This is a genomic window from Arthrobacter sp. Soil762, assembly GCF_001428335.1.
Taxonomy (GTDB): domain Bacteria; phylum Actinomycetota; class Actinomycetes; order Actinomycetales; family Micrococcaceae; genus Arthrobacter.
In genome coordinates this window covers 114,458-171,229 of record NZ_LMSG01000019.1, presented here as the reverse complement: position 1 = coordinate 171,229, position 56,772 = coordinate 114,458, and the positions used below count along the sequence as shown (strand labels likewise).

Here is a 56,772-nt window from a genome sequence, read left to right as displayed (position 1 = left end):
AACACTTCGACCGCACCGAGTCCGAGATCGACCACTGGTCCGAGCACCGCAACGTGTTTGTGGTGGATACCGCGGAAATACTGAACGACTGGGAGCTCGCAAAGCCCACGGCCCGGATGCGCACCCGCACGCTGAGGCTGACCGGAGTCATGAGCGAAGGGTCGGAGTTCAGACCCGGGAGCACGTGGTGCCGGCTCTACGATTCCCCGGTGCCTGATGGCCTGGATGATCCGCTGGGAACCCCCACGGGCCGCGGCTTCACCTTTGGCACGCTGGTGACCGCTGTGGAGGACCACCCGCGGGTGGCCGGCCAGACCATGATCACCATCGAAGAGCGGGAAACAGGAAAGGTCCCCGCCTACCCGCATATTCCGGTGGCGCTCACCGAGGACCAGCCCATCCGCACCGCCAGCATCGAAGCCGCGCTGGCCGAGCTGGCCCAGAGGGTCGGCGCCTCGGTCCCCGTCCTTCCGGAACACCCCGGGGTCGACATCCTGCGCAAGGTGCCGCCGCGCTTAAGTTCCTTGCCCGCGCCTGCCGCAGTCGGAAAGGACGGCTCCGGTGCGGCGGACTATGTCACGGCGATCACCGCCTCGCTGCTGGACCTCGATCATTCCTACCTTGCGGTGCAGGGCCCTCCCGGGACGGGCAAAACCTACGTCGGCTCGCATGTCATTGCCCGGCTGGTGGAGCAGGGCTGGAAGATCGGGGTGGTGGGGCAGTCCCACGCAGTGGTGGAGAACATGCTGTGCACCGCGATCGAAACCGCCGGTGTGGATCCGGCGCGGGTGGCGAAGAAGCTGGCCGCCCCGCACTCCGTGCTGTGGCACCGCACGTCCGACGACGACGTCGCTGCCCTGTTGGGCTCGCCCGGCGGCTGCCTGGTGGGCGGCACCGCCTGGACCATGACGGGCAGGTCCGTCCCCGCCGGATCCTTGGATCTGTTGGTCATCGACGAGGCCGGCCAGTTCTCGCTGGCCAACACCCTGGCCGTGGCCCGCGCCGCCACGCGGCTCCTGCTCCTCGGTGACCCGCAGCAGCTGCCGCAGGTCACGCAGGGCTCGCACCCGGAGCCCGTGGACGAATCCGCCCTGGGCTGGCTCGCTGCCGGGCACGCCACCCTCCCCGGCGAGCTGGGCTATTTCCTGGCGGACAGCTGGCGCATGCACCCGGACCTGTGCCGGGCCGTGTCCGTCCTCAGCTACGACGGAAGACTCGAAGCTGCGCCTGCGGCATCCCTCCGCAGCCTCGCGGAACTGCCGGCCGGGGTGGAAACAGTCTTTGTGGACCACAGCGGGAACACGAAGTCCTCCGCAGAGGAAGCTACCGAGGTGGTCCGTCAGGCCCAGCGGCACATCGGGCTGAAATGGCTTCCCGGCGACGACAAGCCGGCCAGGCCCCTGAACCCGGAAGACATCCTGGTGGTGGCCGCCTACAACGCCCAGGTCCAGCTGATCCGGCAGGCCCTGCACGACGCCGGGCTGCCGGGTGTCCGGGTGGGCACGGTGGACAAGTTCCAGGGCCAGGAAGCGCCGGTTGTCATAGTCTCCATGGCCTGCTCTGCTGTTGCCGAAGCTCCCCGCGGGGCCGAATTCCTCCTGAACCGGAACCGGATCAACGTGGCCGTGTCGCGGGGCCAGTGGCGAGCCGTCATCATCCGCGCCCCCGAGCTTACAAATTACATGCCGGCCAAACCGGCGGTGCTCGAGGAACTTGGCGCCTTCATCGGCCTCAGCGCGGGTCTTCACAGCACTGGTAGTCACAGCCGCGCAACACCCTGAGAAACCGTGTTCTCACCGCTGAATCAAGGTAGGTTCGTGGGGTGACCTCCCAGAGCAACAGGTTGCCTGTCGGCGCCCTGATAGTCCTTGCCGCCATCGGCTTCACCGCCATCACCACCGAACTCCTGCCCTCCGGCCTGCTGCCCCAGATCAGCGCCGACTTCCGGGTCTCCGAGGCCACGGCCGGCTACCTGACGGCCGGTTACGCGGCCATCATCGTGGTCACCGTTATCCCTTTGTCGCTGCTTCTGTCGCGGGTCCCGCGGCACTACCTGCTCATCGCGCTGATCCTGTTCTTCGCGGCCAGCAACGCCTTGGTGGCCATCGTCTCCGATTTCGGCGCGGCCATGGGTTCACGCGTGGTGGGCGGCATCGCGCACGGCCTGCTGTGGTCTGCCATGGCCCCGTTTGTGGCGCGGATCGTTCCCGCCCACAAAGTGGGCAAGGCACTGGCCATCGTATTCAGCGGCAACAGCCTGGGACTGGCCATCGGCGCCCCGGTGGGCACCGCCCTGGGCAACATCGTCGGCTGGCGCGCGGCGTTCCTGGTCCTGGCCGCCTCCGGGGTGGTGCTGGCGCTGCTGGCCGTGTGGCTGCTGCCCCCGGTGCGGCGCATCCCCGACGCTCCCCACCCGTCCCTTCGCAAAGCGATCGGCCAGCCGGGAGTGAAGACTGTCGCCGTTGCCTGGCCGCTGATGCTTATGGCCCATTTCGCCTTGTTCACCTACATTGCGCCGTTCCTGCGCGAGGTCCGGCTGCCCGACTTCAGCATCCCGCTGTCCATCAGTGTTCTCGGTGTTGCCGGGCTGGTGGGCATCTGGATCGCCGGCATCACCGTGGATTCCCGGCCGCGGCGCTGGCTCCTGATCACCGTCGCCGGTGTTGTAGTGTCCGTGGCCTTGCTCCCACTGGTGGGAAGCGTCCTGCCGGCCTTGGCGCTGCCGGTCACGCTGGTCCTGATGCTGGTCTGGGGCACAGGCATCGGCGCGATGGGGATCTACAACCAGTCCGCCATCCTCCGGGCAGGCGGCGCGTACAGGGACGCCGCCAACGGCCTGACTGTACTGACCATCCAGATCGGGATCATGATCGGCGCGATGTTCGGCGCCGCCGCCCTCACCCTCGCGGGGCCGCTCCTGATCCCGATCGCCGCCGCAATCCCCGCCGTCGTCGCGTTTGTGCTGATCCTTGCCGGACGGCGGCACGCCTATCCGCCGGGGCCGAAGGAACGCCAAGCCACTTTGGCCGAAGCAACGTCTCCATCGCCTCCAGACGGCGCCCAAAAAACTTCCACATAGCCCCCTCCCACACGGGGCTGGCGGGGAGCCTGTCAGCGGCCCTCTCAGCGGGCCCGGAAGTCCCGGAACGATCCGTCGGCCGCGGAGATGGACTCCTCCACGCGTTCCACCCTGCCGGGAGCGTTCTCCGACCTCAGCCAGTCCAGGAGCTTTTGGATCTGCTGCTCCGGCCCTTCGGCCTCGATGGACACCGAGCCGTCGTCGAGGTTCCTCACCACACCTTTGAGGGCCAGTTCGTCGGCCTTGCCCATCGTCCAGAAACGGAATCCGACCCCCTGCACCACGCCAAAGACGCGGGCAGAGAGCCGGATATCGCCGTTATCCCGGTCAGGGATGTCCCGGCCGGAGTCATCCCGGCGCCAGGAAAATCGCATGGCAGTCAGGACTGCTTAACCAGCGCAGCTTCGACGTTGATCTTGACCTTGTCGCTGACCAGCAGGCCGCCGGCTTCCAGGGCGGCATTCCAGGTCAGGCCGAACTCCTTGCGGCTGATCTCGCACTCCGCGGAGAATCCTGCGCGGGTGGCACCAAAGGGGTCCACTGCTACCCCGGTGAACTCGACCTCCAGCTCCACCGGCTTGGTGATTCCGCGGATGGTGAGATGGCCCGTGAGTGTGTAGTCCTCGCCGTCGCCCTCCACCGAGGTGGCCCGGAATGTCATCTCGGGGTACTCCTCCACATCGAAGAAGTCCGCCCCCTTCACGTGTCCGTCGCGGTTGGCGTCGCCGGAATCGAAGCTGGCCGTTTTGACCGTGGCGTGAAGCGAAGCGTCGGCGAGGGATGCGCCAACGCGGGCTTCGGCCGAGGCGTCCGTGAAACGTCCGCGGACCTTGCTGATGCCCGCGTGCCGGACAGTGAAGCCGATCTCGCTGTGCGACATGTCCAGCGTCCAGACGCCCGAGGTAAGGCCTGAAGGTAGGGTCACTTTTACATCTCCTTTGTGGGAAACAGTGCTGTGGAAACCGGCCAGGACGACCGGTTTCCACACTGCTTCACTCCGGAGTTTTTGTCCAGATACTGACCCTAAATGCCCGCAGATGCCGTTATCTGGACGAAAACTCAGCAGGCGGGGGGCGGGCCTGGTCAGTTGATGGTGATGTCCCGCGTGCGGTGGTCATAGCGGATGGTGACCGTGCCGCCGTCGTGGTGCAGTTCGTGGTTGGGGCCATCAAATGTGCCGAACGCGCCGTAGTTCTCATCCCACGAGCGGTTCAGGGCGATCTTGAAGGTGTACGAGCCGGCGGGCAGGTCGGTGCTGATCTTCCACAGCTGGTCCAGGGCATCGAGCGTCAGCTGGGCCTCGTCGTACTGCGGGGCCCAGTTTTCCGGCGCGCCCAGGATGGTGTTGAAGTCGCCGGCAACCGCAACTGCCTCGGGCTGCGGGAAACTCTCTACAGCAGGAGCTTCTGCCGTTGCCTTGGTCGCAGCCTTAGCCGCAGTTTTGGGCGCTGTCTTGCGCGAGCGGACGGCCTTGACCACGGGCTCTACGGCGTCCTCGATGGCGTCTTCGATGGCCTTGGCGGCCTTCCCGACGGCGTCGGCGGCCTTCTTAGCGGGAGTCCGCTTTGCCGGGGCCTTCTTGGCGGGAGCCGCCTTGACTGCCGCTGCCGGTGCCGGTGCGGGCGGAATGGCGACGTCGGCAGGAACCGGAGTGCCGGCGTCGAGGGCTGCGGCGAAGGAATCCGCATCGGGGAACGCGACCGTGGCGCGCATGCCATCCTCGGTGATGGTCCAGCCGGAACGGCCCTTGACCAGCCAGCCGGCCTTGACCAGTTTGGCCGTGGCGGACGTGAGCGTCTTGTGTCCACGCGGAATGCCACCGCTGAGCAGCGTGGCCTCGTGATCACTGAACGGCACGCGCGCGGTGGCTTCCGCCAGGACCTCGCCGGCATTGAGTGAACCGCCGGACCAGACGCCTTCGGTCAGGACGTGCAGCACGGTCTTGAGCCGGACGTCGGTGTTATCTGCGATGGACTTGGCCATGATTCCCCTTGCGTAATGCGATCTGTCACTAGGCATCCTGCCAACAGCGTGTTAATCGCGCGACTTGAAATGGTTAACTCTGCGTGTCATGACCGACTATGACGCGGATTACAGCAGAAGTGAGGCAGGAGTCTCGGCTACGGGGCTGTTTACTCAACCCTGGAGCGCTGATTCCGGGTATCGCCGGACTCTTCCCGGGCGCGCCCGGGCACCAGTGTAGCGAGCAGCAACGTGCAGAGCTACCCGCGGTTCAGTTCGTCCAGAAGCTCTGCTTTTCGCTCCTCGGAGGCGAACGACGAATGGATGGAATTGGCCGCGAGCCGTGACCTATCGAAGTCTGAAAGGTCAAAAACGGCCTTCAGCCGGGAAAAGTTGTCGTCCACGTACCCACCGAAGTAGGCCGGATCATCCGAGTTCACGGAGACGTTGAGCCCGGCGGCGAGCATGGCCGGCAAGGGATGGTCCGCCAGGGTGTCCACGGCACGCAGCCGGACGTTCGAGAGCGGGCAGACCGTCAGCGGAATCCGGTCCGCCACCAGCCGCTCCACCAGGTCCGGGTCCTCCATGCAGCGGATGCCGTGGTCAATCCGTTCCACTCCGAGGATGTCCAGCGCTTCGATAATGTACGACGCCGGTCCCTCCTCGCCTGCGTGCGCGGTCAGCCGCAGGCCCGCTTCGCGGGCTTTGGCGAACAGCCGCTCGAACTTGGCCGGCGGGTTGCCCACCTCGGCCGAATCCAGGCCGATCGCCGCAATGGGTGCGTTCATGGCCAGCAGCCCGTCCAGGACCTCCAGCGCGGATTCCTCGGACTGGTCCCGCAGGAATGCGGCAATCAGCAGGGTGGACATGCCGAAGTCCTCCTGGGATGTGGCCAGCGCCGACGCCACCCCTTTGACGCAGGTTTCCAGGCTGACACCGCGGGACAGGTGGGCCTGCGGGTCCATCATGATTTCGGCGTGCCGGACCCCCGCGGCGGCGGCTCGGGCGAGGTAGGCGCGGGTCATATCGGCGAAGTCCCGCTCGGTCTGCAGCACCGCCATGTTGGCGTAGTACAGGTCCAGGAAGGACTGCAGGTCCGTGAACTCGTACAGTCCCCGGAGCTCCTCCATCCCGGAATACGGAAGCGTGATGCCGTTGCGTTCGGCCAGTTCGAGGATCAGTTCCGGCTGCAGCGTGCCCTCAATGTGCAGGTGCAGTTCCGCAACGGGCAGGAGCGGCGCAGCTTCTTCCTGCAGGTCTGTTGCGGTTGCTGTTTCTGCCGCGGCAGCTTCAGTTTCAGTTTCAGTGGCGGCAGTTTCAGTTTCGGGCACTGCGGTTCCGTCCGCAAAGATATTCATCCGGTCAGGATATGCCTGCAAGCCGGTCCTCGCCCTCTCAGCAGACCACTTCCATCAGGACATCACCAGCTGACCACCAGAAATCATCTCGGTTTGATAACGGCCTCCTGATGTCCTAGCGTGAAATGCAAGCCCGTTCTTCGGGCGACATGAATGCCCGGTGCTGCCTCCACCAGAACTGCCCGGCCGGCAGACACCGAAAATTGACCTCTATATCGTCAGGGGCGGGCAGGGCGCAATAACCTCCGGGGACGGACCGAGCGCTGGTGGCCTTCAGGAGCATCACACCATGAACAACACCACCATTCGTACTGCCGCACGCCGTGGAGTAGCCGTCGCCGCCATTTCGGCAGCCGGCCTTGCACTCTCCGTCACCGCGGCAAACGCGGCCACCGACGGCGCAACTTGGGATTCACTGGCGCAGTGTGAAAGCGGCGGAAACTGGGCCACAAATACCGGCAACGGCTACTCGGGCGGCCTGCAGTTCAGCGCCAGCACGTGGGCCGCCTACGGCGGCACCGGTTCCGCAGCCGACGCCAGCCGCGAGCAGCAGATCGCCGTGGCCGAACAGGTCCAGGCATCGCAGGGCTGGGGAGCGTGGCCGTCCTGCGCCGCGGAGCTTGGCTTGAGCGGCGGGGGGGGTACGACGGCGGTGACTCCCCAGAGCGCGCCAGTCCAGAGTGCGCCGGTCCAGGTGCCTGTGGAGAGCGTGCCAGTCCAGGCGCCGGTGGAGCAGGCCCCCGCCATGCCGGCCGCGACGGATGCCGTGACGGCTCCGCAGCACGCCGCGCCCGTGGAACTGAGTGGCGAGACCTACACGCTTGAGCCCGGCGACACCCTGAGCACCGTCGCCGACAAGCTCGGCGTTGAGGGCGGCTGGCAGAGCCTGGCCGACGCCAACCTGGACACCATTGCCAACCCGGACCTCGTTTTCTCCGGGCAGGTCCTCCAGCTTCCCGCCTAAGCTTCAACACTTTCCGCGGGAGCCGCCCCTTTCCCCAAGATTGACGGCCTGCGGAAACAATAAAACCCGGCAGCAACAACCCCGGGAAACAACGACGCCGGAGCGCCCCTCACTGGGGAGCTCCGGCGTCGTCCGTTGTGTTCTGAATGGCCGGGCAGGGACCTGATCTTCCTGCCGTCCGCAATCCTTCGTGCTTAGGCTGCTGCCTTGGCCACGGTCGGGATCTCGCGGATGATGCGAACCTTCCACGCGGCGTCGTCGGTGGTGTCCAGCAGGGCCACCGTGCCGTGGGCGAGGTTCAGTGCCACGCGCTTGGCCGCCAGCAGTTCGAGGTAGAGGTGCTCATTCATGCGGCTGGGGGTGTCGATCATGTACTTCACGGCGTCGCGGACCTTGCGGTAGTTGGCGCTCTTCTCGCGGTGCAGGTGCAGTTCCAGCATCTGGCGCTGGCGCACTTTGGGCTCGTGCTTGTTGAGCCAGGAGACGGCGAGGTGCACACCGATCACCAACGCGAGGGAGACAGCGTAGATCCACCAGCCGCTGGACATCAGGAACAGGGGCAGATTGCCGATCGCCACGAGCGCGATCACGATCCGCAGCGCGACGATCCGGCGAAGGGTCAGGGCCACTGAGGCCATGGCCGCACGAAAGCCGTGCTGCTCGTGGCGTGCCGCGGCCGGGTCAAGGGTAAATTCATCAAGGACCAGGATGCCCTTGGCCTCCGGATCAAGCATCTGCCCAAACTTGGGCACAAACAGCTGCGTTGAACCGGCGGTCACAACAGGAGAAATTGTCATTGGGGGCTTCCGGGACGGTGGGGCGTTTCGGTGATCTTAGTGGTTAGCGGCATCCGCTGTATGTATCGGTCCACTATGTGAACTATTCCGCTGCTCCTTCGCGCTCAGGGGGCGCTGCCGCCGGATCCCGCGCGTGTGGCGCCGGGCACTGCAATTGGCACATCCGCCGCATGCCGTCAGACTGAAGGGATGCAAACCTTCCTTCCGTATCCCGATTTCCGGCAGAGCGCCGCAGCACTGGACACCGCCAGGCTTGGCAAGCAGCGTGTCGAGGCGCTGCAAACCCTCCGGGCTCTGGTGATTCCCGAGTACGGCTGGCTGGACCATCCCGCCGTCCGCATGTGGATGGGCCACGTTCCGGCGCTGACCATGTACGGACTGGCGATGGTGGACGAATGGACCAACCGCGGCCATGCAGACAACACGCGCGCCAACATCACCGAGTTCGCGCCCCAGGCCGCACACCCGGACTACGCGGCCAAGATCCCGCTGCCGGAATGGCTCGGAAACCCTGATTTCCACCTGAGCCACCGCGCCAAGCTGGTCCGCAAGGAACCGAAGTTCTACAAGACGGTGTTCCCGGACGCCGACCTGGACCTGGACTTCATTTGGCCTGAGCCCAAGCACGAGTTCTACCCGGCAGAACCCGAGGGCGATATCCTCTGGATCCTCCGCGACCCGCACGCCGAAATCGATCCGCAGACGCTGGATACCGTGGCGCTGCCTCCGATCCGCCGCGGCGGCGCTGTTGCACCCGGCGCTCCCGAGGACGGCTACTCCCCCGTTTACGTCGACGACGGCTCCCGCCGCCCGTCCAAGCAGCCGCGCAAGTTACCGCGCAAGCAGCTCGTGAAGAAGCCCACCCGAAAGCGCCTGGCGCAGGAGGAGGCATTCGCCACCCTCCCCGGCAAGACCACCGTCGCGGTTTCGTTTGAGGACGGCAACAAGTTCGCCGTCGGGCAAGTGCTGGGCCGTCCCATCACGCTCGACGACGGCCGGTTCGGCCGCACCTTCACCGTCACCGAGGTGATCGACCGGTCCGCGTTCGATTACCCTGCGCTCCTGCAGGACCCCCGGGTGTTCTTCCCGGTTCCCGCTCCCTGAGTCCATGACAATTCTCCTGGCCGGCTGCGGCGATCTGGGTACTGAAGCGGGCCTGCGCTTTGCCGCGGCAGGGCTTCGGGTGGTGGGCTGGCGGCGTTCGCCCGAGAAACTGCCCTCTGAGATTGAAGGTGTGGCGGCGGACCTGGGCTCTCCGGGCCTGCCCGGTGTCCCGGCGGACACCACCGCCGTCATCGTGGCGGTTGCGGCCGACTCACCCACGGAAGCGGCCTACCGTGCCGCCTACGTGGACGGTCTGGCGCATGTCCTGGACGCCCTGGAGCGCGACGGCGTGACACCGCGGCGGGTGCTTTTTGTGTCCTCCACCGCTGTCTACGGGGACGCCGGCGGTGGCTGGGTCGATGAGAGTACGACGGCGGTTCCTGACGGTTTCTCGGGGCGGATCCTCCTCGAGGCGGAGGAACTCCTGGTTTCGCGGCTGCGCGGCACTGGTACCTCGCCTGTTGTGCTGCGGCTGGGTGGGATCTACGGTCCTGGCCGGACGCGTTTGATTGACCAGGTCCGCAGCGGGACTGCCATGGTGCCCGACGAGCCGCGCTTCACGAATCGGATCCACCGGGATGACGCCGCTGCGGCGATCGTCCAGCTGGCCACCATGGAAGCCATGCCTGCACCGGTATATGTCGGTGTGGACGACTCTCCCGCTGAACTTGGGGATGTGCTGCGGTTCCTGGCCTTGGAAATGGGCTATCCGGAACCGCCCATCGGACCAGCAGGCGAGGCCCGTGGTGGCAACAAACGCTGCAGCAATGCTCTGCTCCGGGGGACCGGGCTTGAGTTCACCTACCCGACGTTCCGGGAAGGTTACAGGGCAGTCCTGGCCCGCACAGGAGTCCGCCACCCGTAGCCTCCGGGCGCGAACGGACACTTGAGGCACTTCCGGCACTTCCGCACCGAAGTCGCGGCGGAAGCGGAAACTTGCGGCCCACCGCCCCGACGACCCCGCGCGAGCGGATCCTTGAGGCCCTCAAGGGTCGCGACGCAACTGGAGGCACCGATCGTCGCTTTGACGTTCTCCCAGTCGCAGAGTTATGCACATAGCCATTCACCCTCGCCGTTATTGTCACACCCTCCAGGGATGATTTGAGTATGGATAGCAGAGCGGCGGTGGCGACGGCGGAGGCCCTTTCGGTATCCTTCGCTGAGCTTGCAGTGGCGGTCCGGGACGGGACCGATTCCAACTGTTCCGGGGACGCTGATCCTATGCGTCGGAGGGCAGATGCATTCCTGGACGGGCTGGCCGAGATCTCACGGCTGGACGCGAGAAGTGCCGCCCTGAAGGCTTGGCTGGCTGCCGGCTACAGCGCCGCTGCCGAGGCTTTGGCGGGCCCTGCAATGTCGCCCGAGGACCATACCGGGCAAGAGATGGCAGTGGTCGCGGAGGTCGCGTGCGTGCTGACGGTCAGTGAACGCGCCGCCAGTGCTCTCCTCGCCGAGGCGCATCAGCTGACCACCGCGCTGCCGCTGACGCTGTCGGCGCTGCAGGCCGGGACGATCTCGTGGCAGCACGCGAGGATCATGGTCGACGAAGCCACCAACCTCGACAGGCCGGGCGCGGCGGCGTTGGAGGCACATTTCCTGGACCCCGACGCGGTGAATCCGGCACGCGGCCCGGCCGGCGAGCTCATCCCCGGAAGATTCCGGCACAAGGCCCGCAACTGGCGGGAACGCCACCACCCCGTCAGCATCGAAAAACGCCACGCCAGGTGTGCCGCCGACCGGCGGGTGGAGTACGCCCCGGACCACGACGGCATGGCCTGGCTCTCCGCGTACCTGCCGGCCGATCAGGCTGCGGGGATCTGGGACCGCGCCACCATCTCCGCGAGAGCGTTGCAGGGACCGGACGAGGACCGGAATCTCAGCCAACTCCGCGCCGACACCGTCGCGACCTGGCTCCTGGGCAACAACATCGCCGGCGCCGGAACCGGTGGCACGACGGCAATGTCCGGCGACATCAGCGAAACGGCCGGCATCGTCAAAATGGGCAGCCTGGCAGCGGGTGACGGTGTTCCGTCGCCGCGGGCACAGGTCCTCATCACGGTCCCGGTCCTGTCACTGCTGGGTGTCACGGACGAACCGGCCACGCTCGACGGATACGGACCGATCCCACCATCCATGGCCCGCCAGCTGATCGCGGACGGCGCGGAGTCCTTCCACCGCGTCCTGACAGATCCCCGCGACGGTGCACCGCTGGAAATCGGACGGACCAGCTACAGGCTCACAAAAGCCCAGCGCCAGTGGCTCCGCCTACGCGACGGGAAGTGCCCGTTCCCCGGCTGCAGCAACCACTCCCTCGACAACGAAGCGGACCACATCCTCGCCTGGGCCCACGGCGGCACCACCGGGATCTCAAATCTCGGCCAGCCCTGCCACAAACACCACAGGCTCCGCCACACCACCGGATGGACACCCGCCACCGCCACCAAGAACGAACCACCCGGCTGGACATCACCCACCGGACGGCACTACAAAAGCGAACACCCTGACTGGGAACCACCCCACTGGCCAGATGGCTTACCGGCAATGGCCGAACAAATGGCCGAACATCCGGAGCCAGCGATCCCCGGACCGCGTCCTGTCCGAACGCCGTGAGCTAGACCGTGACCTCGCTATGCGCCAGCCGTTGCCTGACGACGACCTCCTACGGCCAACATGGCCGCTGACTGAGCGAGTTACTCCGAGTGGGCGCCAATCAGCACGTGTCTATTTGCCGAGGCCAGCCTTGCGGAGGGCCTCTGCCATGGCGGTGTTTACAGGCACCGGATTCGATGCCTGCGGCCGGCCGCCGGACGACTTCGGATCGGGCTTCGAAGTCGATGCGTTGTCGCCGGGGCTCGAGGCCCCGCGTCCGCGCTGCCCACCCGAGTCGCGCCCACCGGAGTCTCGGCGTGCATCTCCCGGACGGCCCCCGGCAGTGCGTCCCCCAGCTGGCCGACCGCTTTCAGGTCGGCCCCCTTCCGAACGCCCGCCCTGCGCCCGCCCACCAGAAGGCGACGGTTCGTCGTCGAGCCTTAGCGTGAGCGAAATCCGTTTCCGCTCCGGATCGGCTTCCAGAACCTTCACGCGGACAACCTGCCCGGACTTCACCACCTCACGGGGATCGGAGACAAAGCGGTTGGCCAGCGCCGACACATGAACCAGGCCGTCCTGGTGCACACCCACGTCCACAAATGCGCCGAACGCGGCCACGTTGGTGACCGTACCCTCAAGCACCATGCCGGGCTTGAGGTCCGAAATCTTCTCGATCCCTTCGGAGAACGTCGCCGCGGCAAAAGCGGGTCGCGGATCGCGGCCGGGTTTGTCCAGCTCCGCCAGGATGTCCTGGACCGTGGGCAGGCCAAAGGTGCCGTCAACGAAAGCGCGGGGATCAAGGGACGACGCCGGCGCCGAGCCCGCGGCCACCAGGATTTTCCGGGCAATCGGATACGCCTCGGGGTGCACGCTCGACGCGTCCAGCGGTTCTGCTCCCCCGGTGATCCGCAGGAAGCCAGCGCACTGCTCAAACGCCTTCGCACCCAGTCGGGGCACCTTCTTCAGCTCGCTGCGCTTGGCAAACGGCCCGTGTTCGTTCCGGTACGCCACGATGTTCTCGCTCAGCAACGGCCCGACGCCGGCAACGCGGCTCAGCAGCGCGGGCGATGCCGTGTTCACATCAACGCCCACCGCGTTCACGCAGTCCTCGACCACCGCGTCCAGGCTGCGGTCCAGCTTCGATGCCGTGACGTCGTGCTGGTACTGCCCCACGCCGATGGACTTGGGATCGATCTTCACCAATTCCGCCAGCGGATCCTGAAGCCGCCGCGCAATGGAAACCGCTCCGCGCAGGGAAACATCCATGCCCGGCAGCTCCGCCGAGGCCAGCGCCGACGCGGAATACACCGACGCCCCGGCCTCGGAAACCACCAGTTTCTGCGGTTTCGTTTCCGCGGCCGGCAGCAGCTTGATCAGTTCCGCGGCAAGCTTGTCCGTCTCCCGGGACGCGGTTCCGTTGCCGATGGCCACCAGCTCCACGTTGTGCTTCCGGGCCAGTCGCACCAACGTTGCGAGGGCCTCGTCCCACTTCCTGGCAGGCGCGTGCGGGTACACGGTGTCGGTGGCCACCACTTTGCCTGTGCCGTCCACGACGGCAACTTTCACGCCTGTCCGGAGTCCCGGGTCCAGTCCAAGAGTGGCGCGGTTTCCGGCGGGTGCAGCCAGGAGCACGTCGCGCAGGTTCGCGGCGAACACGCGGACAGCCTCGTCCTCTGCGTCGGTGAACAGCCGTCCCCGGAGGTCTGCAGTCAGCCGGGCCAGCACGCGCGAGCGCCAGGCAATCTGCGCGGTCTGGATCAGCCACGCGTCGGCGGGACGGCCGCGGTCGGCGACGCCAAGGCACCTGGCCACAGCGGATTCGTAACGGGAACGCGCGGCGGCCAGGGCGTCGTCGTCGTTCGGATCCGCTTCGGCGAGATCCAGCTCCAGGACGCCGTCCTTCTCACCGCGCAACAGCGCAAGCACGCGGTGCGAGGGCATCCCGGTGGGCGCCTGGGCGAACTCAAAGTAATCGGCGAACTTCTGCCCGTCGGACTCCTTGCCCTTCTTCACCCGCGAAACCATCCGCCCCTGCGTCCACAGCCTCTCGCGTAGGGTTGCGGCGAGGTCCGGATCCTGCGCAACCCTCTCTACGAGGATGGAACGGGCGCCGGAGAGCGCGGCGGCCGCGTCATCAATGGAGTGTTCGGCGTTCAGGTACTTGGCAGCCTCGCGTTCCGGGTCCAGGTCGGGCCGCTTCAGCAGCACATCGGCGAGCGGCTCCAACCCGGCTTCACGGGCGATCTGGGCCTTGGTGCGGCGCTTGGACTTGAACGGAAGGTAGATGTCCTCCAGCCGGGACTTGGTGTCCGCGGCAAGGATCGCTGCCTGCAGCTCGGGGGTCAGCTGTCCCTGCGCGGCAATCGCTTCGAGGATAGTACGACGGCGGTCCTCAAGTTCACGGAGGTAGCGCAGGCGTTCGTCGAGCTCGCGCAGCTGCGTGTCATCCAGCGTCCCGGTGGCTTCCTTGCGGTACCGGGCGATGAATGGAACGGTGGACCCGCCGTCGAGCAGGTCCACTGCAGCCTTGACCTGCCAGGTCTTCACGCCAAGCTCGGCGGCGATCTGGGCGTGGATGGCGCTGTCCGGAGTTGGGGCAGACGTGGGGGCGAACGGGACGTGCGGGAGTTGGGTCACCTGAACATTTTGCCCTACGGGCATGGTGGTCTCCAGCGGCGCCCGGCCTGGCAGCCGGCCGGGGTATTCCGCTCCGGGCTGTGAAGTGCTGTAGTTGATATGCCGTCACAGGCAATCACTTCGAGGAAGAGGGCCACCATGCGTGAACTGCTCATCGTCTTTCAGGAAGGATTCGACGAGGCCAACATCACCGTCATGGTCAACGGCAAGGAGGTCCGCCGCGATATGGGCGTGTCCACCAACCCACTGCTGGGAGAAGCCTACGAAACGTCCGTGGAGCTGCCCGCGAAAGGGGCGCAGGTGGGAGTGGAAGTCACCAACCGCGGCCTGAAAGCCATTACCAAAGTCAGCGGAAAGCCCAAAAGCCTGCTCGTCTCCATCGAGGACGACAAGTTGGTGATGCGCGAAGGAACGGGCCGGGAAGCATACCTTTAGCTATTTCCCTAGCAATAATCCATTCACTGGAGTATTCTGGTTTTTACCGCTCAGCACTTGTGAACCTGGGCGGGCCAGCGTTGAAAGATGAGCCAAAACAGCCGTCGGATGGCTAATTGGCGCGGGCTGCCGGGACAGCACACCGAGCAGCCAACGACGGCGGCACCCAAGCCGGGTGCCGCCGTCGTCGTTAATCTCTGGCCGAGGCCACCATTGACCGCTAAGCCGAATACGCGGGGTAGTCCGTGTAACCTACGGAGCCGTCTGCATAAAACGTGGACGGGTCCGGTTCGTTCAGCGGAAGGCTTTCCTTCCAGCGGCGCGCGAGGTCCGGGTTGGCAATGGCGGGGCGCCCCACTACCACAGCGTCTGCATGACCGTCGGCCACCAAGGCGGTTGCTTCCTCCCGAGTGGTTATGGTGCCGAAGCCGGAGTTCACCAGGAACGTGCCGTTGAAGCGCGCCCGGAGATTCTGGACCAGCTCACTGGTGGGCTCGTGGTGCAGGATGCTGACGTAGGCGAGGTTGAGCGGGGCAATGCTGTCCACCAGCACCTCGTAGGTGGCGCGGACATCGGCCGCATCCGTTTCGGCGATGCCCTGGATGCTGTGCTCCGGCGAGATGCGGATGCCCACGCGGCTCGAACCCACCGCAGCCCCCGCGGCGTTGACCGTTTCGATCACAAAGCGGGCCCGGTTCTCCGGCGAGCCGCCGTAGCTGTCGTCGCGGACATTGGAGTTCGGGGCCAGGAATTCGTGCAGAAGGTAGCCGTTGGCCGAGTGCAGTTCCACGCCGTCGAATCCCGCTTCAATGGCGTTGATCGAGCCGGTGACGATTTCCTGCATGACGACGGGCAGCTCGCCTATGGTCAGCGCGTGCGGGACGGGATACGGCTGCTTGCCGGACGGGGTGCGGACCTCGCCCTCGATGGCGATGGCGCTCGGACCAACGATGGTATGTCCGCCGGTGATGTCCGCATGGGAAACCCGTCCGCCGTGCATGATCTGGGCGAAGATCCGGCCGCCTTCAGCGTGCACCGCGTCGGTGACCTTCTTCCAGGCGGCAATCTGCTCCGCGGTCACGAGACCGGGCTGACCCGGGTAGGAGCGTCCAGCGGGGCTCGGGTAGATGCCTTCGCTGACGATGAGTCCCAGGGACGCGCGCTGCCGGTAGTGCTCCACAACCACGGGACCCGGAACACCGTCCTCGCCGGAGCGGAGACGGGTTAGGGGTGCCATTACCAGGCGGTTGGGCAGTTCAAGCTCGCCAAGAGTCAAGGGGGAAAACAGCATGCGCAGTTCCTTTCGAGGTGAATTGGTACTGCTGTGCCCAACTGCGCGGCGCGTGCAAGTATTCCGATGGAGGCGGGGATCACTCTTTGCGGGGGTGGCTTCGGCTTGGTTCCAGGCGTTGCCTGCCGTCATATACGCGTCGTCTGATGCTTCCTACCGGGACGATGCCACGCCGGGGCACCCTTGTCCCTGCGGATTCTGGTTGCAGTCGTCGGCGTAGTTCCTGGTGATGGACCGCCAGACGCTGATCGTCTGCGGTGGTGCGCTGAACTGGCCCTGGCCCGGTATGGGCAGCTGCGGTCCGTTGTTCACGGAATACGTGCCTTGGAAGGACGTCGTGAGGACGACTTGGAAGTCGCCAGTGTCCGCGTAGACGTGGCTCGTTCGGGTCTTTTCACCCCAGCGGTCCTGCGGCAGCGGCCCACCCATGGAAGGTTGCGGACCGAAGACGGTTCCGTCGCCGTAATTCCAGGTGTACTGAACCGGCATGGCAACCACGTGCACCTGCTGTCCGAGCATCGTCACGTCAAACTGTTGCTCGGACGCGTCTGCGTAGAAATTGGTTTCGGCCCCGCGGAGCGTGTTGGGGCTCGGCTGAGCGACCACGGCTCCCGCGTTGATGGGCAGGCTCTCGAACTGCTGCTGGATCTGGGCCGCTATTCGAGGCAGGAGGTCCTCGGGCCGAGCATCGTAGAGACAAGTTGGCCCGGAGTGATGGGTCCAGGCCGGGTTAGGAACGCCGACAGGCGCCTTGAGCCAAATTACGGGAATTCCGTCTACTCCCTCGGGCCCGTTGACACACTCAAGCTGATATCCAAGGCACACCGTATCAAAATCGCCTCCGCCGAGGTGGCACTGAAGCTCATACTTGTAGACGTTTGGATCCTTTTTGGTGTCCCTAGGTTCTTCCGGCCTCATCTTCCCCGTCAAAGGATCGACGACATAAACAATCACGCCGATGCCAGAATTGTGAAAACCGGAGTCTGCGTCGGTCCCCGTTGGCGTCGTATTGGGGGACGGAATGGCAATACCTAGCCCGACTACGAGCATTACTGTCGACAGTCGGTGAACGACCCAGCCCATATTCATTAGCGGAGGGGATGAAGACCGGTAACGCGCCACGCGGCGTCCTGGAAACCAACCAGCAGTACGTTTCCACCATCAGACGCCTCAGTGGGAGCTCTAAATTCCGACCCGCTGGGATCGTAATAGTTAATGGTCGACTGCTGCACCTGGACGATGACCTGGTAGGCCCCATCGGACCCGCGCTCAAATGTAGTCGCTGACGACGGTATGACGATCTTGCCACCTGCGAGCCATCGCCCGCCTTGATAATTGGTGGTCAGCGAGCCCGTTATGTTCGAACAGAATTGACAAGCCGGTGATGTCACCGCTTGGATTCCTGCGATGTCGCCGGTCTGATAGGCATAATTGAGCTGCTCAAACCAGTACGCCGCGAACGCCTCGAGCCCCTCCTTCGTCTCCGTCTTCGCGACCTCCGGCAACACCGGCACCGGCACGTTCTGAGCACGGCCGCTAGCCGAAGCGGGCACATAAGCAGGAGTCGCCGTCGGGGTTGGCGTTGCGCTTGGGCTTGCCGTCGAAGTCGGGGACGCGGACGAGGTGCCCCCAGGATCGCCACCCGCGTTGCAACCGGTCAAAAGCAAAACAGACGCGGCAGCAGCAGCAACAAGGCGCAGGCGCAAACGTCGCGAAGTAGTGGAAGTGATGTGCGATGTCATGGGCAGCTAATCCCCCGATAGTTTCAAGACGCTTCGCTCCGAACAATGACCTTAAGGGTAGCCCAGGACACATTTGAGCGATGAAAGTTATCCACAGCCACCCGCCATCGGTTCTACCACCGTCAAGGAGCAATAAAAAGTCACATGGACAATCGCCCTCCCAGCCCCTTGCGAAACGGATTCCCACGCGCAAACCCTAGAATTCTTCTACCGAACGTAGAAGAATAGGCTGCATGATGTTTACGCACGCAGATGGCAACCCCGTTCTGGAGCTCGACGACGAGCAGTCCTGGAAACTCCTGGAAGCTACCAGCCACGGCCGGCTGGTAGTTTCCGTTGCCGACGAACCGGATATATTTCCCGTCAACTACCTCACCTCGGACCGGAAAATCTACCTCCGCACCGCGCCGGGCAACAAGCTGGCGCAGCTCACCATCAACTCCAGGGTGCTGCTTGAAACGGACGGCATCCTCTCGGACGAAGCCTGGTCCGTGGTGCTGCGGGGAACGGCGCGCGTCCTGACCAACTCAGCCGAGCTCGCCGTCGTCGAGGAGCTCGGCCTGAAATCCTGGGTGCCGACGCTGAAGGATTTCTACGTGGAGATCGTGCCCACGTCCGTCAGCGGCCGCCACTTCGAGCTGGGCGACCAGCCGGAGCGCGAAATCTAGGCGCCCCCAGGCTGGAATCATGGCGGATAGGCTCACTCCCGAGCAGCGCAGCTGGAACATGTCCCGCATCAGGGGCATAAACACCAAGCCGGAACTGCTGGTGCGCCGCCTCCTCCATGCCAAAGGCTACCGCTACCGCTTGCACGGCACGGCCGGCAAAAGCCGCCTGCCCGGCCGACCGGACCTGGTATTCGCCGGCCGGCGAAAGGTCATCTTCATCAACGGCTGCTTCTGGCACTTCCACGACTGCCGCGTAGGCCAGCACGCGCCCAAGGCGAACGCCGCCTTTTGGGAGGCCAAGCGCACCCGCACCAAAAACCGCGACGCCGACCAGCGCCAACAGTTAATGGCCGCCGGCTGGGAGGTGCTCACCGTGTGGGAGTGCGAGTTGAAGGACGGCCCCGCCCTCGAAGCCCACTTGGTGGAGTTCCTCGGCGCCAGCAAATAGCCCGCAAGCCGGCGGCATGCAAGAAACGCCAGCCGGAACTTGAGTCAAACTTGAGCCTTTGCCGCCTCCCGAATTGATCGGCGCCCGCAAAGATGAACTCCTATGAAAAACCCGCAGTCTCCTCAGGAATCCCGCAGTCCTTTTCCCGAACGGCTGCATCCCCAAGTAACAGATTTACTCTGAAAGTGAATACAAAACCAAGTCATATCCCGCTATGGGGGCGGCAGGCGCGAGCGGAAGGGACGGAAATGGCACCATCCGATGACGCAGGGCGCCCCTTGGTAGATCCCTCCGTACTTGACCGGCTGCGGGTCGAACTCGACGAGGACGAGGGCTATTGCAGCGTCTTCGTGGGGAACTTCATCGACTGCCTGCCGTTCCGGATCGGCAAGCTGCGGCTGGCCTTGACCACCGGAGACCTGGATGGGGCCGTGGACGCGATCCTTAGCCTCAAGACTTCGAGCCAGATGGTGGGCGCGGAACGGCTGGCGGGCCTGGCCATGGACCTTGAACGTTCAATCCGGGAAGATTCACCGAGTGCGGAACCTTCCATTGCACTGCCGCAGCTTGCCGTCAACTACCTCCGGCCGATCAACCTGTGCAGCCGCCAGACCCTGCACAGGCTCCAGGCTCAGCGCCCGCCAGGCGCCAACCGGTAGCCCACGCCGCGGACCGTCTGCAGCCAGCGCGGTTGCTGCGGTGAATCACCGAGTTTCTTCCGGAGGTTGCCCATGTGCACCTCCACGGAACGTTCGTCCGCCTCGCTGATGTAACTTCCGACGTCGTAATCCTCGTCCCGGAGCCGACGCACCAAATCCGATTTCGTCCGGACAGTCCGTCCCGCCTCGAGCAGGGCATACAGGAGTTCGAACTCGGTCCGGGTCAGGTTGAGCTCCTGGCCGTCCACGCTGACCGACCGTGAGGCGTAACTCAGCTCCAGTCCGTTGTGGTTGTAATGACCGTTTCCGCTGTCACTAACGGCGTTCGCCGGGCGATCAGCAACGGGAGCGCTCTCCCCCGCGTCCGGAACCGACCGGGGCCGGCGCATCATCGCCGCTATCCGCGCGCGGAGTTCCCGAGGGCGGAACGGCTTGGTGAGGTAGTCGTCGGCACCCGACTCAAGACCGATCAAAGTATCCAGTTCTTCAGCCCGAGCCGTGAGCATCACGATATAGGCATCCGAGAACTCACGGATCTGGCGGGAGACCTCGAACCCGTCAATATCCGGCAGTCCCAAATCCAGCGTTATGACGTCTGGATTCAAGGCTCTCGCAGCTTTAACCCCTTCGGAGCCGCTGCCCGCGACGGTAACGTCAAAACCTGCCTGCGTCAGGACCGCGCGTACCAACTCCCGGATATCCTGATCATCCTCGATGACAAGACCCACTCGTGCTTCGCTCATACCAGCCCCCTCAGCCCCCTCCGCCAGCTTGACAACGTCAGAAGTATAGCCCGCTGCCGATATCCTGCTGGTATGCATTCCCCTATACTCCCACTTCAGGCCGCCGTTTATGAGTGAACCCGTGACGTGGGCCACGGGCCGCCTCAGGTTTTTTCGGCGGCCCTTCCACGAATACCGGCTGACGGACAGGGTGGCCCTGAGCCAGATGCCGCTGTTCGTCACCACACTGCTGGCCGCGGTCCTCGTTTCGGCGTTCTTTCCCGGAAGCATGGACAACCCGCTGTTCGTGGTATTCCTCTTTTCCCAACTTGCCATCATGGTGCTGTGCTACGTGGTGCCATGGGACCGCCTGCCGCACACCACGTTCCTGGTGATCCCGTTGCTGGACTTCATCTCCATTGCGGTGGGCCGTGAAGGAAGCCAGGAAAGCCTCACGGGAATCAGCCTGCTCGCGGTCTTCCCCGTGATCTGGCTCTGCGCCTCCGGATACTACGTCCGCGTGTCACTGTGGCTGTCCTTCATCATGCCGTTGGCGATCATCTGGACGCCAATTTTTATGCGCGGAGACGTCTCCGGACCGAACCTGGCCCGTTCGCTGCTGCTTCCTGTGATGATGCTGGGGATCGGAGTATCTGTCACCATGCTGACGCTCAGCCTGAGACGGCAGCAGCGGATCCTGGAAGAGAAGGACGCGCAGCTCCAGTCCAGCCTGCTCAGCACCAGGCGCCAGGAAGCCTTGCTCAACTCCGTTCTTGACACTGTGCACCTGGGCGTCCTCGCCGTCGACGCAGACGGGCACGACATCCTGATGAACCGGAAGCAGCGCGCCAACCACGAACTTGCCCGCCCGAAGGACGTCGACGATCCGAACGAGTCCCAACTGCTGGTCTTCGCCGCAGACCGTACCACTCTTGTCCCGGTGGCGGAGCGCCCCGTGCGCAGGGCCGTCCTCGGCGAGACCTTTACGGACTATCTGGTCTGGCTGGGCGCAGGCAAAGAGCAGCGCGCCATCACCACCAGCGCCCGGGCCATGAAGGATCCGGACGGAACGTTCGCCGGCTCGGTGATCGTGTTCAGTGATGTGACCGACCTGGTGGACGCCCTGGCCGCCAAGGATGAGTTCGTCTCCAGCGTGTCCCATGAATTCAGGACTCCCCTGACCTCCATCCTGGGCTACGTGGAACTTCTCCTGGAGGACGATCCCGGCAAGGACCAACTGGATCCGCTGAACATCATCAAGCGCAATTCAGAACGGCTCCTCACCTTGGTGTCCGACCTCCTCGCCAGCAGGAACGGCGAACTGATCATGACCCCGCACGCCGTGGACGTCGCCGAACTGGTGCGCGCCAGCGTGTCCGCCGCGATGCCCCGGGCTGACGCCTCCCGCGTGGCGTTGACGGCGGAAACACCAGCAAGGCTGGAGGCCCATGTGGACGGCCCCCGCATCTCCCAGGTGCTGGACAATCTGGTCTCGAACGCGATCAAGTACTCGCCGGACGGCGGCAACGTGGTGGTGTCGTTGCAGCACGACGACGGCCACGTCGCCTGCCGAGTCAGCGATACCGGCATGGGCATGAGCGCCGACGACCAGGCCCACGTGTTCGCCAAGTTCTTCCGGACCAGCAACGTCCGCCGGACAGCTATTCCCGGCGTGGGCCTGGGCCTGCCCATCAGCAAGGCAATCGTGGAGGCCCACGGCGGAACCATCCAGGTGGAGAGCCAACTGGGTCAGGGCACCACATTCACGTTCCGGGTGCCGGTCTAGGTTCCCTGGCGGGCAGTCCGCACAACTTCGCCCCAGGACTGCCGGGCCAGGTCCGCCACCGCTGCCAGGATGTCCGACGGCGGCAGGGACAGATCCAGCGGAAACTCAACAATGTCGATGTCAGTGTTAAGGATCCGCCGCAGTTTCATCTCGCCCGCCCCGGCATAGACCAGCCACGCGGTGGGCACACCCAGGGCGGTGCAGTGGGCGAGCATTTGGTAGTGGTCTGCGGTCAGGGATGCTCCCAGATCAGTGGCGGCCTTGTACTTTGCGTTGTAGGCCACCACGGGGCGTCCGCCCAGCAGGTGCACGGCGTCCGGGCGCACGGACAGCCTGTCGGAATCGTGGACAGCTTCACTGAGGAGAGCGTTGTACTTCAACCGCGTCTCCCCCGGATACGCCGCCATGGCCTCGCGGAGGGCCGTGCCCACAAAGTCCTCGAACACCTGGGCCATGTCCACCACAAACGACGCAGTCTGTTGCTTCCCCTCCCCCGCCTCCGCGGAGGCATTCTTCAGGATCAGCTCAGCGAGGCGCAGCACGGACTGGTAGCGGACGTTCATCCTGCTCGGGGTCCACGGCGGCAGGGGTGCGCCGGATGCAAGGCGGGTGACGGCGTCGAGCTTTCCCTTCAGCTGCCGCAGGCGGCTCAGCACCTCCGGCCGGACGCGTGGAACCTGTCCCATCCGCTCCAGCGCGGCGCGCAGGATCCGGTTTTCGGCGATGTCCTCCGTGAACTCGTCGTAGGACACTTCCAACGGCACCAGCATGCCGGGGCGGCGGGAGATCTGGTCGGAGATCCGGATGCGGCCCTTGACCGTGCGGAGGGACTCGTCAACGGTCAGATAACCCTGCAAAACGCCGCGTCCAAGCGCACGCTCCGCCATTTGCGCCAGTGACTCCGCCAGCGCGCTCCAGAGTTCACGGTCCTCGGCGGCCGCCACGGAATCGGCCCGGAAGCCCTGGTTCCCGGCATAGCTGAGGAGGAATAGGAGCCGGCTCAGCCCCAGCCGGTCCTTGGGGCGCACATCAAGCTGCAGGGTGGCCGTGCGGACCGACCCCACCTTGCCCGCGGGCTCGATCCGGTACAAGCCCATGCCCATCGGGGACGCCTTGGCCAGCCCGCTGGCGTTCACGAAGGCCGCGCTGGCGGCATCCAGGCGTTCCACCGTGCCCTTGGACAGCTCGTCGAGAACCAGATGGCGTGCTGCCTGGCCACGGCCGCTCTGCCCTGCACCGCCTAACGCTGCGCCGCCGTGCGCGGGAGTGTGGGTTGGCTTAGCTGGTAACAAGGCGTCCCAGCAGCTGCTCCAGGCCGAACCGCTCCTCCAGCTGCGCCCGGGTCAGCTGGCCGTGGTAGTGCTCCTCCAGCAGCGGCATCAGCTCGTATTTCCAGATCCGGCGCAGCCCCGCCGGCGTCTGGGCGGCAGACTTCATAAAGTACGACGGGCCGATCATCAGGTCCCGGTCCCACTCATCGATCGCCGCGTTCAGGGCGTCCAGCAGCAGCGCCGGCGTGGTGTCCAGGTCCCTCGCCTGCAGGAACCGCAGCAGCGACCCCTTCACGGGCTCCGTCTGCGGGTGCAGCTCGATGAACGCGAACCGGCGCCGGATGGCGGCATCCATCATGGCGATGGACCGGTCCGCGGTGTTCATGGTGCCGATGATGTACAGGTTGTCGGGCAGCGTAAACGGCTCGTTGGGGCTGTACTGCAGGTAGATCCGGTCGTCACGGTACTCCAGCAGGAAGTACAGCTCGCCGAATACCTTGGCCAGGTTGGCTCGGTTCATCTCGTCAATGATCAGGAAATAGGGCTTCTTCTCGTTCCCGGGCTTGGCGGCTTCCTCGGCCAGCCGGCGCAGCGGCCCCGCCACGAGCTTGAAGGACACCTGGCCCTCGTCCGTCTTGTCCGGCCGGTAGCCCTCGAAAAAGTCCTCATACGCGTACGACGGGTGGAACTGCACCAGCTTCACCCGTTCGTCCGTGCTGTCCTGGGCCAGTTCCGCCGCGAGGTGCTTGGCCAGGTACGTCTTGCCCGTTCCGGGCGGCCCGTACAGGACCAACTGGCGGTTCTCCTCCAGCAGTTCCGCGATCTCCTGCAGCGGCTCAAGGTCCATGTGCAGCGAATCCGCGAAGTCGCGGCTGAGCGGGCGGAAGCCCTCCTGCACAGGGGGCACGACGGCGGCAGGTGCGTCGGCGTCGTCGTCCTCCGGTTCCGCCTCGGCCGGGACGAGCGCCTGGAGCGCCTGCACCACCCTCGTCACGTCGACAACGATCCCCGAGGTGGCCAGCTGGCGCTGGACGTGGCGGGGGAGGTCCGCGGCGGCGTGACCGTCGTCGTCCAGCCAGCGCACCTTCCGCCGCAGGCGGCGGTTGTCGTCGTTGTGCTCGGGCTCGCCCAGCACGACGCCCAGCCGCACGGTGCCGGCGTGCTGGAACAGAACCAGGTCGCCCGGCTTCATGACGGTCAGGAAGGCGAACACCGCCGTTTTGGTGTCCTCCCGCTCCACGTAGCCCAGGTGCTTGTAGTCCTCGTCCACCGCGTGCTGCACCAGCCCCGCGGTCACGCCGGGGTCCAGGTGGCGGAGATGTTCGACGTCGAGCGTCACCTTCTCCTCGTCCTGCCACGCGGTCAGGAGTTCAGCGTTGTCGCTGTGGGTACGCAGCAGCCACGCGCGTCGGCCGGGGTCCCCCACTTTGCGCCACTGGCTGACCAGCTGGCGGGCGTACCAGTCGATGCGCTGGCCCGCCTGTTCATCCAGGTGCAGGCGGATCCGGTTAATGTCAGCGGTGATTTCCTCGTCGGAATCGCCCTTGGCCCCGCCCACCAGGGACGCGAAGGCGTCGCGGATTTCCTGCCGCTCCACGTCCGCCACCACCGGCTCGAAGTAGCTGGGCCAGGCCAGGTACTCGATGCTGCGGCGGATGGCGGGCTGGTCCGTCGGGGTCCCCGCGGCAAGCTCATGGAACTTCAGCGGGTCCTTCAGCGCCTTGGCGATGGCCGCCGGAACCTGCTGGTCCACATGCTGCACAAACCGGCAGAGCCACTTCAGGTGGTCCCAGATGGTCCAGTTGAATTCGGCGGTGCGGTCCCTGATCACGCCGTGGTCCGTCATGCCCTTGTACAGCTCCTCGGGCAGCTCCAGCGGCGGCTCCAGCGCTGTCTCCAGCCAGGACGCGGCCTCCGCCACGCGGGCACGTTTGACCTTCAGCGACTTGACCTCGTGCGCCAGGGGCAGCGACTGCAGGAAGAGCAGCTCCACGGCCAGTTGCTTGGCCTCCCGGGAGGCGTCCTCGAGGTTCTGCCGGAGGTTGGTCATCATGGGCGCCTTGGCATCCGCCGCTCCCCGGTCCAGGCGTTCCAGCAGCTCCGCCGCGGCCTCCGCAGTCCAGGTCAGGGTGTTCCCGTCCAGAGCCGAGGGCTTGCCCTGCAGGCCAGGTCCCAGCACAAACCAGGCCGCGTCCTCGATCTCCTTTGAGACACCGAGGGCGCGGTGCATGGCAGTCTTGGGATTTGGGGTCATGCGTTCAAATTTACAGGCTCAAACTGGGTGCCTGCTCCGATGACCCTCTGGACGTGAGGTTCGGAGGGGTGCTATTTGGCCGCTCCGAGCCTGGCTCCGGGCCGCTTGCGCCCCAGAATGAAGTAGCCCATCGGCCCAATGAAATTGATCAGGGCGGCCACCCGCCAGGCCGCCTTTGGCCCGTTGATTTGCGCCGCGGGGCGCTTGGAGATGTCGCGCTGGGCGGCCAGCATCAGCGCCACCTGCCCTATCCCGATGACCACGAATCCCGCCCGTGCCGCCGGTGACATCTCTTTCCAGGTTTTTTTGTTTTTCTTGGCCATGGTCAACGCTCTCCTTAGTGGGTATTTCCAGTTTCCGGCGTGCGCCGTGCCTGCGCAACGGGTGCGCAGGCACAGTGCCGTGCGGTTCAAAACGTAACGGCTCAAACGGTGAACGGCGCCAGCCGCTCCTTCTGCTCCGGCGTCAGGCGAAGGACGCGGCCGGAAGCTTCGTCCACAAACGCCAGATGGCTGCTGGCCCGGACGCACTCCTCCCGCGTGACCGGGTCCTGCACCACGTAGTGGATGTCGAAACTGGCGCCCTTCACCGCGCCGATCCACACCTGGACCACAGCCGGGACATTGCGGTATTCCAACGTCCTGACGTAGCGGATCTTGTGGTCCACCACCAGCGCCAGAGTGCCCTCCGGAACGTCGTTGAAGAGCGACACTTCCGGTTCGATGCCGGGCAGTCCGGCACCCCGGGGAGGCCCGAATGCTGCGATCCGGGCTTCCTCGAGCATCCTGACAATCTGGACGTTGTTGATATGCCCATAGGCGTCCATGTCGCCCCAGCGCATCGGGACCAGGACCTCGATGCGCCGGGCGGTTCCGGTTCCCGGCGCGCTCAGCTGTGGACCGCCGTCGAATCGTCCACAACGGTTTCCTCAACATCGGAACCGGCGAACTGGGACATGTACAGCCGGTAGTAGGCACCCTCAGCCCCCAGCAGCGTCTTGTGGTTGCCCTGCTCCACGATCTTGCCGTTCTCCATCACCAGGATGGTGTCGGCGTCGCGGATCGTGGAGAGCCGGTGCGCGATCACAAAGCTGGTGCGGTCCGTCCGCAGCGCCGCCATGGCCTTCTGGACCAGCAGCTCGGTGCGTGTATCCACCGAGCTGGTGGCCTCGTCCAGGATGAGCAGCGACGGGTTGGCCACAAATGCGCGGGCGATGGTGATCAGCTGCTTTTCACCGGCACTGACGTTGTTGCCTTCTTCATCGATCACGGTGTCGTAGCCCTCCGGCAGGGCGCGCACAAAGCGGTCCACGAAGGTGGCCTTGGCGGCTGCCATGACCTGCTCCTCGGTGGCGTCCAGGTTGCCGTACCGGATGTTGTCGTAAATGGACCCGCCAAACAGCCACGCGTCCTGGAGCACCATGCCAACCTTGGACCGCAGTTCGGACCGGCTCAGGTGCGTGACATCCACGCCGTCCAGGGTGATGGACCCCGAATTGAGCTCGTAGAAGCGCATCACCAGGTTCACCAGGGTGGTTTTGCCGGCCCCGGTGGGACCAACAATTGCCACGGTGTGCCCCGGTTCCGCCGTGAAGGACAGGTTTTCGATCAGCGGCCTGTCCTCGGTGTAGCTGAACGTGACGTCCTTGAACTCCACATGCCCGTCGGTCTTGGCCGGCAGGTGCTCGGTGGCGGTCTCGGAGTCCTGCTCATCGGCGTCGAGGAATTCAAAGACCCGCTCCGAGGACGCGACGCCGGACTGCAGCATGTTGGCCATGCCGGCCATCTGGCCCAGCGGCTGGGTGAACTCGCGCGAGTACTGGATGAACGCCGTGGCGTCGCCGAGGGACATCGAGCCCGAGGCCACCCGGAGGCCACCCACGACGGCGATGCCCACATAGCTGAGGTAGGAAACGAACTGCATGACGGGGAAGATCATGCCGGAGACGAACTGGGCTCCGAAGCTGGCCTTGTAGAGGGCCTCATTCCGCTCTTCGAAGCGTTCCAGCATGTCAGCGTCACGGCCGAAGACCCGCACAAGGTCGTGCCCGGAGAAGGATTCCTCGATCTGGCCGTTCAGCTCGCCCGTGTTCTTCCATTGGGCGGCGAAGAGCTTCTGGCTGCGCGAGCCGATCAGGCCGGCAGCCACACCGGACAGCGGCAGCGCCACGAGTGCGATGAGAGCGAGCTGCCAGGAGACGATGAACATCATGATGACGATGCCGATCACTGTCAGCAACGAGCTGATCAGCTGTGCGAACGCCTGCTGCAGCGCCTGCTGGACGTTGTCGACGTCGTTCGTCACCCGGGAGAGGACGTCGCCGCGCTGGCGGGTGTCGAAGTAGTTCAGCGGGAGCCGGTTCAGCTTCTTTTCGGTGTCGTCCCGGAGCCTGCGGATCACTTTCATGACGATGCGGTTCAGCACGTAGCCCTGCAGCCAGAGGAAGATGTTGGCCACAAAGTACATCAGCAGCACTATGGCGATCAGGACTGAGAGTTTCTGAAAGTTGATCCCGGTGCCGGGAACCAGCTCCATCCGCGACACCATGTCCGCGAAGTTGTCCTGCCCCCGCTGGCGCAGGCCTTCAACGAACTCGTCCTTGCTGGCGCCCGCGGGGAGTTGCTTGCCAACCACACCGCCGAAGATGACGTCCATGGCCTGGCCCAGGATCCTGGGGGCGATGACGTTCAGGACCACCGAGACCACCACCAGGGTCACCACGGCGTAAATGCCAACAGCCTCAGGCTTCAGGAGCCCCAGCAGGCGCTTCGCCGAGGGCCAGAAGTGCTCGGCCTTCTTGGCGGGCATGCCGCCGAACATGTCGCCGTCGGCTTCGGAGGGCTTGTATTCCTCCTCGAAGAAATCGTCGTCCTCCAGGAGCTCCTCGTGGGTTGCGGTGCCTGCTTCCTTGACCTCAGGCGGTGTTGAGTCCCTCTTGGCGGCGCTCATGCCATTTCCTCCACGCTCAGCTGGGATTCAACAATTTCCTGGTAGGTGGGTGAGGTTTCCAGGAGTTCCTCATGCGTTCCGCGGTCCACGATCCGGCCGTTGTCCAGGACCAGGATCTGGTCTGCGTCGGTGATGGTGGAGATCCGTTGGGCCACGATGATGACCGTGGCGTCGGCGGTGGTCTGTTTCAGCGCGGCGCGGAGCCTGGCATCGGTTGCGACGTCCAGCGCCGAGAACGAATCGTCAAAGAGGTAGACCTTGGGTTTGGTGATCAACGCGCGGGCGATGCAGAGCCGCTGCCGCTGGCCGCCGGAGACGTTGGTGCCGCCCTGCGCGATGCGGGCGTTCAGTCCGTTCTTCTTCTCTCGGACAAAGCCCTCGCCCTGGGCGATCTGCAGCGCGTCCCAGAGTTCCTGGTCCGTGGCCTCCGTCTTGCCGAAGCGCAGGTTGTGCTCGATGGTGCCTGAGAAGAGGTACGGCCGCTGCGGTACCAGGGCCACGCGCTTGGTGATCTCGTCCCGGTCCAGGTTGCTGACGGAGACGCCGTCCAGGAGGACTTCGCCCTCGGCGATGTCGTACAGGCGCGGCAGCAGGGCCAGCAGCGAGGTTTTGCCTGCACCGGTGGAACCGATGATGGCAACGGTCTCGCCCGGCTTGGCGGTGAAGCTGATGTTGCTCAGCACCGGCGTCTCGGCACCGGGGTAGGCAAAGGTGACGTTCCGGTATTCCACTACCCCGGCCAGCGTGGCGGGAGTCTCAGGACGTTCGGGATCGTGGATGGAGGGTTCGACGTCGAGCACTTCACCGATGCGGTCCGCGCAGACCGAGGCGCGCGGGATCATCATGGCCATAAACGTGCCCATCATGACGGCGATGAGGATCTGGAGCAGGTACTGCAGGAAGGCGGTCAGGGCGCCCACCTGCATGTCGCCTGAATCCACGCGCTGGCCGCCGAACCACAGCACCGCGGCTGTGGACAGGTGCAGGATCATGCCGATGGCCGGGAACATCAGGACAAACAGGGCCCCGATTTTCAGGGAGACGTCGGTCAGGTCCTTGTTGGCAACGCCGAATCGTTCGGTTTCATAGGGTTCGCGGACAAATGCGCGGACTACGCGGATGCCAATGATCTGCTCGCGAAGGACGGCGTTGATGCGGTCGATCTTCTTCTGCATGGAACGGAACAGGGGCATCAGCCGGACCACCAGGTAGCCCACCACGACGATCAGTACGGGCACGGAGACCCAGACCAGCCATGACAGGCTGATGTCCTCGCGCAGCGCCATGATGATGCCGCCGATGCACATGATGGGGGTGGCCACCATGAAGTTCAGTCCCATCAGCACGAGCATCTGGACCTGCTGGACGTCGTTGGTGCCGCGGGTGATGAGGGTGGGGGCGCCGAACGTGTTCACGTCCTTGGCGGAGAAACTGGTGACCTTGCGGAACACCCCTCGGCGCAGATCGCGGCCCACAGCCATGGCCGTTTTGGAGCCGTAGTAAACGCCGGCGATGGCGGTACCCACCTGGACAATGGCCACCAGCAGCATCACGGACCCGGTCCGCCAAATGAAATCCGTGTCCCCGCGGGAAACGCCTTCGTCGATGATCTGGGCGTTGAGGCTGGGAAGGTAGAGCGCTGCGATGGTGGACGCCAGTTGGAACACAACGACGGCCACGATGTATGGCATGTACGGTTTGGAGTAGCGCCGTATGAGGGTGAGGAGCATGCCCGTGAATCCTTAGGAAGAGAGCGCGAAACGATGAGGATAAGTAGTAACAGACCGGGCTGACATTTCTCAGCCTACCCACTCTACGAAATCCGTTGCCCGGGCGAAACATCTACGGTAAATATCATCCGATCGGCGTACTCCCCCACATGTTCCTCCCCACTCACCTGCGCGAACGGACACTTGCGGCCACGGATCCGTGGGGCCTCAGGTGTCCGTTCGCGCCCAGGTCAGCGACCGGCGGAGGCGAGTTCCGGCGTCGTGCTTTCAACGCTGGCGCTGGCCGCGGCGCCTGCCCCCGCCGCCGCCCCTGGTTCGGCCTCCGGCTGGATGTCCACGGTGCGCCGCAGCGGGCGCTCCTTGATGAACAGGACCGAGATCAGGGCTACCACCGCAACGCCGGCGGAGATCAGGAAGACCTCGGCGGTGGCATCGCCGTAAGCGGCGCGCATGATCTCCCGGACCGGTGCGGGCATGTCAACGAGGTCCATGCTGGCCCCCGCCGACCCGCCCGCAACCGGGATACCGGCCGCAGCCAGACCCTGCGTGGCGAGTTCGCTGACCCGGCTGCTGAGGACGGCGCCGATCACGGACACACCGATCGCGCCGCCCACCGAACGGAAGAAGGCAACAGACGCGCTGGCCGAACCGATGTCGGACGCCCGGACCGTGTTCTGCACTGCCAGAACCAGATTCTGCATCAGCATGCCGAGGCCCACGCCCAGGATGGCCGTGAAGATCCCGGCCTGCCACAGTTCGGTGGTGTGGTCCATGGTCCCTGCGAGGCCGAGGCCGCCGATCAGCAGGATGGACCCGCCGATCAGGTAGCCCTTCCACCTGCCCGTGCGGCTGATGAGCAGGCCGGAAACGACCGAACCGGTGAGGTTGCCGGCGATCATCGGAAGTGTCAGGAGCCCGGCTTCGGTAGGCGACGCGCCGCGGGCTACCTGGAAGTACTGGCCCAGGAAGGTGGTTGAACCGAACATCGCGATGCCCACGGCCACCGAAGCGATAATGGCCAAAGCGGTGGTGCGTTCGGAGATGATCTTCAGCGGGATGATGGGCTGCTCCACCTTGGACTCCACCAGCACCAGCAGGGCCAACAAAACCACACCGCCGCCCACCATGGCGGCCGATTGCCAGGAAACCCAGTCGTAGTAGGAAGGGTTTCCGGCGAAGGAAACCCAGATCAGGAGCAGGCTGACGCCGGAGGTCAGCAGGATGGAGCCAAGCCAGTCGATCTTGATGTGGCGTTTGCTGTGCTCGATTTTCAGGGTGATCTGGAGCAGGATAAGCGCGACGACGGCGAGCGGCACGCAGACGAAGAAAGTCCAACGCCAGCCCAGCGGGCTGTCCACGATGAATCCCCCGAACAGCGGGCCGCCGGCAGTGCCTACCGCCATCACGGCACCCATGTAGCCGGAGTATTTGCCGCGGTCCCGCGGCGGGATCATGGTGCCGATGATGGCCTGCGCCAGCGCGGTGAGCCCGCCCATGGCCACGCCCTGGATAACGCGGGCGGTGAGCAGCAGCGGGATGGTCTCGGAGAGTCCGGCCATGACGGAGCCGGCCACAAAGATGACAATGCTCAGCTGGACCAGGATCTTCTTGTTGAAGAGGTCGGACAGCTTGCCCCAGATGGGGGTGGTGACGGCGTTGGCCAGAAGGGCGGCGGTGATCACCCAGGCGAAGTCGGTCTGGGTGCCGTGCAGATCGGACATGATGGTGGGCAACGCATTGGCCACGATGGTGCTGCTGAGGATGGCGGTGAAGAACGCCGCGAGGAGCCCGGTCAGGGCTTCCATGATCTGGCGGTGCGTCATCGCCAAGGGCGGTGCGGCGGGTTGGCTCGACATATCAGTGCTCCTGGAGGTTCTGGGGTGCAGCGGCTGGTGCCGCGGTTGAAGGTGCCGGGAGTGCATGCGCCCGGGCTGAATGCTTGAGGGACTCCGAGAGTTTTGTCAGGATCCGTGCCGTGTCTTCGGCATCCTCCTGGCTCCAATCGCTGAGGTACTCCTGCAGCGTGGCCGTGCGGCGCTCTTCGATCTTCCGGAGCTTGTCAGCGCCGGCCGGCGACAGGGCAACCAACTGGGCGCGGCCGTCGTCGGGATCCTGCCGCCGGATGACGTAACCCTGCTCTTCCAGGTCCGCGATGTGGCGGCTGAGGACGGGGGCGCTGACGCCGAGCCGCTCCGCCAGGTGGGTGGCGCGCGATTCCCCTTCCCCCACGAACCTGAGCACGCCCTGCAGCGCAACCCCGGTGTCCTGTCCGCGGAAGCTCGCCGCAGCGACACATCGGACCACTCTTTGGAGATCGAAGATGCGGTAGACAAGGTCCGCTGCGGTGTCCGGGGCGACTGCCATGGCTGAGCTCTTCTCTTTTGTTTGCCTAAGGCAACTATATACATAAATGATTGCTTTGGGAAACTAAAGAGCTGGGCGCGGTGGCACACACCCTTACAACAAAAGCGCGAGAGGACACTGGGCCCCCTTGGAATGGGGCCTCAAGTGTCCTCTCGCGCTGTGGTGAAGCGGGGGCTTTGGTGCTTGGTGTCAGCCGTCCAGGTGGGTGGGGCCGAACATCTTGAGCAGGGTTTCGACGACGACGACGTTGGGACCGTCCGCCGCGAAGCCCGCCTTGAGCGCGTCCCCGACGTCCTCGGGGGCCACCCGCGTGGCCGGCACACCGAATGCTTCGGCGAGCTTGACGAAGTCGGGGCGCGCAAGCTCGGTGGCCGTGGCCTTCCCGAACGCGCCCACCATGTATTCGCGCAGGATGCCGTAGCCGCCGTCGTCCACGATCAGCCAGGTGACCGGGATGTTGTGCTGCTTGGCGGTGGCGAGTTCGGAAATGGAGTACATGGATGAACCGTCACCGGACACGGCGAGGACCCGGCCGGGCTTGCCAACCGTTTCCAGCCCGACGGCGCCGCCGATGGCTGCCGGGAAGCCGTATCCCAGTCCGCCGGCACCCTGGGCCGAGTGGAACTGGCCCTGCCGTGCATCCCAGCAGCTCCAGCCCCAGTACGCGGAAATGGTCATGTCCCAGAAAGTCTGCATGTCCGCGGGGACGGCTTCGCGGATGTCGGACATGAACTTCAGCTCTTTGCCCAGGTCCTGGGATTCCAGCCTTGCCTTGACCTTGGCGAGCGAGTCCTTTACGAGATCCTCGGGAGTGGTCCCATGCCAGCTGCGCGCGGTGTCGACGGGCGCAACCAGGGCCTCGTCGAGGGCGGCGAGCGCCTGGCCGGCGTCGGCACGGATACCCAGGCCGGGGCTGTTCGATTCGAGGACGCGCGGCTCGGCGTCGATCTGGATGATGCGGCCGCGCGGAGCGAACGTGAAGTAGTTGGACGTGACTTCACCGAGGGACGAGCCAATGACAATCAGGACGTCGGCGTCCTCCAGGAGGTCCGTCATGTGGCGGTCCTCGATCCAGGACTGCAGCGAGAGCTCATGGGTCCACGGGAACGCGCCGTTGCCGCCAGGGGTGCAGATGACGGGCGCCCTCAGCTTTTCGGCAATCGAGAGCAGCGATTTTTCGGCCCGGCCCCGCCGGGTACCGCCGCCCGCGATGATGGCGGGACGTTCCGCCGTCGACAGCCATTTCACCGCTTCCCGGACCAACTCCACACGGGGCGGGTTGTCCGCGGCTTCGGCGAGCGCGTCCTCCACCGGGGGCACCATGATGGGATCCAGCAGCACGTTCTGCGGGATCTCCAGCCAGACCGGGCCCTGCGGCGAGGAGATGGCCTCGGTCCAGGCGTCCTGGATGGCCGACGGAATGCCGGACGCGTGCTGGATCAGGCGCTGGCTCTTGGTGACGTTCGCGGCCGAGGCCTTCTGGTCATCGAGCTGGTGGAGCATGCCCTTGCGGCGGGCGCCCAGTCCTTCGAGCGGGATCTGGCTGGCCACCACCACCATGGGCACACCGGTGGCGTAGGCCTCCTGCAGGCCGGCCAGGGAGGTCAGCGCGCCGGGACCGGTGGACAGGAACAGCACGCCCACTTCGCCGGTGGCGCGGGAGTACCCGTCCGCGGCGAAGGCGCTGTTGTTCTCCACTCGGGAAGACACGAAGTGCAGATTGCCGCGGCCCATGGCGTCAAACAGGCCCAGCGCGTGCTGGCCCGGGATGCCGAAGACGGTCTTGGCGCCGAGCGCTTCAAGGGTTTCGACGACGAGGTCCCCGCCATTGCGCTGGCTGGTCCGCCCGCTGTCCCCTGCGGGCGCAGCTGCTGTGCCCGGATCGAAATCAATCATGGTGGCTACTCCTTGGTTCCGGCGGCGAAACCGGCAGGTTGGCGGGCTTCCTGGCCGAGAGCTTGGGCGGCGTAGCCGTTGGCGGTCCCGAACCGGTCACCTTCAACAGCATTGTCCGCCATCAGGGTGATCAGTTCATAGGCCACATGGCTGGCTGCCACGCCGGTGATTTCGGCGTGGTCGTAGGCGGGGGCAACCTCGACGACGTCGGCGCCCACCAGGTTCATGCCGCGGAAGCCCCGGATGATCTCCAGGAGTTCGCGGCTGGTGATGCCGCCGGCCTCGGGGGTTCCGGTGCCCGGCGCGTGCGCGGGGTCCAGGACGTCGATGTCCACGGAGATGTAGAGCGGGCGGTTGCCGATCCGGTCACGGACCTTGGCCACGGTTTCGAGGACGCCCTGGTAGTAGACGTCCGCGGAGGTGACGATGCCGAACCCGAAGCGGTGGTCGTCGTCGAGATCCTTTTTGCCGTAGAGCGGGCCGCGCGTGCCGATGTGGCTGATCGCTTCCGTGTCCAGGATGCCTTCCTCAACTGCCCGGCGGAACGGGGTGCCGTGCGTGTATTCGGCGCCGAAGTAGGTGTCCCACGTGTCGAGGTGGGCGTCAAAGTGCAGCATGGCAATTGGCCCGCCCGCCCGCTCGGCAGCCGCGCGGAGCAATGGCAGGGCGATGGTGTGGTCCCCGCCGAGCGTCACCAGCTTGCTGCCGGCCGCGGTGAGGTCCAGGGCGTTCTGCTGGATGGTTTCGATGGCTTCGTTGATGTTGAACGGGTTGACAGCCATGTCGCCGGCGTCGGCCACCTGGATGTTTTCGAACGGGCTGACGTCCCAGGCGGGGTTGTACGGGCGGAGCAAGCGGCTGGCCTCGCGGATGTGGTTGGAGCCGAAACGGGCACCCGGGCGGTAAGAAACACCCGAGTCGAAGGGCACTCCCACCACCGTCACGTCAGCCTTGGCCACCTGGTCCAGGCGCGGCAGGCGGGCGTAGGTTGCAGCGCCGGCATAGCGCGGGATACGGGATGAATCGATGGGGCCAAGGTTGCCGTTGGCTTCGATGCGCAGCTCTTTCAAGATGAGCCTCTCCTTCGAGGATTGATCGGCGTGTGTGACAGCCATCATAGCCTGAAGTTTTCTTATGCGCATCAGTTGTTTACAAAACTCTTCTGCCGGAGTCTCGCTGATTGCTCCCGCCCAGTTGCCGCGGGGCCGCTTCCTGGCTGGCCGCCACCTGGCCCGCAGTGCCGCGGAATCATGGGGATCTGCGCGACTGGCAGTCCGACGGGGCGCGAGCAACTGGGCAGGAGCGTCCAGCGCAGGCGAGGCGGGTTACCCACATACGGCTTGTTTCGTCTTTCAGATCCAGTCCCGGCGGCCTGAAATGGCCCCATGGACATCTTCGAACACCTACGACAGGCCGGCGGAGTTGCCCGCACCGCCCAGCTGCTCAGCGCCGGATACTCCCGGACGGACATTGCCCGCTTGACGGACCGCGGTGTCACCCAGCCCCGGCGCGGCATTTTTGTGCGGCCAGATGCCCACGCCGGATTCGTTGCGGCCATCCGGCACAACGCGCGGCTCACCTGCGTCAGCGCAGCCGAACACTACGGACTATGGCTGCGGGAGCCGCCAGCCGAGTACCATCTGGCGTGCAACCATGGCCACAACAAGGGCTTCATCCGGCACCGGACAGTCCGCTTCAATCCACACCCCGTGCTGCCCCTCGCCGCGGTTGAGGATGCGGTGCTGCATGCCATCGGATGCCTGCCCGCCCCGACGTCAACGGCAATCGCCACTTCGGCCATCCGCCTGCATGGGGTACACATCGAGCTTTTGAAGGACCAGCTCGGAGGAGATCGCTCCCGCCCCGTGCTGACCGCGCTGCGTGAGCTGGACCTGCGCGCCGAATCCATTGTAGAAGTAGACGCCCAACACCTGTTCCGCGCCAACGGCATCGCGTTTGATGCACAGGTTCAAATTCCGGGAATCGGGCGCGTCGATTTCCTCATCGAGGGTTTCCTGATTGTGGAAGTAGACGGCTTCGCGTTCCACTCGACCAGGAAAGCCCTGCGGCAAGACCTGGCGCGCAACAACGCTTCGACTCTGAATGGCTATGCGGTGCTGCGCTACCCGCCGGAGGTCATCTGGTTCAATCCGGAGCAGGTTCTGGCGGAAATCAGGGCCGTCCTCGCCTCCAGGAAGGCATCGGCGAAGGCAAAGGCGCCGTAACGCGCCGTGCGCTCCCGCCCAGTTGCTTCACTGCGGGGCTGCCCGAGCAAGCCACAGGCAGCCCACAATCCGCGCCAGTCCGGGCCATGACTGGGGGTGCCGGCCCGAGGGCAGGAGGAAGCAGGCCACAAACTGGGCAGGAATGCCTAACGGAGCGCCGCAACGCCGGCGGGCAGGCGACTGGCGGGCGGGCGGGCAGCAGGCAGCAGGCATCTACCGGCTGGCTGCAGGGACCAGGACCCAGAGAACTTCGACGGCCTCATCGGTGGGATTGACCCACGTATGCGGTTCGCGGCCCGGGAAAGTTACGGTGTCGCCGGTGCCGAGCTCGTATTCCTCGTTGGTCAGGATCAGCCGGATGCGCCCCTTGATCACATGGAGCACATCCACGTCGCAGTCCACGGCGTACAGCTCAGCTTCGCCGCGGCCATGCGGCTCGATGACGGCCTGGATGATCTGGATGCGCCGTTCGGAACGGGCCGTCAGCAGCCGCTCCACGATGCCTTCGCCGCCCAGGGAGATCCGTGGGCCTTCGTCCCGCTTTGTCAGGTGGGTTTCCGGGGCCACAAACAGGTCGCCGATCGAGATGGACAGGACCTGGCACAGCGTCACCAGGGACGCGACCGACGGCGACGTAAGGTCACGTTCCACGCGGCTGAGGAAGCCTTTGGTCAGGCCGGTGGCGTCGGCAACCTGCTCGATGGTCAGCCGCTGCGACTGCCGGGCGGCACGGATTCGGGAACCGATGGCAACGGGAACGTTGCTCGGCTCAACAGGTAGTGCCTTCATGTGCGGACCTTTCGTGGCCGGCGGTGCGGCCCCATCTCTGGAGCAATCCTAATGGCCAGCCGACCCGCGTGAGGTGGCGGGCGCGGCGGCGAACAACAGATAGTACGGCCGACCTTGACTGTTGCGTCGGTCACAGCATACGCTTCTTGGCAACAAGTGTTGCCTGTGAGGCAATATTTTGAGGAACTCTTCCTCCCAATTCCACAAGAGCAGCGGAATACCGGCCTCCCCAGCAGCGCAGCCGGGATTCCAGACACACTGCAGATCAGCTCCAAGGAGCCCCAAATGGACGCTAACTTCGTCAACATCGCCATCGTGGTGGTGTACCTCATCGCCATGCTGGCCTTCGGCTGGTGGGGCAAGTCCCGCACCAAGAACAACAGCGACTTCCTGGTTGCCGGCCGCCGCCTCGGCCCCCTGCTCTACACCGGCACCATGGCCGCTGTCGTCCTGGGCGGTGCCTCCACCGTCGGCGGCGTCGGCCTGGGCTACAAGTTCGGCATCTCCGGCATGTGGCTGGTGGTCGCCATCGGCGCTGGTGTGCTCCTCCTGAGCCTGCTCTTCGCCGGCACCATCCAGCGGCTGAAGATCTACACGGTCTCCCAGATGCTCAGCCTGCGCTACGGCCAGCGCGCCACACAGACCTCCGGCATCGTGATGCTGGCCTACACCCTGATGCTCTGCGCCACCTCCACCGGCGCGTACGCCACCATCTTCGTCGTCCTGTTCGACTGGGAGCGCTGGCTCGCCATCGCAGTGGGCGGCGCCATCGTCCTGGTCTACTCCACCATCGGCGGCATGTGGTCCATCACCCTGGCCGACCAGGTGCAGTTCATCATCAAGACCGTGGGCATCTTCGCCCTGATGCTGCCGTTCACGCTCAACGCCGCCGGCGGCTTCGACGGCATCCGCAGCCGTGTTGACGCCAGCTTCTTCCAGCTTGATGGCATCGGGATGCAGACCATCATCACGTACTTCGTGGTCTACACCCTGGGCCTCCTGATCGGCCAGGACATCTGGCAGCGCGTCTTTACCGCCAAGACCCCCACCGTGGCCCGCTGGGGCGGCGCAACGGCCGGCGTCTACTGCATCCTGTACGGCGTCGCCGGTGCCCTGATCGGCCTGGCCGCCCGCGTGGCCCTGCCCGACATCGACGTCGCCAACCTCGGCAAGGACGTTGTCTACGCCGAGGTCGCCACCCAGCTCCTGCCGATCGGCATCGGCGGCCTGGTCATGGCCGCCGCAGTCGCCGCCATGATGTCCACCGCCTCCGGCGCCCTCATCGCAGCCGCCACGGTGGCCCGCGCCGACGTGGTGCCGTTCGTGGCCAGCTGGTTCGGCAAGACGGTCAACACTGACGACACCGAAAACCCCGAGCACGACGTGAAGGCCAACCGTTACTGGGTCCTTGGCCTGGGCATCGTGGCCGTGCTGATCTCCATGGCGGCACAGGACGTCGTGGTGGCACTGACCATCGCCTACGACATCCTGGTGGGCGGCCTGCTGGTGGCCATCCTGGGCGGCCTCGTCTGGAAGCGCGGCACCGGCATCGCGGCCGCCTGGTCCATGGCCGTAGGCTCGGTACTGACCCTGGCCCTCCTGATCATGTACGCCGTAGGGGCCATCCCCAGCGCTGACGGCGTCTACGCCAACGAACCCATCTACTGGGGCCTCGGCGCCTCTCTGGTTTCCTACATCGTGATCTCGCTGCTCACGCCTCCTACGGACCCCGAGGTCCGCGAGGCCTGGGAGAAGCGGGTCGCTGGAGCGGTCACCGAAGAACTGCCCGTGGAGGCCCACCCGGTCGCCAGCCACTCGACCCACTGATCTCGACAGGCTCGATCAGCGGCTGCCACTAAGCCGGCAGCTTCACTGAGTTGAGTACGACGGCGGCACTCCCCTTCGCTTCCCCGCGAACCGGAGTGCCGCCGTCGTTCGTTCTATTCGGTTCCGCGGAACTCGTCCTCATCGAGTGGAACCACGCGCTCCTCGGCGTCGACTGTTACCGGGGGCGTGGGAACCACCACCTCTTCGGCGTCCAGGAACTCGTCCTCGGCGTCCCAGTCGTCCACGCTGATGGGGACGTCCTCGGCGTAGTCGTAAGCGGGATCCGATTCAACAGATTCCAGGTGCGGCATGTCCGGGTGCTGTCCGGTGGTGCTCATGATTCGACCTCCGTTTGTTCGCCTGACGTGCTCTGTCGATAGGGCGCCGCCGGTGGGCGCGGGCGACGCCACTCCTTCATCACAGCACCGTCGGCGAGCCCGGTCAAGAGCCGGCGCAACCCGTCCCGGCACACGCGGCAGACCGCCGAATTTTGAGGGAAACCTAAACTCCGCAGTGAGGGCAGCCAGCCGAAAATCCGCGGAATTCCGCGGTAAGCTGGGCGGTGCAATGGGGCCGAACCATGCCCATCCAGCACAGGAGCCTTGCGTGTCTCAGCACCCCAATCCCAGCCAAGCCCGGCCCGCGGAATCCATTCCATCCGCGCCGCAGCCCACGCCGGCCGACATCCGCCGGTGGCGCCAGTACCTGGCGGACGAACGGGCAGAGGCCGCCGTCTACCGCGATCTCGCCCAGAACCGCGACGGCGAAGAACGTGCCATCCTGCTGGCCCTCGCCGAAGCCGAAGGACGGCACGAGGCCCACTGGCTCAAACTCCTCGGCGACCACGCCCAGAAGTCCCGGCCGGCATCCCTCCGCAGCCAGCTGCTGGGCTTCCTGGCCCGCCACTTCGGCTCCGTTTTCGTCCTGGCGCTCGCCCAGCGCGCTGAAGGCCGCTCCCCCTACGGCATGGAACCCAACGCCACGGACGCCATGGCGGCGGATGAACAGATCCACGAGGAAGTGGTCCGAGGCCTGGCAACCCGTGGCCGCAACCGGCTCGCCGGGACGTTCCGTGCCGCCGTTTTTGGCGCCAATGATGGCCTGGTCAGCAACCTTTCGCTCGTGGTGGGCATGGCCGCTTCCGGAGTGGCGAGCGGTGTGGTGCTGCTCAGCGGTGTGGCAGGGCTCCTCGCCGGTGCCATGTCCATGGCCGCGGGCGAGTTTGTCTCCGTCCGGTCCCAGCGCGAGCTCCTGGCCGCCACGCGTCCCACCCAGATCACCCTCGCCGCCGCCCCGAAACTGGACATCGAACACAACGAACTGACGCTCGTCTACCTGGCGCGCGGGATGTCCCACGAAGCGGCCGAACACCGTGTGGCCGAACGCATGGGCCTGCTGAGCTGCGACTGCGATCCCAGCCTGTCGCTCCAGCCCGAGCTCCCGGAGGCAGAGGACCAGCACGAGGCCGTGGGCACCGCGTGGGGGGCGGCGCTGTCCAGCTTCTGCTTTTTCGCGTCCGGCGCCGTGGTCCCCATCCTGCCGTTCCTGTTCGGCCTGACCGGGGTGACCGCCCTGGTGGTGGCCGCGGTGCTGGTGGGGCTGGCGCTGCTGGCCACCGGCGGAATCGTGGGCCTGCTGTCCGGGACGTCGCCGCTGACGCGCGGGCTCCGCCAGCTGGGCATCGGCCTGGGCGCCGCCGCCGTAACCTATGTGCTGGGCCTGGCCTTCGGCACCGTGGTGGGTTAACAACGGCCGGACGCCGGAATAGTCAGCCGCCGAGCACAGCGAGCGCCTCGTCCACACTGTCCACGAGGAAGATCCGGTCCTCCATGGCCCGTCCGGCAGCCAGCCGCCGGAGCATGGGCCACGCGGGATACTCGTGCTCCCAGTGCTGCCGTCCCACCAGCACCATCGGCGTCACGGCTTCGCGGGCGCTGTAGTAGTTCTCGCAGGCGTCCTGGAAAATTTCCTGCACGGTACCGGCCGCTCCCGGCAGGAAGATGATGCCGCCGTCGCACAGTTCCAGCAGGATCGCCTCCCGGATGGCGTTGGCGAAGTACTTGGCGATGTGGGTGGCAAAGTAGTTCGGCGGCTCATGCCCATAGAACCATGTGGGGATGCCCAGCGACGGCGTTCCGCCCGGATAACGTTCGACGACGGCGGCCGCCTCGCGTGCCCACGCGGACACCGAGGGGCGGAAGCCGGGGACGGCTCCAAGGCCGGCGAGCGCCGCCGTGAACTCCGCGTGCGGAACGCGGCTCAGATACGCGCCGAGGTTTGCCGCTTCCATGGCACCCGGGCCGCCGCCGGTTGCCACGATCCGCCCGCTCTGCGCCAGGAGCCTGCCCAGCTCGGCTGCCTGGGCGAAGTCCAGGGTGCCCCGCAGGACGGCATGCCCGCCCATCACGCCCACGGTGGTGCGGCCGGCGTAGGGGTCCGAGTGAGTGAACTCGTCCAGGGCGTCGCCGATGGCGTGGTCATGCAGCGCCGAGGCCAGGGTGGCGTCCAGCCGGTTGCGTTGCCCCGGGCGGATGCTCCACTGGTACACCAGGGCGTCAGGCAGCTCCTCGTAGGGTGAGTTTTCCAGGCCGGCGTACAGTTCCTGCGGTGTATAGAGCCGGGCCCGGTAGGGATCGAACGGCACACCATGCAGCCTGGGGAAGATCAGTGCGCCGCGGCGCCGAAGCCCGTCTTCAACGCCCTGGTCGAAGGTGCAGCCCAGGAAAATGGCACCCTCCACGTCCAGGGTTTCCAGCGCCGCTTTTCGGCCGCGCAGGTCCAGGGACTGGGCGTGCCAGCCATGCATGGCCACCGCGCCGGCGGCGACCAGCCGGTCGAAGGCGTCCAGGCTCTCAACCTCTAGGGTCCGCGGGCTGGGGACCAGGCCGCCGGAGGGGTTCATAGTGCCAGCCTAGACTTCGGCCGAGGCTCCGGCACGGCACTGCAGTGCACTGCACTGCACTGCACTGGCACGAGGGCACCCCCGCTGGAAAACCGGCGGGGGTGCCCTCGTGCCTGGGTCCGGGTCCCGGTCAGGAAACCTGGAGGCCTCCGTTGATGTCGTAGGTGGCGGCGGTGATGTAGCCCGAGTCCTGGCCCAACAGGAAGGCGATCAAGGCTGCCACTTCCTCGCGGGTGCCCACGCGGCCCATCATGATGCCCTCGGACATCTGTGCTTTGCGCTCATCGGTGAGGGTTCCGCCCATGATGTCGGTGTCGATCGGGCCGGGGGCAATCGCATTGACCGTGATGCCGAACTCGCCGACTTCGCGGGCCAGGGCACGGGTGAATCCGAGGATTCCGGCCTTGGTGGCGCTGTAGGCAACCTTCGAGAACGTGCCACCGCCGCGCTGGGCGGAGATGGAGGAGATGCTCACGATGCGGCCGAGCTTGCGTTCGATCATGCCCTTGAGGACCCGCTGGGTAACGATGAAGGTTCCGCGCATGTTGATGGCGAACACCTTGTCCCACTCCGCCACGGTTGTTTCCATGAACGTCGTCGGCGAGCTGATCCCGGCGAGGTTGGCCAGCGCAACAATCGGGGGAAGCGCGTCCTCGATCTCGGCGATGGCCCGGTCAACGGACGCTTCGTCGGACACGTCGGCTCCGACGCCGATGGCCTTGACCGCACGGTTGGATCCGATTTCCGCGGCGGCAGCCTTGGCGTCCTCCGCGTTGATGTCGAGGATGGCGATGGACCATCCTTCGCTGGCCATACGGTCAGCGGCGGCGCGGCCGATGCCGCGGACCGACGCGGCGCCGGTCAGGACAACTGTGCGTTCGGAGGGGAAGTTGCTGGTAGTCATGAGGTTTTCCTTCAGTGATTTCGAGATCAGGAGATTTTGGCGGGGTGCGTGGAATCAGGGGTCACAGCGGCCGCCGCGGCAACTGCGGGATCCAGCGCGGCATCGCCTTCGGGGCGTTTGCGGGCGTAAAGGTAGGTGGCAACCGCCGTGACGCAGAGGCAGAAGGACAGGAACAGCAGGCCGCTCTGGTTGTTGCCCGTGGCGTCGTTCAGCAGTCCGACAGCGTAGGGGGCCACAAAACCGCCGAGGTTACCCAGTGAGTTGATCAGGGCGAGGCCGGAAGCAGCAGCTGCCCCGGTGAGCGCCGCGGACGGCATGGACAGGAACGGCGCGATGGCGCCGTAGATACCCATGGCCGCTGCGGTCAGGGCAATGAGGGCCAGTACGGGGTTGACCGGGAGCAGGTAGCCTGCAGCAAGGAGGCCCATGCCGGCAAGGACCATGCTGACCGCACTGTGCCAGGCCCGCTTTCCGGTCTTGTCCGCACGCTTGCTCCAGAAGTACACAAAGACTGCGGCCACGGAGTAGGGAATGAGGACAATGAACCCGACCTGGGCGGTGGAGAACTTGCCCAAGGCGGCGACGATGGTGGGCATCCACAGGCCCAGTCCGTAGATGCCGCAGACCAGGCCGAAGTACAGGGCCGAGTAGGTCAGGGTCCGCTTGTCCTTGAGGCCGGATAGGAAGTTGTGGCTGCGTCCCGTGGACTTGGCTGCCAGTTCGGCATCCATGGTGGCGACAAGCCATTCGCGTTCGTCGGTGTTGAGCCACTTGGCGTCGCGGGGGCGGTCCGTCATGAGGATGGGGGTGAGCAGGCCCAGGAGGATGGCCGGGATACCTTCGATGATGTACAGCCACTGCCAGCCCTGCAGGCCCATGACGCCGTCCATCTGCAGCAGCAGTCCGGAGACCGGGGCGCCGAGGGCGTTGGAGATGGGCTGGGCGAGGATGAAGATGCCCAGTACCGTGACGCGCTGAGCGGCAGGGAACCACAGCGTCAGGTAGAAGAGGATGGCCGGGAAGAACCCAGCCTCTGCCGCGCCCAGCAGGAACCGGATGACGTAGTAGGTCGTTTCGCCGTTCACCAGGCACATGCCCGTGGCGAAGATCCCCCAGGTGATGAGGATCCGGGCCAGCCACTTGCGTGCGCCGAACCGGTACATGCCTGCGTTACTCGGCACCTCAAGGAGCGCGTAGCCGAGGAAGAAAATGCCGGCGCCGAGCCCGTAAGCTGCGGCATTCAGGCCGATATCCTCGCTCATGGTGAGCTTGGCGAAGCCCACGTTGTTGCGGTCAAGGTAGGCAACGAAATAGAGCAGGACGATCAGTGGCATAACGCGGCGGCGGACCTTGCGGAGCGTACGCTCGCCAAGCTCGCCGAGCCCTGCGGATTTTAAGGAGAGGGAAGTCATCTTCGACCTTCTGTCTAACGGAGTCCGGCACCGGCGATGGTGGCGGGAATCCGTGCGGATATCTTGGGAGGCCCAGTCCAAATGGGAACGGGATCAATGCGATTTGAGTCAGATGTCAGACATCTGACCGAACAACTGAGAAAAAGCATAGATTAGTGATGCGGATTACGTCAAGACCTGTTTGGTGCGGGCTGCAATGTCAGGATGCTGCGTGGTGCACGTAGCGTTCGTAGTCCCGGTATGTCTGGTCCATATGCTCGTCCATGGTGCGGCGGGCCAGCTCGGCCTCGCCGCTGAGGATGCTTTCCATGACCTTTTGGTGGTACTCAATGGCGTGCAGTTGGATCTCTTCGACGGCGGACGTTTCTCGCCGTTTTACGTAAAGGAGCTGACCCAGCTGCGCGAACAGCGCCCGGACAAATGGATTGCCGGAAGCCTTCAACACTGCGTCGTGGAAGGCGATGTCCGCCGCCACGAAGGCCTCGAGGTCGCCGGAATCATGGAAGCGCTTCATGTCCGCAATGCACTCGCGCATCTGCTGCGCATGCTCGGGTGTATGGCGTTTGGCAGCGAGCGCAGCGGCCCCGGTTTCCACCATGCGCCGCATCTCGATCAATCCCACCGCGACCTGCTCCGCCCCATTGTCGTGCGAAGCGGCCTTGAAGATCGCATCCAGACCGGTCCAGTTATCGGACGGGTTCACGAAGGTCCCGCGGCCGGCTTTAACGTAGAGGATGTTCTGTGCCCGCAGGGCCTTGAGTGCCTCGCGCACCGTGAGGCGGCTGACGTCGTAGGCTTTGGCGATGTCGGCTTCGGGCGGTAAGGCTACGTGGGGCTGCAGTTTGCCGTCCAGGATATCTTCGAGCAGGCCGTCGACAAGGTCGTCAACAAGTGTCCTGCGGCCCATCGTGCTTCCCACCTTTAGTCTTACCCCGTACTCCCGGTGCCATCCACATTACAGAAGCCGCCGTACGGACCGGGACCCCCGCCAGCCTCACCGCCCGTTGAAGCGGCGTCTCAGGAAAGAAGCGGCGTCTCAGGAAATCCCCGTATTGCCGGCCTCGCGCCGACCGGAGGCCGCAACGTAGGCCTCAAGATTGATTAGTGTCTTTTCGATGCTGACGGGGTGGCGGCGCAGGTAGCCTGCCAGCCGGAGGAAAATCTTCCCACGGACCGCAGTGGCGTCCCATTGTTCGGTGACGCGCGTGCCGGCAGTACCGTCGGCGTCCGTGGCCGGTTCCAGGATGTAGCGCCAGATGTGGCCATAGAAATGGCGCCAGGCAATGCGTCTGCCTTCCTCGAATTCGGAGACCGTGTTCAGGATTTTGTAGTCCACGGCCATGTTCATTTCCATGCCAAAGCGGGCTCCGAGGCTCAGCCGTTCCGGGCCGCGCGGCTGGGCGCCCTTCACGGTGCCGGAACCGTCGATCGCACTGTGCAGCGCCGGAGTGGCCATGACTTCAAAGATCACTTCGGGCGGGGCAGCGATGAAGCGTTCGCGGGACACGAGGTATCGGTTGTTCATCCCCCCAGCCTAGGACTATGTGCACGAATGGCGGTGCGCCCGGCAGTGGCAGCCTTGACCGCCAAAGTTCGGCTGATATTATCAATAAAGGCAGTATGTCCTATCAAGCGAACATAGTAGGACATGGATTCCCTCCCGGGCCTCGGGCGGGCACCAGCTTCCGGCATGGAACGAGGAATATCCAGTGGCGAACCAACTTGGTCTCATTATCGACCGCTCGTCGCCCGTACCCCTGTACCACCAGGTGGTGCAGGGCATCGAGGCCGCCATTCACAGCGGAATCCTGGAACCCGGCAGCCGGCTGGAAAACGAAATCGATCTCGCGGCCCAGCTGAACCTGTCCCGGCCTACCATGCGCAAGGCCATGGATGAACTGGTCCGCTCGGGGCTGCTGGTCCGCAAGCGCGGCGTGGGCACCCAGGTGGTCTCCAGCCAGGTCCGCCGCCCCCTGGAGCTCTCCAGCCTGTTTGATGACCTCTCCAACAACGGCAAGAAGCCCACCACGCAGGTGCTGACCTTCTCCCACATGGAGGCTGACGCGGCGACGCTCGCCACCCTCGAACTGCCTGCCGGCTCCAAGGTGTACCACTTCACGCGCCTGCGCAAAGTGGGCGGCAAGCCCCTGGCCCTGATGGAGAATTGGGTCCGGGACGACATCGCCACCATGGACGAAGCCATGCTGGCCTCTGAGGGCCTCTACGCCATTCTCCGCCGCGGCGGTGCCAACTTCCGCCTGGCCTCGCAACGGATCGGCGCGATGATCGCCAACGACTACCAGGCGCGCCTGCTGGAGGCGGAGGTCAATTCCGCCCTGGTCACCATGGAGCGCACCGCAACGGACGACGCCGGCCGCCGCGTGGAAACCGGACACCATGTGTACCGGGCGGATTCGTACAGCTTTGAAATGACACTCGTACAGCGATAGCGCAAGGAATACATCAATGACTAACTGGGTCTATCCCCTGGGCAGCGCCGCCGACGGCGGCTGGGACATCTCGCTCGGAACCTCCGATTCAACCCTGGCTGTGGATGGCTGGGCCCATACGGGCCTGAAGGTGGCCACCTTAACTGCAGGGGCCGACGTCGTTCTCCCGGCAGCGGACGAGGAGCGGATTGTTGTTCCCCTCAACGGCTCCTTCACCGTCTCCGTCGACGGTGAAGACTATGTCCTGGCGGGCCGGGCGTCCGTGTTCCACGGCCCCAGCGACGTGCTGTACTCGGGCACGGGCCGGACCGTCAGCATCAGCTCGTCCGACGGCGGACGGGTGGCGGTCGCCACGGCACCGGCAAAGGCCTCCCATCCCACGCGCCTGGTCACAGCGGCGGAGACACCCGTGGAACTGCGCGGGGCCGGCAACTGTTCCCGTCAGGTCCATAACTTCGGCACGCCTGCGGCCCTCGAGGCTGACCGTTTCATCGTGTGTGAAGTCCTCACCCCCGCCGGGAACTGGTCCTCCTACCCTCCGCACAAGCACGATGAGGAAAAGGACGGCGAAACGAACCTTGAGGAGATCTATTACTTCGAGACGCAGGTGGCTGCGGGCTCCGGCGCACCCGCCGACGCCGACGCCATCGGCTACCAGCGCGTCTACGCCTCGGATGAGCGTCCCATCGACGTTGCCGCCGAGGTCCGCACGGGCGACGTTGTGCTGGTCCCCTACGGGTGGCACGGCCCCGCCATGGCGGCCCCGGGCTACGACCTGTACTACCTGAACGTGATGGCCGGCCCCGGCCCGGTCCGCGAATGGCTCATCAGCGACGACCCGCACCACGGCTGGGTCCGCCAAAGCTGGGGCGGCCAGGACATTGATCCCCGGCTGCCGTTCGGCGCTTAGAGAGCAAGCGCTGGAGATCAAGAAAATGCCCCTCCGGAACGGATTCCGGAGGGGCATTTTTCATGGCAGCGGTATGCTCACCTGGCTACGCTGATGGCCACCCTGACGGGGACGCCAGTGGCCAGTGATTCCTGGGCGGCGTCCGCCACACGGGAGGCGGCCACGGCGTCCTCCGGCGTGCACGGATTCTCCCTGCGGCCCAGGATGAGCTCCACAAACGCGGCCATTTCGGATCGGTACGCCTGGTCGAAGCGTTCGGCGAAGGTCCTGTGGGGTTCTCCGGCGGGGAAATCAATCACGGCTTCGGCCGACGCCATGGCCGTGTGCTCATCGAGCCCAACCATCAGCGAACGGCTGGAGCCTTGGATTTCCAGGCGGACGTCGTGGCCGGCGCCGTTGTAGCGGGTGGCTGAGACGGTGCCGACCGTGCCGTCGTCGAACGTGATCAGTGCCAGCGCCGTGTCCACGTCTCCCACAGCGCCGATGGCCGGGTCTCCGTTGTTGGAACCCTTGGCGTAGACCTCCACGATCTCGCGGCCGGTCAGCCAGCGGAGGATGTCGAAGTCGTGGACGGAGCAGTCGCGGAACAGGCCGCCGGAACTGGCGAGGAACTCCACGGGCGGCGGCGCCATGTCGCAGGTGACGGCGCGCAGGGAGTGGATCCAGCCCAGCTCGCCCGCTTGGTAGGCACGCTTGGCCTCAAGGTAGCCGTGGTCAAAGCGGCGCTGGTGGCCGATCTGCACAACGCCCTTGTTGTCGCGGATGTAGTCCAGCACGGGCAGGGCGTCCGCCACGTTCATGGCCACGGGCTTTTCGCAGAAGACGGGGATTCCGGCGTCCACGCCGGCCTTGATCAGTTCGGGGTGGGTTCCGGTCCCGGTGGCGATGACCAGTCCGTCCACGCCGGCGGCGATGAGGTCCTCCACCGAGGGCAGGAAGCCGGCACCGAGGCCGGCCGCAATGCCCTTGGCGTGGTCCTCGGCGACGTCGGTGAGCAGAAGCCTGACGTTGATGCCCTCCGGGTTGAGAACTCCGTTGAGCGCGGCGATGTTGTTCGCGTGCATCACGCCGATGCGCCCCACTCCGACCAGACCGAGAATGACGTCCTTCATAGTTCCCTCGCATGCAGTAGCGGCCCCGGAATCCGGGCAGACAAACAATGTTGGAACGTTCCATCATTGTCTTGCTAGAGTAGGTGAATCCGCATTCGGAGTCAAGACTTTGTATTAACAAACTGGAGGACGCTGTGACTGCCCCTGAACGCAAACGCGCGGCCACCATCCTGGACGTGGCCGCCGCCGCGGGTGTGTCCAAATCGGTGGTGTCCCTCGTGCTGCGTGGTACGGGCTACGTCAGCGCGGCCAAGCGCACCGCCGTCGAGCATGCTGTCCTGGAACTCGGCTACCGGCCGAACGCGGCCGCCCGGGCCCTCGGCGAATCGCGGAGCCGCACCGTGGGCGTGGTACTCAACGACATGCGGAACCCCTGGTTCGTCAGCGCGGTAGAAGGGCTCAACAGCACCCTCAACGAGCGCGGCCTGCAGATGCTGATGGGCGACTTCCGCCTGGACAGCCGCAGCGGCGAATCCTTGCTGAAGAAACTTCTGGAGATGAACATCGAGGCCCTGGTGCTGGTGGGGACCATGCCGGAGAGCCCCGGTCTGACGGCAGCAGCCTTGCAGGTGCCAACCATCGCGCTGGGAGCGCCCACCGGCCCGGGTGCCAACGTCACCGTCGTGACCAACGACGACGACGCCGGGGCGCGCCTCGCGGTGGCTCACCTGATTGCGCTGGGGCACCGCCGCATCGCCCATGTGGGGGCACCGGCCACCGCAGTCGGGATTGCCCGCCGTCGGGGGTATGAGGCCGAGATGATGGCCGCCGGCCTGGCGAAGTTCATCCGGGCCGTGCCGGGAGACCTGAGCGAAGAGGGCGGCCACCGTGCCGCACTCGAGCTGCTGTCAGGTGGCGACCGGCCCACAGCGGTGTTCGCTGTCAACGACATGGCGGCACTGGGGGTTCTCTCGGCTGCCGAGGAATGCAGGCTCGCCGTTCCTGCCGATCTTTCGGTGGCCGGCTACGACAACACCCCGCTGGCGCGGCTGCGCCGGATCAGCCTGACTTCCGTGGACACGGCCAGTTTTTCCGCAGGGCAGCGCGCGGCCGAACTCCTGATCGCACGGCTGGAGCCCGGTAGCACGCTGCCCCCAGACGAACTGTTGGTGCCGACGCTGGAAGTGAGGGGCAGCACCGCCGCCCCTCACGCCTGAACGGCACGCCACCCCTGAACGGCACGCCTATGCCGAGGCGATCTGGACACTGGCGTCCTGAACGCTGGCGGCCTGGACGGTGAACGCCGCCCGGAAGGCCGCCAGGGCTTCCTCGTCGTCACCGCTGGCCCAGGCTTCCATACCCACCGTCCCGTCGTAGCCTGCGTCCGCGAGGGCCCTGGCCACGGCCCGGTAGTTGATCTCCCCGGTTCCGGGTTCGCACCGCCCCGGGACGTCGGCCACCTGGACTTCGCCGATGTGCGGCAGGGCGGTCCGCACAAGCTCGATGAGGTTCCCCTCCCCCAGCTGTGCGTGGTACAGGTCCAGCATGAGCTTCACGTTGGGGTGCCCCGCTGCTTCCACGAGCGCCAGGGTGTCCTTGGCCCGGGCGAGCGGGATGCCGGGGTGGTCCAGGACCGTGTTGAGGTTCTCCAGGCAGAAGGTCACCCCATACTTCTCCCCCAAGTTGCCGAGCCGTTCCAGGGTCCGCGCCCCGGTGCTCCACATGCGGCCGGTGGACCGGTAGAGGGGGCGGGCCGCCTGGCCATCGATGAGCTCAGCGGAGTGCACCACCATCCGGCTGACGCCGAGTTCCAGGGCGGTCGGGATCAGCGACTCGGCCGTCCGCACCACGTCGTCGGCCGTGTCATGGTCCACGAGGCTTCCGGAGGTGTACCCGGTCATGGAGGAGAACACCGCGCCCGTGGCCTTGAGAGCGGCCAGGTCCTTGCCCCTGGAGTCCCACATCTCGACGTCGAATCCAGCGTCGTGGAGCCGCTGCACCCGTTCCACAAACGGCAGGTCCGTGAAGACCATTTCCGCGCAGACGGCCAGCCGCATCAGACGCCGGCCCGGGCGTCGTCACGGAGCGCCACCGGAGCAGCAGCCACAGCCACCGGGCCGCCCTGTTTGACCGATTCGATGCACGCCAGCGCCATGGCCAGCGCGCGGCGGGCGTCTGCGGCGCCGGGGGTGAGGGTGAAAGCGCCCGACGGCGGCGGTGTGCCGTCACGCTGCGCACGAACCGTGGCGGCGAAATCGGCGAGTTCGTCCGTGTAGGCCTGCCGGAACAGTTCCACGTTGAGGCGCGGCGTGTCCGCGGACAGTCCCTCCGCCGTGTAACGCCGGGCCGCAGTCTCGGTGGCACGGCCGGCCTGGACCATGCCCTTGGAACCGAAGACCTCGCCGCGGATGTCGTAGCCATAGAGGGCGCTGAAGTTTGCTTCCGCCACGGCGATGGCGCCGTTGCTGTAGCGGATGGTCACCACCGCGGTGTCCAGGAAACCCTGATCGCGCAGCTCCGGTTCCACGAGGGCGTCGGCCACGGCATAGACCTCCACCGGCTCGGCGCCTTCGTTGAACCAGTTCAGGGTGTCGAAGTCGTGAATCAGGGTTTCCAGGAAGACCGTCCACGCGGGGACCCTGGCCGCGTTCGGGATGCTGCCGTTGCCCGGATCGCGGGTCAGCGAGCGCAGGAGCTGGGGCTGCCCGGCGATGCCGGCCGCAAGGTCTTTCTTGGCGGCCTGGAAGTCATCCGCGTAGCGTCGGTTGAAGCCGATCTGGAAATGCACCCCCGCTTTTTCAACGGCGGCCAGCGCGGCGTCGAGTTCGTCCAGGCCTTGGCCCGCGGGCTTCTCGCAGAAGACGTGCTTGCCCGCGGCGGCAGCCTGGGTGATCAGGGCGGAGTGGAAGCGGGCCGGGCTCGCGATCACCACGGCGTCGATCTCCGGATCGGCCAGGATGTCTGCGGCGTCGGCCGTGACCTTTCCGGTGCCCAGCGATTGGGCAAGGGCCTGCGCGGATTCCACATTGGGGTCGGCGATGGCCGCCAGGATAGCGCCGGGGACGCGGCGGGCAATGCTTTCGGCATGGAACGCCCCCATCCAGCCGGAGCCGATGAGCCCGACCTTCACGGGTGCGGAGAGTCCTGCGGAGTGCTGTTCGATGTAGGCCATTGGCCCGTCCTTTCGATGGTCGAAACAAAAAATGAATCAGAGCCGTGCAGCGTCCTCGTCCGCCAACGTCTCTTCGCCCGGGAACACCACACCCAGCTGGCGGCGGATCTCGTCGGCCACGGCCAAGGTGCGGATGGACGCTGCCAGGGTCCGCTGGCCCGCTTGCGTCTGCCCGGCGGCCACGGCACGGGCCACGGCCGTTGCCTCGTAGTGCAGTCCCTCGAAGTGGCCGCCGGCCGGTTCCTCATGGCGCAGCCGGGCCCCGTCCGGGAAGCGGACCTCGAAGCCACCGGGCATGTTGAAGGGACCGTCGATGGTCAGCGTGGCCTTCGAACCGACGATCGTGGCCGCAGTGGGCGTGAAGTTATGCATGTGGGTGTTCACCACCGCCTGCGCACCGCCTGCGAACTGCATGATGGCGGACAGCTGGGCGTTGACCCCGGACTCATGGGGCTGGCCGATGGCGTGCAGCTCTTCCGGCAGGCCCAGGACCTCGGTGACCAGGGCCAGCGGGTACGTGCCGAGGTCCAGCAGCGGGCCGCCAGCCAGTGCGGGATCGAAGATCCTGTGCCCGCGTTCGAAGTGTTCGCCGTATTCGGCAAAAACCGTGGTGACGGTGCCCAGGGTCCCGGCGTCCAGGATCTGCCGGATCACGTCGAACTTGGGCAGGAAGAAACTCCACATGGCCTCGGCGGCGAACACCCCGGCGGCTTCGGCCCGTTTGGCGATGTCCCGGGCCTGCGCCGCGTTGAGGCCGATCGGTTTCTCGACCAGTACGTGTTTGCCGGCGTTCACGGCGAGCACCGCGGCCTGGTGGTGGAAGTTGTGTGGCGTGCAGACGTAGACGATGTCGATGTCCGGGGCGGCTGCCAGCTCTTCGTAGCTGCCGTAGGCCGCTGGTACGTCGAAAGCGTCCGCGAATGCCTTGGACCGGCTCAGCGAACGGGACCCGACGGCGGCGATCACCTGGTCCGTGTGCGCCTGGACGGATTCGGTGAAGCGTTCGGCGATCCAGCCCGGTCCCATGATCCCCCAGCGCAGCACTGGGGCATCCCGCGGACCGGGCACGCGGGAGACCGGCAGGGCGTAAAAGCTCACGAGTAGCTCACTTTCGTGTAGGCGCCGTCGCTGCGCAGGGACTGGATCATGGCTTGGGCAACGAGCGAGGCGTTGAGGCCATCCTGCGCCCCGGCCAGGGGTGGTTGTTCCCCCTGGGCCAATGCTGAGATCCAGGCCTGGAGCTGCAGCCGGTACGCGTCGGCGAAGCGCAGGCGCCAGTCTGCGGGTATTGCCGTCTGGCTGAGGCCCGCCTGCTGGACGCCCAGCAGTGCGGAATCATTCAGGCCGGTTGTGCCACGTTCCGAGACAACCTCGCAGCGCGTTGTGTAGCCGTACTGGGCGTTCAGGAACAGCTCCAGCGTGGTCACTGTGCCGTCGGCGGTGCGGAGCATCATAAAGGCGGGGTCCCGCAGCCCGCCGTCGGCATGGCGTGAGCTCCGCCCGGCCTGCCATGACACCTCCATGATGCGCGAGTCCAGCAACCAAGGGATGATGTCCAACTCATGGATGGCCGAATTGGTGATGGCCGATTCCGAGGTGGTGCCGGGGCCCGCAGCGGCGTTGCGGCTGGTGCAGTGGACCATCAGGGGCTCACCCTGGACCCGGTCCTGCACGGACTGGCGCAGGGCCACGTAGCCGGGGTCGAAGCGCCGCATAAAGCCCAGTGAGAGCAGGGATGCCCCGGTGGCGGCCACGATATCGGCGTCCGCCGCCGCCACCTCGAGGCTTTCCAGCAGCGTGGGAGCCAGCGGCTTCTCACACAGCACCGGGGTCATCGCCTCAAAGCATTCCAGCACCAGCCCGGCGTGGGTGGAGTCGTGGGAGGAAACCACGACCGCGTCCACCTCGCTGGAGTTGATCAGCTCGGAGGGATCGGTGGTGATGCGGGCGGCCGGGGCCGCAGCGGCCGCGGCACGGCCGGCGTCGAGGTCTGCCACAAAAGTGACCTCGGCACCGCCGATGGTGGTGGAGAGGTTCCTGATGTGGTCGGCGCCCATGATTCCGGCGCCAATGACGCCTACACGGATCGGCATGTTGGTCCTGTCCTGTCCATCGTGATTCTGTACGTCGTTTGGTGGCTGCCCCATGGCAAGGCCGGGGCCCGCCGGCGGTCCCCCGGAGGGCCTCTCCGGCCGGCGCTGCTAGCCGTGTCCTGGGGCGCCTGCCTGGACCGCGTCAGCGACGACGGCCACTTCCGCTTTGACTTCCTTGAGGGCTTCGCTGTGGCCGCCGAGCTGTTCGAGTTCGTGCGCGAGTTCTGCGAGTTCGGCGCCGCCGGCCATCTGGGCGGTGAGCTCGTCGAGGGTGATGTCCTTCTTGTCGTAGTAGCCGATCGACTTGCCGCGTTTGAGCAGCAGGAACCGGTCCCCGACGGGGAAGGCGTGGTGCGGGTTGTGGGTGATGAAGATGACGCCCAGGCCGCGGTCGCGGGCCTGCAGGATGTACCGCAGCACCACGCCGGACTGCTTCACGCCAAGTGCCGCCGTTGGCTCATCCAGGATCAGCACCTTGGCACCGAAGTACACCGCGCGGGCGATCGCGACACACTGGCGTTCACCGCCGGAGAGCTGGCCGATGGGCTGCTCCACATCGCGCAGGTCGATGCCCATCTCGGCGAGTTCCTTGAGCGTGATGGCCTTCATCTTCTCGACGTCCATGCTCTTGAACGGGCCGAAGCCGCTGGTCAGCTCCGAGCCGAGGAAGAAGTTCCGCCAGATCGGCATCAGCGGGACAACGGCGAGGTCCTGGTAGACCGTGGCGATGCCGGCGTCGAGGGCGTCGCGGGGGGAACTGAATTTCCGTTCCTCGCCCATGATGTTCAGGACCCCGGCGTCGTGCTGGTGCAGGCCGGCGATGATCTTGATTAGCGTGGACTTCCCCGCACCGTTATCACCCAGCACGCAGGTGACGCGGCCGTTGTCCACGGCCATGGTGACATCGGACAGGGCGATGATGTTGCCGTAGTGCTTGCCTACTCCCTCGAGGGAGAGCAGGTGCACGGGGGTGTGCGTGAGGGGATCTTTTTCGTTCTGGAGCAGCGTTTGCTGGTCGATCTGTTTGGCGTTCATTTCTCCGGGCCCCTTACTTGAGTTCCGCGCGGCGCTTGACGATGAGGTTGACGATGGTGGCCAGCAGCAGCATCAGGCCCAGGAAGAACTTGAACCAGTCCGGGTTCCACTGCGCGTACACAATGCCCTTGTTGGCCATGCCGAAGATGAACGCACCGATCGCCCCGCCGACCGCGGAACCGTAGCCGCCAGTCAGGAGGCAGCCGCCGATGACCGCGGCGATGATGTAAAGGAACTCGTTGCCCACACCCTCACCGGACTGCACGGTGTCGAAGGCGAAGAGGTTGTGCATGCCCAGGATCCAGCCGCAGAAACCCACGCCCATGAAGAGCCCGATCTTGGTGGCCTTGACCGGGACGCCTACGGCGCGCGCAGCGTTCTCGTCCCCGCCGACCGCGAAGATCCAGTTCCCCACCTTCGTGCGCATCAGCACCCAGGTGGCCACGGCGACGAGCGCGATCCAGATGAACACCGTGATCTTGACATCGATGCCGCCGATGGTGACGGAGGATGCGAACACGGCGCGGGCGGAGCCGAAACCGTCCATGGTGGAGATCGACGGGGAGGATACGGAACCGCCGATCAGCCGGGTCAGACCCAGGTTCAGGCCGGTGAGCATCAGGAACGTGGCCAGGGTGACGATGAAGCTGGGCAGCTTGGTCTTCATCAGAATCCAGCCGTTGATGTAGCCGATACCTAGGGAGACCAACAGGGCCAGGACGACGCCGACCCAGACGTTCGTGCTGAAGTACCAGCTGAACATCGACGCCGTAAGCGCCGAGGAGATCACGGCGACACCGGTGGACAGGTCGAACTCCCCGCCGATCATCAGCAGCGAAACCCCCACCGCCATGATCCCGATCGTGGAGCTGCCGTAGAGAATGGTCGCCAAGGCATTGGGTTGGGTGAAGGTCGGGGAAACCACTGCGAAGAAGATGAAAAGGACGAGTGCGCCCACGAGGGCGCCGACCTCGGGCCGGCCGAGGAGTTTCTGGAACGGGCTGCGCTTGGCGACGCGCTCGTCGAGCGCCGGTGACTTTGTCTTTGTCTGGGTGATGGTCATGATGATTCTCCTTGCTGCCGGGCCGGCGTTAGCCGGCCCGGCCAGCGGACTGTTAGCGGATACCCTGCTTGGCGAACTTCAGGACATCGGCCGCATTTGACTTGTCGACGAGGCTCGGGCCGGTGAGGACCGGCTGGCCGCCGCCGATGCTGAAGCCGCCGCGCTTGTTCTGCCACAGCGCGTCAACCGCGCCGTAGCCCTGCAGCCACGGCTGCTGGTCCACGGTGAACAGA

General features: G+C 65.6%; 52 protein-coding genes (2 of these 52 only partly in view). 17 read left to right on the top strand and 35 right to left on the bottom strand.

Going from position 1 to position 56,772, the window contains the following annotated elements; translation table 11 throughout:
* Positions 1–1,781, top strand: the 3' end of a protein-coding gene (locus ASG77_RS14760; RefSeq protein ID WP_235564591.1) for a TM0106 family RecB-like putative nuclease. The gene continues 1,861 nt to the left of window position 1, outside the view; only the last 1,781 of its 3,642 coding nucleotides appear in the window; its start codon lies beyond the left edge, outside the window; its stop codon occupies positions 1,779–1,781.
* A gap of 41 nt (positions 1,782–1,822) precedes the next feature.
* Positions 1,823–3,079: an MFS transporter gene (locus ASG77_RS14755; protein WP_082576065.1), complete on the top strand. Its 1,257-nt coding sequence runs from the start codon at positions 1,823–1,825 to the stop codon at positions 3,077–3,079.
* A gap of 44 nt (positions 3,080–3,123) precedes the next feature.
* Here the strand turns inward: ASG77_RS14755 and ASG77_RS14750 are convergent, their stop codons facing one another.
* The 4 genes from ASG77_RS14750 to ASG77_RS14735 all read right to left on the bottom strand — a co-directional run bounded on the left by ASG77_RS14750 (position 3,124) and on the right by ASG77_RS14735 (position 6,399).
* Entirely contained in the window at positions 3,124–3,453 is a 330-nt protein-coding gene (locus ASG77_RS14750) for an acylphosphatase (RefSeq protein ID WP_082576064.1), read from the bottom strand.
* 5 nt (positions 3,454–3,458) lie between these two features.
* Positions 3,459–4,004 carry a YceI family protein gene (locus ASG77_RS14745; RefSeq protein WP_056347330.1) on the bottom strand — a complete coding sequence of 182 codons (546 nt, stop codon included), beginning with the start codon at positions 4,002–4,004 and terminating at the stop codon, positions 3,459–3,461.
* Between the two features lie 158 nt (positions 4,005–4,162).
* On the bottom strand, positions 4,163–5,062 hold the full coding sequence (locus ASG77_RS14740) for a pullulanase X25 domain-containing protein (RefSeq protein ID WP_056346797.1): 900 nt from the start codon (positions 5,060–5,062) through the stop codon (positions 4,163–4,165).
* 239 nt (positions 5,063–5,301) lie between these two features.
* Entirely contained in the window at positions 5,302–6,399 is a 1,098-nt protein-coding gene (locus tag ASG77_RS14735) for an adenosine deaminase (RefSeq protein WP_082576101.1), read from the bottom strand.
* Positions 6,400–6,688: 289 nt separating this feature from the next.
* On the opposite strand from ASG77_RS14735, the gene ASG77_RS14730 reads away from it, so the two are divergent.
* Positions 6,689–7,363 carry a transglycosylase family protein gene (locus ASG77_RS14730; RefSeq protein ID WP_056346795.1) on the top strand — a complete coding sequence of 225 codons (675 nt, stop codon included), beginning with the start codon at positions 6,689–6,691 and terminating at the stop codon, positions 7,361–7,363.
* A gap of 194 nt (positions 7,364–7,557) precedes the next feature.
* Here the strand turns inward: ASG77_RS14730 and ASG77_RS14725 are convergent, their stop codons facing one another.
* On the bottom strand, positions 7,558–8,097 hold the full coding sequence (locus tag ASG77_RS14725) for a hypothetical protein (RefSeq protein ID WP_156380353.1): 540 nt from the start codon (positions 8,095–8,097) through the stop codon (positions 7,558–7,560).
* 252 nt (positions 8,098–8,349) lie between these two features.
* On the opposite strand from ASG77_RS14725, the gene ASG77_RS14720 reads away from it, so the two are divergent.
* From ASG77_RS14720 to ASG77_RS14710, 3 genes are all read left to right on the top strand, one after another.
* Positions 8,350–9,264 carry an MSMEG_6728 family protein gene (locus tag ASG77_RS14720; RefSeq protein ID WP_056346791.1) on the top strand — a complete coding sequence of 305 codons (915 nt, stop codon included), beginning with the start codon at positions 8,350–8,352 and terminating at the stop codon, positions 9,262–9,264.
* 4 nt (positions 9,265–9,268) lie between these two features.
* Positions 9,269–10,129, top strand: a complete 861-nt coding sequence (locus ASG77_RS14715; RefSeq protein ID WP_056346789.1) for an SDR family oxidoreductase — start codon at positions 9,269–9,271, stop codon at positions 10,127–10,129.
* Between the two features lie 242 nt (positions 10,130–10,371).
* Positions 10,372–11,874 carry an HNH endonuclease signature motif containing protein gene (locus ASG77_RS14710; RefSeq protein ID WP_082576063.1) on the top strand — a complete coding sequence of 501 codons (1,503 nt, stop codon included), beginning with the start codon at positions 10,372–10,374 and terminating at the stop codon, positions 11,872–11,874.
* Positions 11,875–11,985: 111 nt separating this feature from the next.
* On the opposite strand, the gene ASG77_RS14705 is transcribed toward ASG77_RS14710, so the two are convergent.
* Complete coding sequence (locus ASG77_RS14705) at positions 11,986–14,490, bottom strand: Tex family protein (protein WP_056346785.1); 2,505 nt, start codon at positions 14,488–14,490, stop codon at positions 11,986–11,988.
* Positions 14,491–14,628: 138 nt separating this feature from the next.
* Between ASG77_RS14705 and ASG77_RS14700 the strand changes: the two genes are divergently transcribed.
* The gene (locus ASG77_RS14700; protein WP_056346782.1) at positions 14,629–14,925 is read left to right on the top strand and encodes a hypothetical protein; all 297 of its coding nucleotides are present in this window, start codon (positions 14,629–14,631) and stop codon (positions 14,923–14,925) included.
* Positions 14,926–15,145: 220 nt separating this feature from the next.
* Here ASG77_RS14700 and ASG77_RS14695 read toward each other — a convergent pair whose 3' ends face one another.
* The 3 genes from ASG77_RS14695 to ASG77_RS14685 all read right to left on the bottom strand — a co-directional run bounded on the left by ASG77_RS14695 (position 15,146) and on the right by ASG77_RS14685 (position 17,958).
* A complete protein-coding gene (locus tag ASG77_RS14695) occupies positions 15,146–16,216 on the bottom strand; it encodes an alkene reductase (protein WP_056346780.1) in 1,071 nt (356 codons plus the stop codon).
* A 153-nt stretch (positions 16,217–16,369) separates the two neighbouring features.
* Positions 16,370–16,822 (bottom strand): PKD domain-containing protein, encoded by a 453-nt coding sequence (locus ASG77_RS14690; RefSeq protein WP_235564554.1) that lies wholly within the window; start codon positions 16,820–16,822, stop codon positions 16,370–16,372.
* A gap of 482 nt (positions 16,823–17,304) precedes the next feature.
* Entirely contained in the window at positions 17,305–17,958 is a 654-nt protein-coding gene (locus ASG77_RS14685; RefSeq protein WP_156380333.1) for a DUF6318 family protein, read from the bottom strand.
* A 233-nt stretch (positions 17,959–18,191) separates the two neighbouring features.
* On the opposite strand from ASG77_RS14685, the gene ASG77_RS14680 reads away from it, so the two are divergent.
* From ASG77_RS14680 to ASG77_RS14670, 3 genes are all read left to right on the top strand, one after another.
* Positions 18,192–18,626, top strand: coding sequence for a pyridoxamine 5'-phosphate oxidase family protein (locus ASG77_RS14680; protein WP_056346776.1), 435 nt, complete (start codon positions 18,192–18,194; stop codon positions 18,624–18,626).
* Between the two features lie 19 nt (positions 18,627–18,645).
* A complete protein-coding gene (locus ASG77_RS14675; protein WP_056346774.1) occupies positions 18,646–19,074 on the top strand; it encodes a very short patch repair endonuclease in 429 nt (142 codons plus the stop codon).
* Between the two features lie 248 nt (positions 19,075–19,322).
* Positions 19,323–19,733 (top strand): Hpt domain-containing protein, encoded by a 411-nt coding sequence (locus tag ASG77_RS14670; protein ID WP_056346772.1) that lies wholly within the window; start codon positions 19,323–19,325, stop codon positions 19,731–19,733.
* Here the strand turns inward: ASG77_RS14670 and ASG77_RS14665 are convergent.
* Positions 19,706–20,476, bottom strand: coding sequence for a response regulator transcription factor (locus ASG77_RS14665; RefSeq protein ID WP_200950775.1), 771 nt, complete (start codon positions 20,474–20,476; stop codon positions 19,706–19,708). The two genes, ASG77_RS14670 and ASG77_RS14665, sit on opposite strands and share 28 nt — an antisense overlap.
* 109 nt (positions 20,477–20,585) lie before the next feature.
* Here ASG77_RS14665 and ASG77_RS14660 point away from each other — a divergent pair, with 109 nt between their 5' ends.
* Entirely contained in the window at positions 20,586–22,241 is a 1,656-nt protein-coding gene (locus ASG77_RS14660; protein ID WP_056346771.1) for an ATP-binding protein, read from the top strand.
* On the opposite strand, the gene ASG77_RS14655 is transcribed toward ASG77_RS14660, so the two are convergent.
* The 10 genes from ASG77_RS14655 to speB all read right to left on the bottom strand — a co-directional run bounded on the left by ASG77_RS14655 (position 22,238) and on the right by speB (position 35,775).
* The gene (locus ASG77_RS14655) at positions 22,238–23,440 is read right to left on the bottom strand and encodes a 5-methylcytosine restriction system specificity protein McrC (RefSeq protein ID WP_056347322.1); all 1,203 of its coding nucleotides are present in this window, start codon (positions 23,438–23,440) and stop codon (positions 22,238–22,240) included. The genes ASG77_RS14660 and ASG77_RS14655 overlap by 4 nt on opposite strands.
* A 79-nt stretch (positions 23,441–23,519) precedes the next feature.
* Positions 23,520–25,766: an McrB family protein gene (locus tag ASG77_RS14650; protein WP_056346769.1), complete on the bottom strand. Its 2,247-nt coding sequence runs from the start codon at positions 25,764–25,766 to the stop codon at positions 23,520–23,522.
* A 71-nt stretch (positions 25,767–25,837) separates the two neighbouring features.
* Positions 25,838–26,089 carry a PLDc N-terminal domain-containing protein gene (locus ASG77_RS14645; protein WP_056347319.1) on the bottom strand — a complete coding sequence of 84 codons (252 nt, stop codon included), beginning with the start codon at positions 26,087–26,089 and terminating at the stop codon, positions 25,838–25,840.
* Positions 26,090–26,190: 101 nt separating this feature from the next.
* A complete protein-coding gene (locus ASG77_RS14640) occupies positions 26,191–26,607 on the bottom strand; it encodes an acyl-CoA thioesterase (protein ID WP_056346767.1) in 417 nt (138 codons plus the stop codon).
* A 47-nt stretch (positions 26,608–26,654) separates the two neighbouring features.
* Positions 26,655–28,715 (bottom strand): ABC transporter ATP-binding protein, encoded by a 2,061-nt coding sequence (locus tag ASG77_RS14635; RefSeq protein ID WP_056346765.1) that lies wholly within the window; start codon positions 28,713–28,715, stop codon positions 26,655–26,657.
* Positions 28,712–30,445, bottom strand: coding sequence for an ABC transporter ATP-binding protein (locus ASG77_RS14630; protein ID WP_056346763.1), 1,734 nt, complete (start codon positions 30,443–30,445; stop codon positions 28,712–28,714). The genes ASG77_RS14635 and ASG77_RS14630 overlap by 4 nt, the downstream gene beginning before the upstream one ends.
* Positions 30,446–30,675: 230 nt before the next feature.
* Complete coding sequence (locus ASG77_RS14625; protein ID WP_235564553.1) at positions 30,676–32,301, bottom strand: MFS transporter; 1,626 nt, start codon at positions 32,299–32,301, stop codon at positions 30,676–30,678.
* A gap of 1 nt (position 32,302) precedes the next feature.
* Positions 32,303–32,809 (bottom strand): MarR family winged helix-turn-helix transcriptional regulator, encoded by a 507-nt coding sequence (locus ASG77_RS14620; RefSeq protein ID WP_056346760.1) that lies wholly within the window; start codon positions 32,807–32,809, stop codon positions 32,303–32,305.
* A gap of 189 nt (positions 32,810–32,998) precedes the next feature.
* Complete coding sequence (locus ASG77_RS14615; protein ID WP_056346758.1) at positions 32,999–34,705, bottom strand: thiamine pyrophosphate-binding protein; 1,707 nt, start codon at positions 34,703–34,705, stop codon at positions 32,999–33,001.
* A gap of 5 nt (positions 34,706–34,710) precedes the next feature.
* Positions 34,711–35,775 (bottom strand): agmatinase, encoded by a 1,065-nt coding sequence (gene speB, locus ASG77_RS14610; RefSeq protein WP_056347317.1) that lies wholly within the window; start codon positions 35,773–35,775, stop codon positions 34,711–34,713.
* 315 nt (positions 35,776–36,090) lie between these two features.
* On the opposite strand from speB, the gene ASG77_RS14605 reads away from it, so the two are divergent.
* Positions 36,091–36,930 carry a type IV toxin-antitoxin system AbiEi family antitoxin domain-containing protein gene (locus ASG77_RS14605; RefSeq protein ID WP_056346756.1) on the top strand — a complete coding sequence of 280 codons (840 nt, stop codon included), beginning with the start codon at positions 36,091–36,093 and terminating at the stop codon, positions 36,928–36,930.
* A gap of 213 nt (positions 36,931–37,143) precedes the next feature.
* Here the strand turns inward: ASG77_RS14605 and ASG77_RS14600 are convergent, their stop codons facing one another.
* Positions 37,144–37,719 carry a helix-turn-helix domain-containing protein gene (locus tag ASG77_RS14600; protein WP_056346755.1) on the bottom strand — a complete coding sequence of 192 codons (576 nt, stop codon included), beginning with the start codon at positions 37,717–37,719 and terminating at the stop codon, positions 37,144–37,146.
* A 285-nt stretch (positions 37,720–38,004) separates the two neighbouring features.
* On the opposite strand from ASG77_RS14600, the gene ASG77_RS14595 reads away from it, so the two are divergent.
* Positions 38,005–39,546 carry a sodium:solute symporter gene (locus tag ASG77_RS14595; protein WP_056346753.1) on the top strand — a complete coding sequence of 514 codons (1,542 nt, stop codon included), beginning with the start codon at positions 38,005–38,007 and terminating at the stop codon, positions 39,544–39,546.
* Positions 39,547–39,659: 113 nt separating this feature from the next.
* On the opposite strand, the gene ASG77_RS14590 is transcribed toward ASG77_RS14595, so the two are convergent.
* Positions 39,660–39,884 carry a hypothetical protein gene (locus ASG77_RS14590; RefSeq protein WP_056346751.1) on the bottom strand — a complete coding sequence of 75 codons (225 nt, stop codon included), beginning with the start codon at positions 39,882–39,884 and terminating at the stop codon, positions 39,660–39,662.
* 229 nt (positions 39,885–40,113) lie between these two features.
* Here ASG77_RS14590 and ASG77_RS14585 point away from each other — a divergent pair, with 229 nt between their 5' ends.
* Positions 40,114–41,292 carry a VIT1/CCC1 transporter family protein gene (locus ASG77_RS14585; RefSeq protein ID WP_442854248.1) on the top strand — a complete coding sequence of 393 codons (1,179 nt, stop codon included), beginning with the start codon at positions 40,114–40,116 and terminating at the stop codon, positions 41,290–41,292.
* 22 nt (positions 41,293–41,314) lie between these two features.
* Here the strand turns inward: ASG77_RS14585 and ASG77_RS14580 are convergent, their stop codons facing one another.
* The 5 genes from ASG77_RS14580 to ASG77_RS14560 all read right to left on the bottom strand — a co-directional run bounded on the left by ASG77_RS14580 (position 41,315) and on the right by ASG77_RS14560 (position 46,289).
* Positions 41,315–42,448 (bottom strand): LOG family protein, encoded by a 1,134-nt coding sequence (locus ASG77_RS14580; protein WP_056346748.1) that lies wholly within the window; start codon positions 42,446–42,448, stop codon positions 41,315–41,317.
* Positions 42,449–42,578: 130 nt separating this feature from the next.
* The gene (locus tag ASG77_RS14575) at positions 42,579–43,352 is read right to left on the bottom strand and encodes an SDR family NAD(P)-dependent oxidoreductase (RefSeq protein WP_056346746.1); all 774 of its coding nucleotides are present in this window, start codon (positions 43,350–43,352) and stop codon (positions 42,579–42,581) included.
* Between the two features lie 26 nt (positions 43,353–43,378).
* Entirely contained in the window at positions 43,379–44,764 is a 1,386-nt protein-coding gene (locus tag ASG77_RS14570; RefSeq protein ID WP_056346743.1) for an MFS transporter, read from the bottom strand.
* 199 nt (positions 44,765–44,963) lie between these two features.
* Positions 44,964–45,671, bottom strand: coding sequence for a FadR/GntR family transcriptional regulator (locus ASG77_RS14565; protein ID WP_056346742.1), 708 nt, complete (start codon positions 45,669–45,671; stop codon positions 44,964–44,966).
* Positions 45,672–45,800: 129 nt separating this feature from the next.
* Positions 45,801–46,289 (bottom strand): SRPBCC family protein, encoded by a 489-nt coding sequence (locus ASG77_RS14560; protein ID WP_056346737.1) that lies wholly within the window; start codon positions 46,287–46,289, stop codon positions 45,801–45,803.
* A 184-nt stretch (positions 46,290–46,473) separates the two neighbouring features.
* Between ASG77_RS14560 and ASG77_RS14555 the strand changes: the two genes are divergently transcribed.
* Positions 46,474–47,214, top strand: coding sequence for a GntR family transcriptional regulator (locus ASG77_RS14555; RefSeq protein ID WP_056346735.1), 741 nt, complete (start codon positions 46,474–46,476; stop codon positions 47,212–47,214).
* 16 nt (positions 47,215–47,230) lie between these two features.
* The gene (gene iolB / locus ASG77_RS14550; protein WP_056346733.1) at positions 47,231–48,124 is read left to right on the top strand and encodes a 5-deoxy-glucuronate isomerase; all 894 of its coding nucleotides are present in this window, start codon (positions 47,231–47,233) and stop codon (positions 48,122–48,124) included.
* Positions 48,125–48,201: 77 nt separating this feature from the next.
* Here iolB and ASG77_RS14545 read toward each other — a convergent pair whose 3' ends face one another.
* Positions 48,202–49,236 (bottom strand): Gfo/Idh/MocA family protein, encoded by a 1,035-nt coding sequence (locus tag ASG77_RS14545; RefSeq protein ID WP_056346728.1) that lies wholly within the window; start codon positions 49,234–49,236, stop codon positions 48,202–48,204.
* 134 nt (positions 49,237–49,370) lie between these two features.
* Between ASG77_RS14545 and ASG77_RS14540 the strand changes: the two genes are divergently transcribed.
* The gene (locus ASG77_RS14540; RefSeq protein ID WP_056346727.1) at positions 49,371–50,393 is read left to right on the top strand and encodes a LacI family DNA-binding transcriptional regulator; all 1,023 of its coding nucleotides are present in this window, start codon (positions 49,371–49,373) and stop codon (positions 50,391–50,393) included.
* A 27-nt stretch (positions 50,394–50,420) separates the two neighbouring features.
* Here ASG77_RS14540 and ASG77_RS14535 read toward each other — a convergent pair whose 3' ends face one another.
* From ASG77_RS14535 to ASG77_RS14505, 7 genes are all read right to left on the bottom strand, one after another.
* Positions 50,421–51,233, bottom strand: a complete 813-nt coding sequence (locus ASG77_RS14535; RefSeq protein ID WP_056346726.1) for a TIM barrel protein — start codon at positions 51,231–51,233, stop codon at positions 50,421–50,423.
* Entirely contained in the window at positions 51,233–52,348 is a 1,116-nt protein-coding gene (locus ASG77_RS14530) for a Gfo/Idh/MocA family oxidoreductase (protein ID WP_056346725.1), read from the bottom strand. Before ASG77_RS14530 ends, ASG77_RS14535 begins: the two co-directional genes overlap by 1 nt.
* Before the next feature lie 36 nt (positions 52,349–52,384).
* On the bottom strand, positions 52,385–53,446 hold the full coding sequence (locus ASG77_RS14525; RefSeq protein ID WP_056346723.1) for a Gfo/Idh/MocA family protein: 1,062 nt from the start codon (positions 53,444–53,446) through the stop codon (positions 52,385–52,387).
* Positions 53,443–54,441 (bottom strand): Gfo/Idh/MocA family oxidoreductase, encoded by a 999-nt coding sequence (locus tag ASG77_RS14520; RefSeq protein WP_056346721.1) that lies wholly within the window; start codon positions 54,439–54,441, stop codon positions 53,443–53,445. The genes ASG77_RS14525 and ASG77_RS14520 overlap by 4 nt, the downstream gene beginning before the upstream one ends.
* 108 nt (positions 54,442–54,549) lie before the next feature.
* Entirely contained in the window at positions 54,550–55,476 is a 927-nt protein-coding gene (locus ASG77_RS14515; protein WP_056346720.1) for an ATP-binding cassette domain-containing protein, read from the bottom strand.
* 13 nt (positions 55,477–55,489) lie between these two features.
* Positions 55,490–56,539 carry an ABC transporter permease gene (locus tag ASG77_RS14510; protein WP_056346718.1) on the bottom strand — a complete coding sequence of 350 codons (1,050 nt, stop codon included), beginning with the start codon at positions 56,537–56,539 and terminating at the stop codon, positions 55,490–55,492.
* 52 nt (positions 56,540–56,591) lie between these two features.
* Positions 56,592–56,772, bottom strand: partial view of a substrate-binding domain-containing protein gene (locus tag ASG77_RS14505; RefSeq protein WP_056346717.1) — the 3' portion only. The gene runs 812 nt beyond the window's last position; the window shows 181 of its 993 coding nt (coding positions 813–993); its start codon lies beyond the right edge, outside the window; its stop codon occupies positions 56,592–56,594.

Bases quoted from the DNA above. Each gene is read 5' to 3' on its own strand.
- ASG77_RS14695 (WP_056346780.1), bottom strand. From the start codon at position 16,216: ATGCTGTTTTCCCCCTTGACTCTTGGCGAGCTTGAACTGCCCAACCGC.
- ASG77_RS14535 (WP_056346726.1), bottom strand. From the start codon at position 51,233: ATGCGGCTGGCCGTCTGCGCGGAAATGGTCTTCACGGACCTGCCGTTT.
- ASG77_RS14725 (WP_156380353.1), bottom strand. From the start codon at position 8,097: ATGCTTGATCCGGAGGCCAAGGGCATCCTGGTCCTTGATGAATTTACC.
- ASG77_RS14620 (WP_056346760.1), bottom strand. From the start codon at position 32,809: ATGGCAGTCGCCCCGGACACCGCAGCGGACCTTGTCTACCGCATCTTC.
- ASG77_RS14635 (WP_056346765.1), bottom strand. From the start codon at position 28,715: ATGAGCGCCGCCAAGAGGGACTCAACACCGCCTGAGGTCAAGGAAGCA.
- ASG77_RS14545 (WP_056346728.1), bottom strand. From the start codon at position 49,236: ATGAAGGACGTCATTCTCGGTCTGGTCGGAGTGGGGCGCATCGGCGTG.
- ASG77_RS14605 (WP_056346756.1), top strand. From the start codon at position 36,091: ATGGACATCTTCGAACACCTACGACAGGCCGGCGGAGTTGCCCGCACC.
- ASG77_RS14700 (WP_056346782.1), top strand. From the start codon at position 14,629: ATGCGTGAACTGCTCATCGTCTTTCAGGAAGGATTCGACGAGGCCAAC.
- ASG77_RS14600 (WP_056346755.1), bottom strand. From the start codon at position 37,719: ATGAAGGCACTACCTGTTGAGCCGAGCAACGTTCCCGTTGCCATCGGT.
- ASG77_RS14750 (WP_082576064.1), bottom strand. From the start codon at position 3,453: ATGCGATTTTCCTGGCGCCGGGATGACTCCGGCCGGGACATCCCTGAC.
- ASG77_RS14520 (WP_056346721.1), bottom strand. From the start codon at position 54,441: ATGCCGATCCGTGTAGGCGTCATTGGCGCCGGAATCATGGGCGCCGAC.
- ASG77_RS14590 (WP_056346751.1), bottom strand. From the start codon at position 39,884: ATGAGCACCACCGGACAGCACCCGGACATGCCGCACCTGGAATCTGTT.
- ASG77_RS14570 (WP_056346743.1), bottom strand. From the start codon at position 44,764: ATGACTTCCCTCTCCTTAAAATCCGCAGGGCTCGGCGAGCTTGGCGAG.
- ASG77_RS14680 (WP_056346776.1), top strand. From the start codon at position 18,192: ATGATGTTTACGCACGCAGATGGCAACCCCGTTCTGGAGCTCGACGAC.
- ASG77_RS14530 (WP_056346725.1), bottom strand. From the start codon at position 52,348: ATGGCCTACATCGAACAGCACTCCGCAGGACTCTCCGCACCCGTGAAG.
- ASG77_RS14650 (WP_056346769.1), bottom strand. From the start codon at position 25,766: ATGACCCCAAATCCCAAGACTGCCATGCACCGCGCCCTCGGTGTCTCA.
- ASG77_RS14660 (WP_056346771.1), top strand. From the start codon at position 20,586: ATGAGTGAACCCGTGACGTGGGCCACGGGCCGCCTCAGGTTTTTTCGG.
- ASG77_RS14645 (WP_056347319.1), bottom strand. From the start codon at position 26,089: ATGGCCAAGAAAAACAAAAAAACCTGGAAAGAGATGTCACCGGCGGCA.
- ASG77_RS14625 (WP_235564553.1), bottom strand. From the start codon at position 32,301: ATGTCGAGCCAACCCGCCGCACCGCCCTTGGCGATGACGCACCGCCAG.
- ASG77_RS14515 (WP_056346720.1), bottom strand. From the start codon at position 55,476: ATGAACGCCAAACAGATCGACCAGCAAACGCTGCTCCAGAACGAAAAA.
- ASG77_RS14585 (WP_442854248.1), top strand. From the start codon at position 40,114: ATGGGGCCGAACCATGCCCATCCAGCACAGGAGCCTTGCGTGTCTCAG.
- ASG77_RS14735 (WP_082576101.1), bottom strand. From the start codon at position 6,399: ATGAATATCTTTGCGGACGGAACCGCAGTGCCCGAAACTGAAACTGCC.
- ASG77_RS14675 (WP_056346774.1), top strand. From the start codon at position 18,646: ATGGCGGATAGGCTCACTCCCGAGCAGCGCAGCTGGAACATGTCCCGC.
- ASG77_RS14510 (WP_056346718.1), bottom strand. From the start codon at position 56,539: ATGACCATCACCCAGACAAAGACAAAGTCACCGGCGCTCGACGAGCGC.
- ASG77_RS14560 (WP_056346737.1), bottom strand. From the start codon at position 46,289: ATGAACAACCGATACCTCGTGTCCCGCGAACGCTTCATCGCTGCCCCG.
- ASG77_RS14580 (WP_056346748.1), bottom strand. From the start codon at position 42,448: ATGAACCCCTCCGGCGGCCTGGTCCCCAGCCCGCGGACCCTAGAGGTT.
- ASG77_RS14615 (WP_056346758.1), bottom strand. From the start codon at position 34,705: ATGATTGATTTCGATCCGGGCACAGCAGCTGCGCCCGCAGGGGACAGC.
- ASG77_RS14630 (WP_056346763.1), bottom strand. From the start codon at position 30,445: ATGCTCCTCACCCTCATACGGCGCTACTCCAAACCGTACATGCCATAC.
- iolB (WP_056346733.1), top strand. From the start codon at position 47,231: ATGACTAACTGGGTCTATCCCCTGGGCAGCGCCGCCGACGGCGGCTGG.
- ASG77_RS14740 (WP_056346797.1), bottom strand. From the start codon at position 5,062: ATGGCCAAGTCCATCGCAGATAACACCGACGTCCGGCTCAAGACCGTG.
- ASG77_RS14595 (WP_056346753.1), top strand. From the start codon at position 38,005: ATGGACGCTAACTTCGTCAACATCGCCATCGTGGTGGTGTACCTCATC.
- ASG77_RS14730 (WP_056346795.1), top strand. From the start codon at position 6,689: ATGAACAACACCACCATTCGTACTGCCGCACGCCGTGGAGTAGCCGTC.
- ASG77_RS14670 (WP_056346772.1), top strand. From the start codon at position 19,323: ATGGCACCATCCGATGACGCAGGGCGCCCCTTGGTAGATCCCTCCGTA.
- ASG77_RS14640 (WP_056346767.1), bottom strand. From the start codon at position 26,607: ATGCGCTGGGGCGACATGGACGCCTATGGGCATATCAACAACGTCCAG.
- ASG77_RS14565 (WP_056346742.1), bottom strand. From the start codon at position 45,671: ATGGGCCGCAGGACACTTGTTGACGACCTTGTCGACGGCCTGCTCGAA.
- ASG77_RS14715 (WP_056346789.1), top strand. From the start codon at position 9,269: ATGACAATTCTCCTGGCCGGCTGCGGCGATCTGGGTACTGAAGCGGGC.
- ASG77_RS14575 (WP_056346746.1), bottom strand. From the start codon at position 43,352: ATGACTACCAGCAACTTCCCCTCCGAACGCACAGTTGTCCTGACCGGC.
- ASG77_RS14665 (WP_200950775.1), bottom strand. From the start codon at position 20,476: ATGAGCGAAGCACGAGTGGGTCTTGTCATCGAGGATGATCAGGATATC.
- ASG77_RS14685 (WP_156380333.1), bottom strand. From the start codon at position 17,958: ATGACATCGCACATCACTTCCACTACTTCGCGACGTTTGCGCCTGCGC.
- ASG77_RS14720 (WP_056346791.1), top strand. From the start codon at position 8,350: ATGCAAACCTTCCTTCCGTATCCCGATTTCCGGCAGAGCGCCGCAGCA.
- ASG77_RS14710 (WP_082576063.1), top strand. From the start codon at position 10,372: ATGGATAGCAGAGCGGCGGTGGCGACGGCGGAGGCCCTTTCGGTATCC.